Origin of the sequence: Micromonospora sp. C97, assembly GCF_018070385.1 — a bacterium.
Lineage (GTDB): Bacteria > Actinomycetota > Actinomycetes > Mycobacteriales > Micromonosporaceae > Micromonospora > Micromonospora parva.
The window spans coordinates 1-56,139 of sequence record NZ_JAGPXU010000024.1 but is presented as its reverse complement, the minus strand read 5'-3'; the positions used below and the strand labels follow the sequence as shown (position 1 = coordinate 56,139).

Annotated in this window: 54 protein-coding genes, 1 rRNA gene and 1 riboswitch (1 of these 56 only partly in view); of the genes, 43 read left to right on the top strand and 12 right to left on the bottom strand. The window is 73.0% G+C overall.

Features of this window, described 5'->3' with window-relative positions:
- From coaBC to KBX26_RS24965, 4 genes are all read left to right on the top strand, one after another.
- Positions 1 to 251 carry the final stretch of a bifunctional phosphopantothenoylcysteine decarboxylase/phosphopantothenate--cysteine ligase CoaBC gene (gene coaBC / locus KBX26_RS24980; protein WP_030335668.1) on the top strand. 958 nt of this gene lie to the left of the window's left edge, so the window shows 251 of its 1,209 coding nt (coding positions 959-1,209); the start codon falls outside the window, past its left edge; its stop codon occupies positions 249 to 251.
- 87 nt (positions 252 to 338) lie between these two features.
- Entirely contained in the window at positions 339 to 1,532 is a 1,194-nt protein-coding gene (metK, locus tag KBX26_RS24975; protein ID WP_030335671.1) for a methionine adenosyltransferase, read from the top strand.
- A 59-nt stretch (positions 1,533 to 1,591) separates the two neighbouring features.
- Positions 1,592 to 3,502, top strand: a complete 1,911-nt coding sequence (locus KBX26_RS24970; RefSeq protein ID WP_307857899.1) for a primosomal protein N' — start codon at positions 1,592 to 1,594, stop codon at positions 3,500 to 3,502.
- Positions 3,503 to 3,758: 256 nt separating this feature from the next.
- Positions 3,759 to 4,742: an AAA family ATPase gene (locus KBX26_RS24965; RefSeq protein WP_030335676.1), complete on the top strand. Its 984-nt coding sequence runs from the start codon at positions 3,759 to 3,761 to the stop codon at positions 4,740 to 4,742.
- Between the two features lie 79 nt (positions 4,743 to 4,821).
- Here the strand turns inward: KBX26_RS24965 and KBX26_RS24960 are convergent, their stop codons facing one another.
- Positions 4,822 to 6,102, bottom strand: a complete 1,281-nt coding sequence (locus tag KBX26_RS24960; protein ID WP_210866545.1) for a hypothetical protein — start codon at positions 6,100 to 6,102, stop codon at positions 4,822 to 4,824.
- A 238-nt stretch (positions 6,103 to 6,340) separates the two neighbouring features.
- On the opposite strand from KBX26_RS24960, the gene KBX26_RS24955 reads away from it, so the two are divergent.
- From KBX26_RS24955 to KBX26_RS24940, 4 genes are all read left to right on the top strand, one after another.
- Positions 6,341 to 8,806, top strand: a complete 2,466-nt coding sequence (locus tag KBX26_RS24955) for a tetratricopeptide repeat protein (RefSeq protein WP_210866544.1) — start codon at positions 6,341 to 6,343, stop codon at positions 8,804 to 8,806.
- Positions 8,807 to 8,917: 111 nt separating this feature from the next.
- Positions 8,918 to 9,475, top strand: coding sequence for a peptide deformylase (def, locus tag KBX26_RS24950; protein ID WP_030335682.1), 558 nt, complete (start codon positions 8,918 to 8,920; stop codon positions 9,473 to 9,475).
- Between the two features lie 5 nt (positions 9,476 to 9,480).
- Entirely contained in the window at positions 9,481 to 10,407 is a 927-nt protein-coding gene (gene fmt, locus KBX26_RS24945; RefSeq protein ID WP_030335684.1) for a methionyl-tRNA formyltransferase, read from the top strand.
- Positions 10,362 to 11,840 carry a transcription antitermination factor NusB gene (locus tag KBX26_RS24940; RefSeq protein WP_247681045.1) on the top strand — a complete coding sequence of 493 codons (1,479 nt, stop codon included), beginning with the start codon at positions 10,362 to 10,364 and terminating at the stop codon, positions 11,838 to 11,840. Before fmt ends, KBX26_RS24940 begins: the two co-directional genes overlap by 46 nt.
- Before the next feature lie 50 nt (positions 11,841 to 11,890).
- On the opposite strand, the gene KBX26_RS24935 is transcribed toward KBX26_RS24940, so the two are convergent.
- Both KBX26_RS24935 and KBX26_RS24930 read right to left on the bottom strand, forming a co-directional pair.
- Positions 11,891 to 12,781, bottom strand: a complete 891-nt coding sequence (locus KBX26_RS24935) for a septum formation family protein (protein ID WP_030335686.1) — start codon at positions 12,779 to 12,781, stop codon at positions 11,891 to 11,893.
- Positions 12,782 to 12,863: 82 nt separating this feature from the next.
- Positions 12,864 to 13,757 (bottom strand): septum formation family protein, encoded by an 894-nt coding sequence (locus tag KBX26_RS24930; RefSeq protein ID WP_210866542.1) that lies wholly within the window; start codon positions 13,755 to 13,757, stop codon positions 12,864 to 12,866.
- A gap of 253 nt (positions 13,758 to 14,010) precedes the next feature.
- Between KBX26_RS24930 and rpe the strand changes: the two genes are divergently transcribed.
- From rpe to ribH, 7 genes are all read left to right on the top strand, one after another.
- Positions 14,011 to 14,691: a ribulose-phosphate 3-epimerase gene (gene rpe / locus KBX26_RS24925; RefSeq protein WP_030335689.1), complete on the top strand. Its 681-nt coding sequence runs from the start codon at positions 14,011 to 14,013 to the stop codon at positions 14,689 to 14,691.
- A gap of 1 nt (position 14,692) precedes the next feature.
- Positions 14,693 to 15,649 carry a response regulator gene (locus tag KBX26_RS24920; protein WP_030335691.1) on the top strand — a complete coding sequence of 319 codons (957 nt, stop codon included), beginning with the start codon at positions 14,693 to 14,695 and terminating at the stop codon, positions 15,647 to 15,649.
- 78 nt (positions 15,650 to 15,727) lie between these two features.
- A riboswitch (FMN riboswitch) is annotated at positions 15,728 to 15,898 on the top strand.
- A gap of 167 nt (positions 15,899 to 16,065) precedes the next feature.
- Entirely contained in the window at positions 16,066 to 17,127 is a 1,062-nt protein-coding gene (ribD, locus tag KBX26_RS24915; protein WP_030335693.1) for a bifunctional diaminohydroxyphosphoribosylaminopyrimidine deaminase/5-amino-6-(5-phosphoribosylamino)uracil reductase RibD, read from the top strand.
- Between the two features lies 1 nt (position 17,128).
- A complete protein-coding gene (locus tag KBX26_RS24910; protein ID WP_210866541.1) occupies positions 17,129 to 17,773 on the top strand; it encodes a riboflavin synthase in 645 nt (214 codons plus the stop codon).
- On the top strand, positions 17,773 to 18,456 hold the full coding sequence (gene pnuC / locus KBX26_RS24905; protein ID WP_210859248.1) for a nicotinamide riboside transporter PnuC: 684 nt from the start codon (positions 17,773 to 17,775) through the stop codon (positions 18,454 to 18,456). The genes KBX26_RS24910 and pnuC overlap by 1 nt, the downstream gene beginning before the upstream one ends.
- Positions 18,453 to 19,718 (top strand): bifunctional 3,4-dihydroxy-2-butanone-4-phosphate synthase/GTP cyclohydrolase II, encoded by a 1,266-nt coding sequence (locus tag KBX26_RS24900; protein ID WP_030335699.1) that lies wholly within the window; start codon positions 18,453 to 18,455, stop codon positions 19,716 to 19,718. Before pnuC ends, KBX26_RS24900 begins: the two co-directional genes overlap by 4 nt.
- Positions 19,719 to 19,720: 2 nt before the next feature.
- The gene (ribH, locus tag KBX26_RS24895) at positions 19,721 to 20,221 is read left to right on the top strand and encodes a 6,7-dimethyl-8-ribityllumazine synthase (protein WP_030335701.1); all 501 of its coding nucleotides are present in this window, start codon (positions 19,721 to 19,723) and stop codon (positions 20,219 to 20,221) included.
- Positions 20,222 to 20,238: 17 nt separating this feature from the next.
- On the opposite strand, the gene KBX26_RS24890 is transcribed toward ribH, so the two are convergent.
- From KBX26_RS24890 to KBX26_RS24880, 3 genes are read right to left on the bottom strand one after another with little or no spacing between them, the layout of a single operon-like run.
- Complete coding sequence (locus KBX26_RS24890; protein ID WP_030335704.1) at positions 20,239 to 20,982, bottom strand: amino acid ABC transporter ATP-binding protein; 744 nt, start codon at positions 20,980 to 20,982, stop codon at positions 20,239 to 20,241.
- Positions 20,983 to 20,985: 3 nt separating this feature from the next.
- Complete coding sequence (locus KBX26_RS24885) at positions 20,986 to 21,831, bottom strand: amino acid ABC transporter permease (protein WP_374224328.1); 846 nt, start codon at positions 21,829 to 21,831, stop codon at positions 20,986 to 20,988.
- On the bottom strand, positions 21,828 to 22,691 hold the full coding sequence (locus tag KBX26_RS24880; RefSeq protein WP_030335707.1) for an ABC transporter substrate-binding protein: 864 nt from the start codon (positions 22,689 to 22,691) through the stop codon (positions 21,828 to 21,830). Before KBX26_RS24880 ends, KBX26_RS24885 begins: the two co-directional genes overlap by 4 nt.
- A 133-nt stretch (positions 22,692 to 22,824) precedes the next feature.
- Between KBX26_RS24880 and KBX26_RS24875 the strand changes: the two genes are divergently transcribed.
- From KBX26_RS24875 to argH, 16 genes are all read left to right on the top strand, one after another.
- Complete coding sequence (locus KBX26_RS24875; protein WP_030335709.1) at positions 22,825 to 23,088, top strand: phosphoribosyl-ATP diphosphatase; 264 nt, start codon at positions 22,825 to 22,827, stop codon at positions 23,086 to 23,088.
- A gap of 48 nt (positions 23,089 to 23,136) precedes the next feature.
- Positions 23,137 to 23,982, top strand: a complete 846-nt coding sequence (gene hisG / locus KBX26_RS24870; RefSeq protein ID WP_030335711.1) for an ATP phosphoribosyltransferase — start codon at positions 23,137 to 23,139, stop codon at positions 23,980 to 23,982.
- Positions 23,983 to 24,456: 474 nt separating this feature from the next.
- Positions 24,457 to 24,930, top strand: coding sequence for a PH domain-containing protein (locus KBX26_RS24865; protein WP_210859252.1), 474 nt, complete (start codon positions 24,457 to 24,459; stop codon positions 24,928 to 24,930).
- A gap of 557 nt (positions 24,931 to 25,487) precedes the next feature.
- A complete protein-coding gene (gene infC, locus KBX26_RS24860) occupies positions 25,488 to 26,135 on the top strand; it encodes a translation initiation factor IF-3 (RefSeq protein WP_030335715.1) in 648 nt (215 codons plus the stop codon).
- Positions 26,136 to 26,155: 20 nt separating this feature from the next.
- A complete protein-coding gene (gene rpmI, locus KBX26_RS24855; RefSeq protein WP_007458415.1) occupies positions 26,156 to 26,350 on the top strand; it encodes a 50S ribosomal protein L35 in 195 nt (64 codons plus the stop codon).
- Between the two features lie 32 nt (positions 26,351 to 26,382).
- On the top strand, positions 26,383 to 26,775 hold the full coding sequence (gene rplT, locus KBX26_RS24850; protein ID WP_030335718.1) for a 50S ribosomal protein L20: 393 nt from the start codon (positions 26,383 to 26,385) through the stop codon (positions 26,773 to 26,775).
- 83 nt (positions 26,776 to 26,858) lie between these two features.
- Positions 26,859 to 27,656, top strand: a complete 798-nt coding sequence (locus tag KBX26_RS24845; RefSeq protein ID WP_051708749.1) for an RNA methyltransferase — start codon at positions 26,859 to 26,861, stop codon at positions 27,654 to 27,656.
- A 218-nt stretch (positions 27,657 to 27,874) separates the two neighbouring features.
- Positions 27,875 to 28,942, top strand: coding sequence for a phenylalanine--tRNA ligase subunit alpha (pheS, locus tag KBX26_RS24840; protein ID WP_030335722.1), 1,068 nt, complete (start codon positions 27,875 to 27,877; stop codon positions 28,940 to 28,942).
- A 40-nt stretch (positions 28,943 to 28,982) separates the two neighbouring features.
- On the top strand, positions 28,983 to 31,532 hold the full coding sequence (pheT, locus tag KBX26_RS24835; RefSeq protein ID WP_210866540.1) for a phenylalanine--tRNA ligase subunit beta: 2,550 nt from the start codon (positions 28,983 to 28,985) through the stop codon (positions 31,530 to 31,532).
- Between the two features lie 204 nt (positions 31,533 to 31,736).
- A complete protein-coding gene (argC, locus tag KBX26_RS24830; protein WP_030335725.1) occupies positions 31,737 to 32,738 on the top strand; it encodes an N-acetyl-gamma-glutamyl-phosphate reductase in 1,002 nt (333 codons plus the stop codon).
- Positions 32,735 to 33,907: a bifunctional glutamate N-acetyltransferase/amino-acid acetyltransferase ArgJ gene (argJ, locus tag KBX26_RS24825; RefSeq protein WP_030335727.1), complete on the top strand. Its 1,173-nt coding sequence runs from the start codon at positions 32,735 to 32,737 to the stop codon at positions 33,905 to 33,907. The genes argC and argJ overlap by 4 nt, the downstream gene beginning before the upstream one ends.
- Complete coding sequence (gene argB, locus KBX26_RS24820; protein ID WP_210866539.1) at positions 33,904 to 34,809, top strand: acetylglutamate kinase; 906 nt, start codon at positions 33,904 to 33,906, stop codon at positions 34,807 to 34,809. The genes argJ and argB overlap by 4 nt, the downstream gene beginning before the upstream one ends.
- A complete protein-coding gene (locus KBX26_RS24815; protein WP_030335731.1) occupies positions 34,806 to 36,035 on the top strand; it encodes an acetylornithine transaminase in 1,230 nt (409 codons plus the stop codon). Before argB ends, KBX26_RS24815 begins: the two co-directional genes overlap by 4 nt.
- The gene (gene argF / locus KBX26_RS24810) at positions 36,032 to 36,970 is read left to right on the top strand and encodes an ornithine carbamoyltransferase (RefSeq protein ID WP_210866538.1); all 939 of its coding nucleotides are present in this window, start codon (positions 36,032 to 36,034) and stop codon (positions 36,968 to 36,970) included. The genes KBX26_RS24815 and argF overlap by 4 nt, the downstream gene beginning before the upstream one ends.
- A complete protein-coding gene (locus KBX26_RS24805; RefSeq protein ID WP_210863518.1) occupies positions 36,967 to 37,482 on the top strand; it encodes an arginine repressor in 516 nt (171 codons plus the stop codon). The genes argF and KBX26_RS24805 overlap by 4 nt, the downstream gene beginning before the upstream one ends.
- Positions 37,483 to 37,558: 76 nt before the next feature.
- On the top strand, positions 37,559 to 39,022 hold the full coding sequence (argH, locus tag KBX26_RS24800) for an argininosuccinate lyase (protein ID WP_030335737.1): 1,464 nt from the start codon (positions 37,559 to 37,561) through the stop codon (positions 39,020 to 39,022).
- 44 nt (positions 39,023 to 39,066) lie between these two features.
- Here argH and KBX26_RS24795 read toward each other — a convergent pair whose 3' ends face one another.
- Both KBX26_RS24795 and KBX26_RS24790 read right to left on the bottom strand, forming a co-directional pair.
- Positions 39,067 to 39,420: an MmcQ/YjbR family DNA-binding protein gene (locus tag KBX26_RS24795; RefSeq protein ID WP_030335740.1), complete on the bottom strand. Its 354-nt coding sequence runs from the start codon at positions 39,418 to 39,420 to the stop codon at positions 39,067 to 39,069.
- Between the two features lie 77 nt (positions 39,421 to 39,497).
- Positions 39,498 to 39,938, bottom strand: coding sequence for a hypothetical protein (locus KBX26_RS24790; protein WP_036412188.1), 441 nt, complete (start codon positions 39,936 to 39,938; stop codon positions 39,498 to 39,500).
- 135 nt (positions 39,939 to 40,073) lie between these two features.
- Here KBX26_RS24790 and KBX26_RS24785 point away from each other — a divergent pair, with 135 nt between their 5' ends.
- From KBX26_RS24785 to KBX26_RS24765, 5 genes are all read left to right on the top strand, one after another.
- Positions 40,074 to 40,715: a DNA-3-methyladenine glycosylase gene (locus KBX26_RS24785; RefSeq protein WP_051708752.1), complete on the top strand. Its 642-nt coding sequence runs from the start codon at positions 40,074 to 40,076 to the stop codon at positions 40,713 to 40,715.
- An 88-nt stretch (positions 40,716 to 40,803) separates the two neighbouring features.
- Complete coding sequence (locus tag KBX26_RS24780) at positions 40,804 to 41,889, top strand: exo-alpha-sialidase (protein WP_210861121.1); 1,086 nt, start codon at positions 40,804 to 40,806, stop codon at positions 41,887 to 41,889.
- Between the two features lie 2 nt (positions 41,890 to 41,891).
- Positions 41,892 to 42,167, top strand: coding sequence for a ubiquitin-like small modifier protein 1 (locus KBX26_RS24775; protein WP_030335746.1), 276 nt, complete (start codon positions 41,892 to 41,894; stop codon positions 42,165 to 42,167).
- A 164-nt stretch (positions 42,168 to 42,331) separates the two neighbouring features.
- Complete coding sequence (locus KBX26_RS24770; protein ID WP_030335748.1) at positions 42,332 to 43,474, top strand: LLM class flavin-dependent oxidoreductase; 1,143 nt, start codon at positions 42,332 to 42,334, stop codon at positions 43,472 to 43,474.
- Positions 43,471 to 44,106, top strand: a complete 636-nt coding sequence (locus KBX26_RS24765) for an FMN reductase (protein ID WP_030335749.1) — start codon at positions 43,471 to 43,473, stop codon at positions 44,104 to 44,106. Before KBX26_RS24770 ends, KBX26_RS24765 begins: the two co-directional genes overlap by 4 nt.
- Here the strand turns inward: KBX26_RS24765 and KBX26_RS24760 are convergent.
- The 3 genes from KBX26_RS24760 to KBX26_RS24750 form a co-directional block, all read right to left on the bottom strand.
- Entirely contained in the window at positions 44,099 to 44,977 is an 879-nt protein-coding gene (locus KBX26_RS24760; RefSeq protein WP_030335751.1) for a universal stress protein, read from the bottom strand. The genes KBX26_RS24765 and KBX26_RS24760 overlap by 8 nt on opposite strands.
- A gap of 154 nt (positions 44,978 to 45,131) precedes the next feature.
- Positions 45,132 to 46,022 (bottom strand): universal stress protein, encoded by an 891-nt coding sequence (locus KBX26_RS24755; RefSeq protein ID WP_210866537.1) that lies wholly within the window; start codon positions 46,020 to 46,022, stop codon positions 45,132 to 45,134.
- Positions 46,023 to 46,076: 54 nt separating this feature from the next.
- Entirely contained in the window at positions 46,077 to 48,692 is a 2,616-nt protein-coding gene (locus KBX26_RS24750) for a cation-transporting P-type ATPase (protein ID WP_307857898.1), read from the bottom strand.
- Between the two features lie 170 nt (positions 48,693 to 48,862).
- Here KBX26_RS24750 and KBX26_RS24745 point away from each other — a divergent pair, with 170 nt between their 5' ends.
- The 5 genes from KBX26_RS24745 (at position 48,863) to KBX26_RS24725 (ending at position 53,594) form a co-directional block, all read left to right on the top strand.
- Positions 48,863 to 49,375: a helix-turn-helix transcriptional regulator gene (locus tag KBX26_RS24745; protein WP_210866536.1), complete on the top strand. Its 513-nt coding sequence runs from the start codon at positions 48,863 to 48,865 to the stop codon at positions 49,373 to 49,375.
- A gap of 69 nt (positions 49,376 to 49,444) precedes the next feature.
- Positions 49,445 to 50,920 (top strand): serine hydrolase, encoded by a 1,476-nt coding sequence (locus KBX26_RS24740; protein ID WP_210866535.1) that lies wholly within the window; start codon positions 49,445 to 49,447, stop codon positions 50,918 to 50,920.
- A gap of 38 nt (positions 50,921 to 50,958) precedes the next feature.
- Entirely contained in the window at positions 50,959 to 51,459 is a 501-nt protein-coding gene (locus tag KBX26_RS24735) for a GNAT family N-acetyltransferase (RefSeq protein WP_030335760.1), read from the top strand.
- Between the two features lie 9 nt (positions 51,460 to 51,468).
- Positions 51,469 to 52,110, top strand: a complete 642-nt coding sequence (locus tag KBX26_RS24730; RefSeq protein WP_210863165.1) for a hypothetical protein — start codon at positions 51,469 to 51,471, stop codon at positions 52,108 to 52,110.
- A 152-nt stretch (positions 52,111 to 52,262) separates the two neighbouring features.
- Positions 52,263 to 53,594 carry a hemolysin family protein gene (locus KBX26_RS24725; RefSeq protein WP_030335764.1) on the top strand — a complete coding sequence of 444 codons (1,332 nt, stop codon included), beginning with the start codon at positions 52,263 to 52,265 and terminating at the stop codon, positions 53,592 to 53,594.
- 22 nt (positions 53,595 to 53,616) lie between these two features.
- Here KBX26_RS24725 and KBX26_RS24720 read toward each other — a convergent pair whose 3' ends face one another.
- A complete protein-coding gene (locus tag KBX26_RS24720) occupies positions 53,617 to 54,006 on the bottom strand; it encodes a PaaI family thioesterase (protein WP_210866534.1) in 390 nt (129 codons plus the stop codon).
- Positions 54,007 to 54,107: 101 nt separating this feature from the next.
- Here KBX26_RS24720 and tyrS point away from each other — a divergent pair, with 101 nt between their 5' ends.
- Positions 54,108 to 55,400 carry a tyrosine--tRNA ligase gene (gene tyrS / locus KBX26_RS24715; protein WP_210866554.1) on the top strand — a complete coding sequence of 431 codons (1,293 nt, stop codon included), beginning with the start codon at positions 54,108 to 54,110 and terminating at the stop codon, positions 55,398 to 55,400.
- 649 nt (positions 55,401 to 56,049) lie between these two features.
- Positions 56,050 to 56,139: ribosomal RNA gene (locus KBX26_RS24710) — 16S ribosomal RNA — on the top strand; the annotation flags it as partial.

Here is a 56,139-nt window from a genome sequence, read left to right as displayed (position 1 = left end):
AGGTGCTGGTGGTGTTCGCCGCCGAGACCGGCGACGCCGAGGCCAACGGCCGGGCGAAACTCGCCCGGAAGCGGGCCGACCTGATCGTGATCAATGAGGTCGGTCCGGACCTGGTCTTCGGCGCCGACACCAACACGGTGACGGTCATCGGCGCCGACGGCTCGGTCAGCCGGCTGCCCGAGCAGGCCAAGGAGGCAGTGGCCGACGCCGTGTGGGATCTCGTCGTGGCGCGGCTGCCCGGCCGCTCCTGACGGGTGGAACAGGACGCGACCGATCCCGACACCGGCCGCAGTGGTGATTAGACTGCCGCGGAACGACCTCACACGCTTAGGAGTGCCGTGACACGCCGTCTCTTCACGTCCGAATCGGTCACGGAAGGCCACCCGGACAAGATCGCTGACCAGATCAGCGATGGCATCCTCGACGCGCTGCTGACCGAGGACCCCCACAGCCGCGTGGCGGTGGAGACCATGATCACCACCGGTCAGGTACACATCGCCGGTGAGGTGACCACCAAGGCGTACGCCGACATCCCGACGATCGTCCGCCGGACCATCCTCGACATCGGCTACGACTCGTCGAAGAAGGGCTTCGACGGCGCCTCCTGCGGCGTCAGCGTCTCCATCGGCGCGCAGTCCGAGGACATCGCGCAGGGCGTGGACAACGCCTTCGAACTGCGGACCGGGGCGTCGGAGAGCGCGCTGGACGCGCAGGGCGCCGGCGACCAGGGCATGATGTTCGGCTTCGCCTGCTCGGAGACGCCCGAGTTGATGCCGCTGCCGATCGCGCTCGCCCACCGGCTGGCCCGTCGCCTCTCGGCGGTGCGCAAGGACGGCACGATCCCGTACCTGCGGCCGGACGGCAAGACCCAGGTCACCATCGAGTACGAGGGGCTGCGCCCGGTCCGGCTGAACACCGTTGTGGTGTCCAGCCAGCACGCCGCCGACATCTCGTTGGACTCGCTGCTCACCCCCGACGTTCGTGACCACGTGATCGCCCCGGAGCTGGAGAGCCTCGGTCTGGACACCGACGGCTACCGGCTGCTGGTCAACCCGACCGGTCGGTTCGAGATCGGCGGCCCGATGGGTGACGCCGGGCTGACCGGTCGCAAGATCATCGTCGACACCTACGGCGGATACGCCCGCCACGGCGGCGGCGCGTTCTCCGGCAAGGACCCGTCCAAGGTGGACCGCTCGGCCGCGTACGCGATGCGCTGGGTGGCCAAGAACGTGGTCGCCGCCGGTCTGGCCGAGCGGTGCGAGGCGCAGGTCGCCTACGCCATCGGCAAGGCGCACCCGGTGAGCCTCTTCATCGAGACGTTCGGCACCGAGACCGTGCCCGTCGCCTCGATCGAGAAGGCCGTCGGCGAGGTGTTCGACCTGCGTCCGGCGGCGATCATCCGGGACCTCAACCTGCTCCGCCCGATCTACCAGCAGACCGCCGCGTACGGCCACTTCGGCCGGGAGTTGCCGGACCTGACCTGGGAGAGCACCGACCGGGCCGCCGACCTCAAGTCGGCCGCGGGAGCCTGACCACCACCAAGCGCAGCGACCGGCGACCCGCGGATGGGTCGCCGGTCGCGCGCGTCTGCGTGGATGTCGGCCTGGCGCACCTGGACCGGCCGTTCGACTACCTGGTGCCGGCGGAGCTGGACGAGGTGGCGGTGCCCGGGACCCGGGTGAAGGTGCGCTTCGCCGGGCAACTCGTCGACGGGTGGCTGCTGTCGCGCGCCGACGACTCCGGGCACACCGGCCGCCTCGCGTACCTGGAGAAGGTGGTCTCGCCGGAGCCGGTGCTGGCCCCCGAGATCGCCCGGCTGGCCCGGGCGGTCGCCGACCGCTACGCGGGCAGCCTCGCCGACGTGCTCCGGCTCGCCGTGCCACCCCGGCACGCGCGGGTGGAGAAGGAGCCCCGCGACGAGCAGCCCACCCCGGCCGCCCCCACCGGGGCGGTCGACCCGCGCGGTTGGCGTGACTACCCGACCGGCCCGGCGATGCTGCGCGCGCTCACCGACGGCCGGGCGCCCCGCGCGGTCTGGTCGGCGTTGCCCGGCGAGGACTGGGCGGCCCGCTACGCCGACGCGGTGGCCGCCACCGTCGCCGGTGGGCGCGGCGCGGTGGTCGTGGTGCCCGACGCACGGGACCTCGACCGGCTCGACGCCGCGCTCACCACAGTGCTCGGCCCGGGGCGGCACGTCAGCCTCTCCGCGGCCCTCGGCCCGGCCCGGCGGTACCGGGCGTTCCTCGCCGCTCGCCGGGGCCAGGTGCCGGTGGTGATCGGCACCCGGGCGGCGATGTTCGCCCCGGTGGCCCGACTCGGCCTCGTCGCCATCTGGGACGACGGTGACGACCTGCACTCCGAGCCCCGGGCGCCCTACCCGCACGCCCGCGACGTGCTGCTCACCCGCGTCCACCTCGCCGAGGCCGGCGCGCTGGTCGGCGGGTACGCCCGCACGGCCGAGGGGCAGCTGCTGGTGGAGACCGGTTGGGCGCGGGAGGTGGTCGCCGACCGGAGCACCGTACGGGCGCGGGTCCCGGCCATCGCGCCGACCGCGGACGACCCCCAACTGGCCCGGGACCCCGGGGCGGCCACCGCCCGACTGCCCAGCCTGGCCTGGACGGCCGCCCGCGACGCGCTCCGCCAGGACCTGCCGGTGCTGGTGCAGGTGCCCCGCCGCGGCTACCTGCCGTCGATCTCCTGCGCCGAGTGCCGCACTCCGGCCCGCTGCGTGCACTGCGCCGGCCCGCTCGCGCTGCCCGCTGCCGGCGGCACCCCGGCCTGCCGGTGGTGCGCCCGGGTGGCGGCCGCGTACGCCTGCCCGCAGTGCGGTGGGCGGCGGCTGCGGGCCGCGGTCACCGGCGCCCGGCGCACCGCCGAGGAGCTGGGCCGGGCGTTCCCCGGCGTCCCGGTGCGCACCTCGGGGCGCGAGGAGGTGCTGACCGACGTACCCGGTGGTGCCGCCCTGCTGGTGGCCACGCCGGGCGCCGAGCCGGTCGCCGAGGGAGGCTACGGCGCGGTGCTGCTGCTCGACTCGTGGGCCCTGCTGACCCGGGCCGACCTGCGCGCCGGTGAGGAGGCGCTGCGCCGCTGGCTGGCGGCGGCGGCGCTGGCCCGCCCGGCGCCGGCCGGTCGGGTGGTGGTGGTCGCCGACGGCGCGCTCGCCCCCGTGCAGGCACTGCTGCGCTGGGACGCCGGCTGGTTCGCCGGCCGGGAGCTGGCCGAGCGCCGCGAGCTGGGCTTTCCACCGGCCGTCCGGATGGCGAGTGTCACCGGCCCGGCCGAGGCGGTGGCGGACCTGCTGGCCGCGGCCCGGCTGCCGGACGACGCCGAGGTGCTCGGGCCGGTGCCGGCCGAGGAGGGTCGGGAGCGGATGCTGGTCCGGGTGCCCCGGGCCCGGGCTGGCGCGCTCGCGGAGGCGTTGCACTCGGCCGCTGGTGCGCGGGCCGCCCGCAAGGCCGCCGATCCGGTTCGTCTCCAGGTCGATCCGCTGAGCCTGTTCTGAGGCGTTTCGGCCGGTGCCGGCGGTGGGGGAGCTGGCCCACCGGGGGTGCCCTCGCACACCGCGTCCGGCAAACCGGTGGCGGCCGAGTGGTAGCATCGCCCGTCATGCCGAGGCGTACGACGGGCTCCAGGTCGCGAGGGGGCGTCAGCCGCGCCGAGCTGGAGTCGCCGCGGGATGGCGCGACGATGGCGGGAACGCGTCCGTCGGGCGCGAGGTCGATGATGTCAATGAGCCGGTGATCAGGGGTGGACCAGTCGTGACCGTTGGACAATCGATCGTCTTCAACGGCGACCTCGGCAGCGGCAAGAGCACCGTGTCGGTCGAGATCGCCAAGCGGCTCGGCATGCGCCGGGTCAGCGTGGGGGACCTCTACCGGGAGATGGCGCAGCAGCGGCAGATGACCGCGCTGCAGCTCAACCTGCACGCCGAGCTGGACCAGGCCGTCGACGGCTACGTCGACCAGCTCCAGCGGGACATCGCCGCCTCCGGTGAGCGCCTCATCATGGACTCCCGGTTGGCCTGGCACTTCTTCACCGACGCGCTCAAGGTGCACATGATCACCGAGCCGGGTGAGGCGGCCCGCCGGGTGCTCGCCCGGCCGTCCGGGCCGGCGGAGAGCTACGCCTCCCTGGAGGAGGCCAAGGCCAAGCTCCGTGAGCGCAGCGCGAGCGAGCGGAGCCGGTTCATCATCCGGTACGGGGTGGACAAGGCCCGGCTGCGCAACTATGACCTGATCTGCGACACCACCCGGGCGTCCGCCGCCGAGGTGATCGAGCACATCGTGGCCGCGTACGAGGGCACCCTCGGCGCCGAGGTGCTGCGGGACGCGCCGCCGCTGCTGCTGCTGGACCCGGCCCGGGTCTACCCGACCGAGGACATCGCCACCCTGCGGGGCCTGTGGGACACCGACTTCGTCGGTGGGGTGGCCGAGGCGGGCGACGAGGCCCTCGAACCGCTGAAGATCGGGTTCACCGGTGAGTACTTCTTCGTCGTCGACGGTCACCGCCGCCTCAGCGCCGCTCTGCAGAACGGGTTCTCCCTGGTCCCGGCCCAGTTGGTCGCCGAGGTCGACGAGCCGGTGGTGGGTGGGATGACCGCGATCGACTACTTCGCCGCCCAGGTGCGCCCCGGTCTGATCTACGACTGGGAGGCGGCTCACAAGATCCAACTGCCGTTGCCCGAGCCGGCGCTGCTCCGTGGCGACGCGGTGCTCGCGGGGGACCCGGGCGCCAGCGTCTGAACCCGGCGCGAGACCGGGCCGACGCGCGGGTACGCGCGCCGGCCCGGCCACCGAGTCGTACGGCGGTCGCCGCGACGTCTCAGCCGAGGACGACGCCCGTGGCGCCAACGCCGGCCATGCCGGAGAAGATGTCCTCGTAGTAGAGCCGCCAGGCGCAGACCCGGCCGGTCTTCACGTAGCCGGTACAGGCCGTCGACGTGAAGGTGTCGTCGATGGCGGTGTTGGTTCCGGTCGCCCAGACCTGGAGCGTGTTCGCCGCGTTCACGATCTCCACCGGGCCACCGCTGTCGCCCTGGCCGACGGCGTTGGTGCCGGTGGTGTTCTCCGCCTGGACCTGGCCGCAGACCTGACCGAAGTCGCGCACGTTGATGCAGAGGTTGCGGGCCTTCACCTGGATCGAGCAGCGGGTGCCGGAGTACGCGCCGGAGGTGCACACCCAGTTGCCGACCTGGCTGGCCGACGCGCCGATCACCTGGTTGCTGAACTCACTGACCACGTCGCCGTTCGCGGCGGTGCTGTTGTTGAAGACCCGGCCGCCGGCGCCGGCCGACAACAGCAGGGTGTCGGTGCCGGCGTTGCGGGTGCTGACGGTGCCCATCGACTGGCCGGTCGGGTCGGTCGCGACGTTGTTGAGGTTGCCGCAGTGCGCGGCGGAGAGGATCCGCGCGTTCCCGTTCTTGAAGACCCCGAAGCCGGTCGAGCAGCCACCGCCGGTGGTGGCGTTGCGCCAGGCGGCACCGCCCCACCACGGCGCGCTGTCGTCCCACCGCGTCGCGGGCGCGGCGGCGACCCCGCTCTGCACGGTCACCGGCACGCCGGCCATGGCCGTCGCGCCGAGCAGCCCGTCCTGCGTGCCGACGAGCAGGCCGGCCCCGTCGGCGCGCGGCCCGACCGTGGTGATCTCGTTTCCGGCCTTGGCCCGCAGCCGATCGGCTGCGGCAAGCAGTTCCCGCTGCGAGTACGCGGCGGGCAGCACCTGGGTGGCGACGGTGGCCCGGGCGGTGGCCACCAGGCTCGCCGGCGGCTCACCCTTCCAGTAGACCTGGAGGTGGCGGGTGGTGGGGTCGGCGACGATGCCGGCGAAGCCGGAGTTCGGGCTGCGTTCGGCCACCTTCGTGATCCGCTCGGCGGCGGTGTTCATGCGCTGCTGCAGCCGGAGCAGCTCTGACCAGGAGGCGAAGCCACCGGGCACCGGTGTGCTGTCGACGAAGGATCCGGCGGTGGTGGCCTTGCCGCCCGGTGCGGCGGCGGCCGGAATGGTGGTCAGGCCCGCGGCGAGCAGCGTGAGACCGATCGCGGCGACGGCGACGCGACGCAGCAGCGCCACCGGGCGTCGGGTGGTCGGGTGTGGACGGATCATCGGGTACCTCTTCCCCCAGGGGTCGTGGAGCGGGCCGTGCCCGCACCAGGACGGTGGCACCGGCGCCCGCGTCGCGGGGCGGATCCTGGACGGGACTGGACACCGCTGGACGGCGCCGGCCGGTGACGGTCCGCAGTGGAACTGTCATAGATTGGCAACTGTCTATCGATCGGCGAGTGGGCGGAATTACCCTGCCCGTGCGTGTCCGGGGGGCCGGACGACCGGGGGTGGGGGCCGCATGTCTGACCAGTGGGTACCTTCCGGTGCTCATCACACGTCACATGGGTCGCCGCTGGCGTTCGAGCTGGCCCGGGCCGCCGCCGAGGCGCAGACCCTGCCGGAGTTGGCCGGGGTGCTGCGCCAGCTGCGTCGGCGCGAGGCGCGGCAGCAGGGCGAGACGCTGCTGACGTACCGGCAGTTGGCAGCGAAGACCGGCTGGTCACGCGGGATCATCGGGGAGTACTTCGCCGGCAACATCCTGCCGCCGCCGGAGCGGTTCGACGTCCTCATCCGACTGCTCGGGGCGACCCCCGCCGAGCAGGGCGTGCTGGCCACCGCGCGGGACCGGGTCGAGGAGTGCCGCCGACGCCCGAACCGGGAGCACGCCGCCACCGGCCGGTCGGTCGTCCGGGCCAGGGCCGGCGGCCCGCGTACCGCAACGACGTCCCCCCGGTTCCCGGTGCCCCGTCAACTGCCCCCGGCACTGCCCGGGTTCGTCGGACGCGCGACCCAACTCGCGCGGCTCGATGCCGAGTGCGCCGGGACCGTGGCGGGCGGCGACGACGCCGTGGCCCCGGTCACCGTCCTGACGTTGTCCGGCACCGCCGGGGTCGGCAAGACGACCCTCGCCGTCAACTGGGCGCACCGGGTCGCCGATCGCTTCCCGGACGGTCAGCTCTACGTCGACCTGCGCGGGTTCGACTCGACCGGGACGGTGGTGACGGCCGTCGAGGTGGTTCGGGGCTTCCTGGAGGCGCTCGAGGTGCCGCCCGAGCGCATCCCCACCCACCTGCCCGCGCAGGTGGGCCTCTACCGCAGCCTGCTCGCGGGCCGCCGGATGCTGGTGCTGCTGGACAACGCCCGCGACGCCGACCAGGTCCGGCCCCTGCTGGTCGGCAGCCCGAGCTGCCTGGTCCTGGTCACCAGTCGCAACCGGCTCGCCGGCCTGATCGCCGCCGACGGTGCCCGGCCGATCGGCGTCGACCTGCTCAGCACCGCCGAGGCCTGGCAACTGTTGGCGCGGCGGCTCGGCGCGGACCGGTTGGCGGCCGAGCCACAGGCGGTGGACGAGATCATCGAACGGTGCGCCCGGCTGCCGCTGGCGCTGGCGGTGCTCGCCGCGAGAGGCGCGGAGAAGCCGGAGTTCCCACTGGCCGTGCTCGCCGCCGAGCTGCGGGCGGCGCCGCGACCACTCGACTCGTTCGACGGTGGGGACGCCGGCACCGACGTGCAGGCCGTCTTCTCCTGGTCGTACCGGAGCCTCACCCCGGCGGCGGCGCGGCTGTTCCGGCTCATCGGCTGCCACCCCGGACCGGACATCGGGTTCGCGGCGGCGGCCAGCCTGGCCGGACTGCCCCGGGCCCAGGCGCCCCGACTGCTGGCGGAGCTGGCCCACGCCCACCTCGTCACCGAGCACGCCCCCGGCCGGTTCGGCGCGCACGACCTGCTCCGGGCGTACGCGGCCGAGCAGGTCGAACGGCTCGAACCGGCGCCGGCCCGGCGGGCCGCGATCCGGCGTGGGCTGGACCACTACCTGCACACCGCGCACGCGGCGGCCCTGCTGCTGCAACCGGGCCGCGATCCGGTCACCCTCGCCGCCGCGGCACCGGGCGTGGTGCCCGAGGAGATCAGCGACCTCGCTTCGGCGCTCGCCTGGTTCACCGCCGAGTACCCGGTGTTGCTGGCGGCGGTCGCCCACGCGAGGCGGACCGGGTTCGACGGCCACGCCTGGCAGCTGGCCTGGACACTCGTGGACTTCCTGCAACGTCGGGGGCGGTGGCCGGACCTGGCCGTGGCCCAGCGCAACGCCCTGGCCGGGGCGCAGCGCAGCGGCGACCGACCCGGGCAGGCGAACGCCCACCGCGACCTCGCCCGGGTGCTGTCCCGGCTGGGTCGGGTCAACGAGGCGGCGAGGAACTACCGCCAGGCCCTGACGATCTTCGCCGAGCTGGGTGACCACACCGGGCAGGCGCGCACCCACCGGGCCTTCGGCGCGATGCTCGACGGGCTCGGCCGGCACGCCGAGTCGCTGGAGCAGAGCGAGCGCGCCCTGGCGCTGTACCGCAGCGCCGGCCACGTCGCCGGGGAGGCCAGCGCCCGCAACGCGGGCGGGTGGGCGTACGCCCAGCTCGGTCGGTACCCGCCGGCGCTCAGCCACTGCCGGGAGGCGTTGGCGCTGCTGCGGACGACAGGCGACCGGCACGGTGAGGCGAACACCTGGGACAGCCTCGGCTTCATCCACGCCCGGCTCGGTGAACACCGGGCCGCGATCCGCTGCTTCCAGCGGGCGCTCGGGCTGTACCGGCGGGTCAGCGACCGCTACGACGAGGCGGACACCCTGTCCCGGCTCGGCGAGAGCCGCCAGGCGGTGGGGGACGCGGCCGGTGCCGCGCGCACCTGGCGGCGGGCCCTGGGCATCCTCGACGACCTCGGCCACCCGGACGCCGAGCGGGTGCGTGACCTGCTCGACCGGGCCGCCCGGTGACGCTGGGCACACCGGCGGTGGTTGATCGAGGTGCGCCGCCCGGCGTCCGGCCGGGCACTCCGTAGACTGGTACGGCACCGCTCGTCCACCCCGAAGAAGGAGCCGTCCCGCGTGACCGTCCAGCCCATCCGTCTGTTTGGGGATCCGGTGCTGCGCACGCCGGCCGATCCGGTGGTCGACTTCGACGCCGAGCTCCGTCGGCTCGTCGCCGACCTCACCGACACGATGCGTGAGCAGAACGGCGCCGGCCTGGCCGCGCCGCAGCTCGGTGTGAGCCTGCGGGTGTTCACCTTCGACGTCGACGACGTCCTCGGGCACCTGATCAACCCGGTGCTGGAGTTCCCCGACGAGGAGGAACAGGATGGCCCCGAGGGCTGCCTGTCGATCCCCGGGCTGTACTTCGACACCAAGCGCCGGCAGAACGTGGTCGCCAAGGGCTTCAGCTCGTTCGGCGACCCGGTGCAGATCGTCGGCACCGGTCTGATGGCGCGCTGCGTGCAGCACGAGACCGACCACCTCGACGGGGTGCTCTTCCTGGACCGACTGGACCCGGAGGGGCGCAAGGAAGCCATGAAGGCGATCCGCCAGGCCGAGTGGTACGACGCGGCGGCCCCGCCCACGGTCAAGCTCAGCCCGCACATCAGCGACCCCTTCGGTCTGGGGCGCTGACCCGGATGCGCGTGATCTTCGCCGGTACGCCGGCCGTCGCCGTGCCCGCCCTGGCCGCCGTCGCCGCCTCCCGGCACGAGCTGGTGGCCGTGGTCACCCGGCCCGACGCGCCCGCCGGGCGTGGCCGCGGTCTGTCCCGTTCCCCGGTCGGCGCGTGGGCCGACGAGCATGGCGTGGAGGTGCTCACCCCGGCCCGCCCCCGCGACCCGGAGTTCCTCGACCGGCTGCGCGAGCTGGAGCCGGACTGCGTGCCGGTGGTCGCCTACGGCGCACTGGTGCCGCCGGCGGCCCTGGAGATCCCCCGGCACGGCTGGATCAACCTGCACTTCTCCCTGCTGCCCGCGTGGCGTGGCGCCGCGCCGGTGCAGCACGCCGTGCTGCACGGCGACGAGCTGACCGGGGCCAGCGTCTTCCAGTTGGAGGAGGGCCTGGACACCGGGCCGGTCTACGGCACGCTGACCGACGAGATCCGCCCCGCCGACACCTCCGGTGACCTGTTGGAGCGGCTCGCCGACTCCGGCGCCGGGCTGCTGGTGGCGGTGCTCGACGCGATCGCCGACGGCACCGCCCGCGCCGAGCCGCAGCCCGCCGACGGGGTGTCACTGGCACCGAAGCTGACAGTGGATGACGCGCGGGTGCGCTGGGGCGACCCGGCCTTCGCCGTGGACCGGCGGATCCGGGCCTGCACGCCCGCGCCGGGCGGCTGGACCACCTTCCGCGACGAGCGGGTGAAGCTCGGCCCGGTGTCCCCGGTGCCTGACGGCCCCGAGCTGAAGCCGGGGCAGTTGCTGGTGGAGAAGTCCCGGGTGCTGGTCGGCACGGCGACAGTGCCGGTGCGTCTCGGTGAGGTCCGCGCCGCGGGCAAGCGGGCCATGGGCGCGACCGACTGGGCGCGCGGCGTCCGGGTCGGCGCTGGAGAGGAATTCGCGTGACGGCACCGGAGGGAACCCGCCCGACGCGCTCCGGCCCGTCGACCGGCCGGGGCGGGGATCGCCGCCCGACCCGGCCACCACTGGACCGACCGCGTCGCGCCGCGTACGAGGCGGTGGCGGCGGTGCACCGGGACGACGCGTTCGCCAACCTGGTGCTGCCGACCATCCTGCGCGAGGAGGGGCTGTTCGGTCGGGACGCGGCCTTCGCCACCGAGCTGACCTACGGCACCCTGCGCAACCTGGGCACGCTGGACGCGATCCTGACCGACGCGGCCGGCCGGGACGTGGCCCGGATCGACCCGCCGGTCCGTGACGCGCTGCGGCTCGGGGCGTACCAACTCCTGCACACCCGGGTGCCGGCGCACGCCGCGGTCTCGTCCACTGTGGACCTGGTCCGCTCGGTCGCACCGGGGGCCACCGGCTTCGCCAACGCGGTGCTGCGTGAGGTGTCGAGCCGGGACGCGGACGCCTGGGTGGCGAAGCTCGCCCCACCGATGGAGACCGACCCGGTCGGGCACCTCGCGTTGGCGTACAGCCATCCGCAGTGGATCGTGCGGGCCTTCTCCGAGGCGCTCGGCGGCGACCTGGGGGAGACGGCCCGCCTTCTGATCGAGGACAATGAGCGCCCGCCGGTGCACCTGTGCGCCCGGCCCGGCCTGATCGACCCGATCGAGCTGGCCGACCAGGTCGGCGGTGCGCCCGGCGCCTTCTCGCCGTACGCCGTCTATCTGCCCGGTGGCGCGCCGGGCGACATCCCGGCGGTGGTCGACGGCCGTGCCCATGTCCAGGACGAGGGCTCCCAGTTGGTGGCCGCCGCGCTCGCCGACGCGCCGTTGGACGGCCCGGACGGCCGGTGGCTGGACCTGTGCGCCGGCCCGGGTGGCAAGGCCGGCCTGCTCGGCGCGCTGGCCGCGCAGCGGGGTGCCCGGGTGACAGCTGTCGAGGTGGCCGAGCACCGGGCCCGGCTGGTCTCGCTGGCGACCCGGGATCTTCCGGTGGCAGTGCTGACCATGGACGGCCGTGAGGTCGGCGGCGACCCCAAGCTTCCCGAGCAGCACTTCGACCGGGTGCTGGTGGACGCGCCGTGCACGGGGCTGGGCTCGCTGCGTCGTCGGCCGGAGTCGCGCTGGCGTCGCCAACCGTCCGACCTGCCGCCGCTGACCCGGCTGCAACGGGAGTTGCTCGGCGCGGCGCTGCGGGCGGTCCGCCCGGGCGGCCTGGTCGCCTACGTCACCTGCTCGCCGCACACCGTCGAGACGCACGTGACGGTGACCGAGGCGGCCCGCCGCAGCGGGGTTCCGGTGGATTTCGTGGACGCCCGGCCGCTGTTGCCGGCCGGCATGCCCGGTCTCGGCGACGGGCCGACCGTGCAGCTGTGGCCACACCGCCACGGCACCGACGCGATGTTCCTCGCCGTCCTACGCCGGGGCTGATCCGACCCACGCGTCCGGCCGGTCACCCGACCGGCCGGACGCCGTGTGGCCTAGGTGACCGGGAGGCCCTTGGTGCCGGCGTTCTTCATCGACCGGGTCAGGTTCCGGTCGGAGATCCAGAGGAAGCACTGCACGCCCCGGTTGCCGTTGCGCCACTCCTCCTCGTACGGCTGGTAGTAGATCGTCCCGGCGCGGAAGTCCAGCTGGGAGTTGTCCGGAACCTTGGCGTACTTGGCGATCATCGTCTGGCAGGCCCGGTGGGTCCGCTTGACGTCGCTGGTGAACCTGGCGTAGCTGACGTCCGGGGCCTGCCAGACGCCGACGAACTCGGCGTGGTGCTTGGCGGTGCAGGAGACCGGCACCATCTCGTCGATGTCGTCCTTGACCATCTTCGGGTTGAAGCAGCGGTACGCCAGCGGGGCCGCGCCGGACAACGCGCCCCGGAGGCTGCCGGTGCGCAGGTCGACGGCGGTGTCGTCGATGCTGGCGATCTCGGTGACGTCGCAGCGGTACCAGCGGGCCCCGCCCGACCAGGCCTGCGGCGACGGCAGCACGACGGTCAGGCCGAGCCGCCCGGAACGCCAGTCGGCGCCCACCGCCTTGTTGACCGCGGTGTCGCACCCGGCCTGCGCGGACCGCATGCCGGCCGAGCCGGGCTGCGGGGGTGCGCCGCCGTCGGCGCCCGGGCCGGTGAGGGTGCCGACGTGCATGGTCTCCACCCGGTGCGCCTCGGTGCACGGCGTCGGGTTGTAGCCGGTCAGGAAGCCGACCTGCTGGGAGCTCTGGTGGCACACGTCGGCGGCGGGGACGAACTGTTGCGCCGCGACGGGCGCCGGCCAGTCGTCGGTGAGGTCACTGTCGACTCCGGCGGGTGCGCCGCACCCGGCCAGCGCCAGGGCCAGCGCCCCGCCCCCGGCCAACGTCGCCAACCACCGTCGCATCCCGACCTCCCGCCGCCGGTGGCCCCCGACCGGACCCAACCGGTCGGTAGCGCCACGGCGCAGCAGCATACGGCACCGATGCTCAGATCGCGGGCAGTCCCTCGGGGCCGACCCCGCGCATCGAGCGGGTGAGTTTGCGGTCGTCGCTCCACAGGAAACAGCGCACTCCACGGTCGCCCTCCTCCCACTCCCGCTGCGAGGGCGGGTAGTAGATGGACCCGGCCCGGTACGGCAACTCGCTGTTGTTGGGCACCGCCGCGTACTCGGCGATCAACGCCATGCAGCGCTGGTGCGCCTGCTCGGCGGATTTGGTGAACTCCGCCCAACTCATGTCCCGCTCCTGGTAGACGCCGACGAACTCGGCGCGGTGCGGCTCGGTGCAGAGCACCGGCGCCATGTAGTTGAGGTTGTCGCCGATCAGCTTCGGGTCGAAGCAGCGGTGCGTCAGGGGCGCGTCGCCGATCAACGCCCCGCGCAGGCTGCCGGTGCGGTTCACCGGGCGGGTGTTGTCGATGCTGCCGGTCTCGCTGAGGTCGCAGCGGAACCAGCGGGCGCCGCCGGCCCAGGCGGGCGCGGACGGCAGCGCGAGGGACAGCGCGAGTCGGGCGGTGTGCCAGTCACCGCCGAGCACCTCGCGGGCCCGCTGGTCGCATTCGGCGCGGGCCGTGCGCAGCGCCGACGACCCGGGTTCCGGTCGGGTCTCGGTCAGCGCGTCGGGGCCGACGAAGGTGCCGACGTGGATGGTCTCGGCCAGGTGGTTGCGCGCGCAGTCCACCGTCTCGTACGTGTTGGCCTGCACGACGGTGGCGATCCGCGGCAGGCAGGTGTCGGTGGCGGGGGTGAACGGCTTGGGCACCCGCAGCGTCGGCCAGTCGTCGGTGAGATCACCGTCCGCGCCCCGGGCCGGCGTGCAGCCGGTCAGCAGCAGCATCGTCGTGACGCCGGCCAGCACCAGCGCTGGAAGCCACCGTCGCATCGTCTGCCTCCCGGGAGCTGGCGGCCGGTCACCGCGCCCCGCGGCGAGACCCCGGCGGGCGTGCAGCCTACGGCACCGTCCCGCTTGGAGTGTCGTCGCGTTTCCGTCGTTCGGCCAGCCGCCGATGTCTGTTCGTCCGGATTCAGGAATCCGGAGCGTCCAATTCTGCACCACTGGTCACTGCTGGGTCACAGCGCGTCGGAGTTGGTGCCGCGATGCCGGTGGCGGGTGGCCACGTTCGTACACTGGCCCGGTGACCGTACCGCCGCCGATCGTCGCGCCGAGCATCCTGGCCGCCGATTTCGCCCGCCTCGCCGAAGAGGTCCGTGCCGTCGAGGACGCCGCGGACTGGTTGCACGTCGACGTGATGGACAACCACTTCGTGCCGAACCTGACCATTGGGCTGCCCGTGGTGCAGAGCCTGCGGGCTGTCACGGCGATGCCGTTCGACGTGCACCTGATGATCGAGGACCCGCGCCGGTGGGCGCCCGGGTACGCCGACGCCGGGGCGTACAACGTCACCTTCCACGCGGAGGCTTCCGACGACCCGGTGGCGCTGGCCAAGGACCTGCGCTCGGCCGGTGCGAAGGCGGGCCTGGCCATCGACCGGGACACCCCGATCGAGCCCTATCTGGACCTGCTGCCCAGCTTCGACACCCTGCTGATCATGACGATCAAGGCGGGCTTCGGTGGGCAGCGGTTCATTCCGCAGCTGCTGGAGAAGGTGCGCACGGCCCGGCGGCACGTGTCGGCCGGGCACCTGGAGCTGCGCATCGAGGTGGACGGCGGGATCGCCGCCGACACCATCGAGCAGGCGGCCGCGGCGGGCGCCGACGCGTTCGTGGCCGGCACCGCCGTGTACGGGGCCGCCGATCCGGCGGAGGCGGTACGGCATCTGCGGGCACTGGCGGAACGCGCGGCTCCCGGGGCCTGAGGTGGAGCCCGAGGCCGACCGCAAGGACGTCATCCTCGTCGTGGACGACGACGAGGACATCGCTCGTTTCGTCGACTTCAACCTGCGGCTGCACGGCTTCGAGGTGATCCACGCCGGTGACGGCCAGGAGGCCCTGGAGGTCATCGAGCGCCAGCGGCCGGATCTGGCGGTGGTCGACCTCATGATGCCCCGGATCGACGGGCTGGAGCTGACCCGGCGGCTGCGCGCCGACCCGATGACCTCCGCCCTGCCGGTGATCATGCTGACGGCCAAGGGGATGACCGTCGACAAGGTGCACGGGCTCAGCGCCGGCGCGGACGACTACCTGGTCAAGCCGTTCGACACCGCCGAGCTGGTGGCCCGGGTGTCGTCCACGTTGCGCCGCAACAAGGAGTTCCGGGAGGTCTCCCCGCTGACCGGGCTGCCCGGCAACAGCCGGATCCGTCGGGAGATCAGCGACCGGGTCCGACAGGGCGTGGACTACGCGGTCGGCTACGTCGACATCGACCGGTTCAAGAGCGTCAACGACCGGTACGGCTTCGTCCGTGGCGACGACTTCATCTCCGCGCTGGCCCGCAGCCTGCACCGGGCGGTGGTGGGCGTCGGGCTGCCACCGGCCTTCCTCGGTCACGTCGGCGGTGACGACTTCGTCATCGTCTGCGCCCCGGACCAGGTGCGCCCGTTGACGTCCCAGGCGGTGGTCGACTTTGAGAACGCCGCCGACACGCTCTACGACCCGACCGACCGGGAACGCGGCTTCGTCGAGTTGAAGGACCGGCGGGGCACCATCCGGCGGGCCGCCCTGGTCACCCTCTCCATCGGGGTCTCCCTCTCCGACGCCGGCAAGCGGTTCTCCGACCCTCTCGAGGCGATCGCGATGGCCTCGGAGATGAAGACGGTCGCCAAGAGTCAACCGGGCTCGTACGTGGCGGTGGACCGGCGTCGCGGCGTCACCTGAGCGTGATACCGCTGTGAAGTAGCTCGCCTAGGTGGCGGCGGAGCCGGATCGGCGTGTAAGACTTCCCGTGTACCCACCACGCGCTGGCGGGACTCGGTGAAATTCCGAACCGGCGGTGATCCACGGTCCAACCGTGGTCAGCCCGCGACCCGGACGGCTCTGCCGCCCGGTGGACCTGGTGAAAATCCGGGGCCGACGGTTGGGGGCGGTTCGTCCGCGCCCAGACAGTCCGGATGGGAGACAGCGCGCGGGACGGACGGGTCCGAGCCGACCGCTGGCGTCAGCGTGCCGTGCCGGCCCTCCGGGGGCGGCTGTGCCGTTCCCGGATTCCGCCACCGCCTGCCCGTGGCCCCATGGCCACCGCCTCCCTGACCGCCCGCGCGCGGACCGGCGAGTGAGAGGGCAGGGGCAGGGCGATGGCCAGCGTCTCCGTTGACGAGGCGATGCGGCGTGCGATCGAGTTGGCGGCGCGCGGGCTCGGCACCACCAGCCCCAACCCGGTGGTCGGGTGCGTGCTGCTCGACTCCGACGGCGAGGTCGTGGGCGAGGGCTTCCACGCGTACGCCGGTGGCCCGCACGCCGAGATCGTCGCCCTGGCGCAGGCCGGCCGGCGGGCCAAGGGCGGCACCGCTGTCGTCACCCTGGAACCCTGCGATCACACCGGCCGCACCGGCCCCTGCAGTTCCGCGCTCGTCCAGGCCGGGGTGGGTCGGGTGGTCATCGCCGTGCCCGACCCCAACCCGGTCGCGTCCGGGGGCGCCGCCACCTTGCGCGCCGCCGGGGTGCGGGTCGATCTGGGGGTACGCGGCGAGGAGGCCGAGGCCGGCAACATCGCGTGGCTGACCTCGATGCGCCGGGGCTGGCCGTACGTGATCTGGAAGTACGCCGCCACGCTCGACGGGCGGTCCGCCGCGGCGGACGGCACCAGCATGTGGATCACGTCGGAGGCGGCCCGGATCGACGTGCACGCGCTGCGCGGCACCGTCGACGCGGTCATCGCCGGGGTGGGCACCGTGCTCGCCGACGACCCCCGGTTGACCGCCCGCAACCTGCGCGACGGCAGCCTGGCCATCCGGCAGCCGCTGCGGGTGGTGGTGGACAGCTCGGGGCGGACCCCGGCTGACGCCCGGGTCCGCGACGGCGCGGCACGGACGTGGATCGCGACCGCCGAGGAGGTCGGCGCCGACGCGGACGGCCGGGTCGACCTGCCGGCGCTGCTCGCGGCGCTGCACCAGCGCGGGGTCCGCGCGGTGCTGCTGGAGGGCGGCCCCCGGCTGGCCGGCGCGTTCCTGGCCGCCGGCCTGGTCGACAAGATCGTCGGGTACGTCGCGCCGCGGTTGCTCGGCGCCGGCCCGACCGCTCTGGTCGACGCGGGAGTGACCACCATCGCCGAGGCCATCGATCTGGAGTTCGTCGACGTTACGCAGGTCGGTCCGGATCTCCGGATCACCGCTTTGCCCCGCAAAAGGGAGGGCTGAGATGTTCACCGGCATTATCGAGGAAATGGGCGAGATCGTCCGGGTGGCGCCCACGGCTGGCGATTCGGCGCTGCTCGGCGTCCGCGGCCCACTGGTCACCTCCGACGCCCGGCACGGCGACTCGATCGCCGTCAACGGTGTCTGCCTGACCGTCGTGGAGGTGGCCGACGGGGTCTTCACCGCCGACGTGATGGGGGAGACGCTGCGCCGCTCCGCGCTGGGCGCGCTGCGCCCCGGCGACCCGGTCAACCTGGAGCGGGCCGCCGCGCTCGGCAGCCGGCTCGGCGGGCACCTGGTGCAGGGCCACGTCGACGGCGTCGGTGAACTGATCTCCCGGGAGCCGGCCGAGCAGTGGGAGACGGTCCGCTTCCGGCTGCCCGCCAGCCTGTCCCGGTACGTGGTGGAGAAGGGCTCGATCACCATCGACGGTGTCTCGTTGACGGTGGCCACCGTCGGCGCGGACGAGTTCGCCGTCGGGCTGATCCCGACCACGCTGAAGCTGACCACGCTCGGCGCGAAGGGCGTCGGCGACCCGGTCAACCTGGAGGTCGACGTGCTGGCCAAGTACGTCGAACGGCTGCTCGGCGACCGGCTCACCCAGGCCGACGTGCGCGGCGTGGCCGCGAACCTGGGCGGGGTGGCCTGATGGGCCCGCTCAGCTGGCTACTGGACGCCCAGGTGCACATCGCCGGTTCGCCGGTGCTGGCCCGGGAGATCGTCGGCAACGCGTTCGGGCTGATCTCGGCGCTGCTCGGGCTGCGCCGGCTGGTCTGGGCGTGGCCGGTCGGCATGATCGGTAACGCGCTGCTGCTCACCGTCTTCCTCGGCGGGGTGTTCACCACCCCGCAGGCGCACGACCTGTACGGGCAGGCCGGCCGACAGGTGTTCTTCTTCGCGGTCAGCGTCTACGGCTGGTGGCGCTGGCAGCGCAACCGTCGCGGCGACGCCGGGCAGGCGGCCGTCGTCCCGCGCTGGGCCACCGGACGGGAGCGGCTGATGCTGCTGCTGGCCGCCGTGGTCGGCACCGCCGCGGCGTACCCGCTGCTCAAGGCCCTGGGCTCGTGGGGTCCGCTGCCGGACGCCTGGATCCTCACCGGCAGCCTGCTGGCCACCTACGGCATGGCCCGCGGGTGGGTGGAGTTCTGGCTGCTCTGGATCGCGGTGGACGCGGTCGGCGTGCCGCTGCTGCTGCGCGGCGGGTTCTACCCGTCGGCCGTCATGTACCTGATCTACGGCGCCCTCTGCGTCTGGGGCTTCGCCGCCTGGTGGCGCACCTCGCGTGCCACGGCCACCGTCCGTCAGCCCATCTACCGGGAGGCCGTCGCATGACCAGTTTTGGGGATATCGAGCAGGCGGTCGCAGACATCGCGGCCGGCCGGCCGGTCGTGGTGGTCGACGACGCGGACCGGGAGAACGAGGGCGACCTGATCTTCGCGGCCGAGCTGGCCACGCCGGAGCTGATGGCGTTCATGGTGCGCTACACCTCCGGATACGTCTGCGTGGCGCTGACCGAGAGCGAAGCCGACCGGCTCGACCTGCCGCCGATGCACCACACCAACCAGGACCGGCGCGGCACCGCGTACACGGTGACGGTGGACGCCCGCGAGGGGGTCAGCACCGGCATCTCGGCGGCCGACCGCGCGCACACCAGCCGGCTGCTCGCCGCCGCGACGACCGACCCGACCGACCTGGCCCGCCCCGGGCACGTGGTGCCGCTGCGCGCCCGCGAGGGCGGGGTGCTGCGCCGGCCGGGGCACACCGAGGCGGGCATCGACCTGACCCGGTTGGCCGGGCTGCGGCCGGCCGGCGTGCTCTGCGAGCTGGTCAACGACGACGGCACCATGATGCGCCTGCCGGACCTGGAGAAGTTCTCCGCCGAGCACGGCCTCACGTTGGTCACCATCGCCGACCTGATCGCCTACCGGCGGCGTACCGAGAAGCAGGTCGAACTGGTCGCCGACGCCCGGATGCCGACCCGGCACGGGGTGTTCCGGGCGCTCGGCTACCGCGCCGAGCACGACCCGGCCGAACACGTCGCGATGGTGCTGGGTGACCTCGGTGACGGCCAGGACGTGCTGGTCCGGGTGCACTCCGAGTGCCTGACCGGGGACGTGTTCGGCTCGCTGCGCTGCGACTGCGGGCCGCAGCTGGACGCCGCGCTGGCCCGGGTCGGGAAGGAAGGCCGGGGCGTGGTGCTCTACGTCCGTGGGCACGAGGGGCGCGGCATCGGGCTGCTGCACAAGCTGCAGGCGTACCAGCTGCAGGACCTGGGCCGCGACACCGTCGACGCCAACCTCGACCTGGGCCTGCCGGCCGACGCCCGCGACTACGGCACCGGCGCGCAGATCCTCTACGACCTGGGCGTGCGGTCGATGCGGTTGCTGACCAACAACCCGGCCAAGCGGGCCGGGCTGGAGGGGTACGGGTTGACGATCACCGGCCGGGAGAGCCTGCCGGTCGGCGCGCACCCGGAGAACATGCGCTACCTGCGCACCAAGCGGGACCGGATGGGTCACCTGCTGGACGAGTTGGACGAGGAGTCCGAGGCGCCGCTGGGGCGTCCGGTCGCCAACGACGAGATCGGAGCATGACGATGGCGGGTTTCGGTGAGCCGGGGGTCGAGGCGGTCGACGCCGCAGGACTGACGGTCGGGGTCGTCGCCGCCCGCTGGCACGGTGAGCTGACCGACCACATGCTGGAGCGGGCGGTGGCCGCCGCCGAGGCGTGCGGCGCTCGTTCCGTGGTCGCCCGGGTCGCCGGCTCGGTCGAGCTGCCGGTGGTGGCGCAGGCCCTGGCCCGCCGCTGCGACGTGGTGGTCGCCCTCGGCGTGGTGGTCCGTGGCGCCACCGCCCACTTCGACTACGTCTGCCGCTCGGTCACCGACGGGTTGACCCGGGTGGCGTTGGACGAGGGCAAGCCGGTGGCGCACGGGGTGTTGACGGTGGAGACCATCGAGCAGGCCCGCGACCGGGCCGGCCTGCCCGGTTCGGCGGAGGACAAGGGCTGGGCCGCCACGGTCGCGGCCCTCGACGCGGCACTGGCCGTGCGGACCGTGGCGGCGGGCAACGCCCAGCGGGTCGGCTTCGGCGGCTGAGGCACCCCCTTGCAGGCTCAGAGCCGACCGGCCTCGATGATCCGGCGCAGGAACTGCCGGGTCCGGGGCTGCGTCGGCTCGCCGAGCACCTGTTCGGGCGGGCCGCTCTCGACGACCCGCCCGGCGTCGAGGAAGCACACCTCGTCGGCGACCTCCCGGGCGAAGCCCATCTCGTGGGTGGCCAGCACCATGGTCATCCCGTCGGCCTTCAGGTCGCGGACCATCGACAGCACCTCGCCGACGAGCTCCGGGTCCAGTGCTGAGGTGATCTCGTCCAGCAGCATCAGCCGGGGTGAGTTCGCCAGCGCCCGGACGATCGCCACCCTTTGCTGCTGCCCGCCGGAGAGCCGGTCCGGGTAGGCGTCCGCCTTCGCGCCGAGCCCCACCCGGTCGAGCAACTCCCGGGCCTGCGCCTCCGCCTCCGCGCGGCCCCGACGGTGTACGCGCCGCGGCGCGAGGGTGATGTTGTCCAACACGCTCAGGTGCGGAAAGAGGTTGTACGCCTGGAACACCATGCCGATGCGCCGACGGACCTGGTCCGGGTCCACCCGGGGATCGGAGATGTCCTCGCCGTCCAACTCGATGGTGCCGTCGTCGAGTTCCTCCAGCAGGTTGACGCAGCGCAGCAGTGTCGACTTGCCGGAACCGGACGCGCCGATCACCGCCACCACCTGGTGCTCGGTGACGGTCAGGTCGAGCTGGTCGAGCACGGTGTGCCCGCCGAACTCCTTGCGCAGGCCCCGACAGCGCAGCAGTGCCATGGCTCAGCCTCCCGACTGCCGGCGGGCCGCGCGCAGCGTCACCCAGTCGGTGACCGCGATCAGCGGGATCGCGAGCAGCACGAAGAGCACCCCCGCCACGATGTACGGCGTGTAGTTGAAGGTCTGTGCGGTGGCGATCTGCGCGGCGCGGACCGCGTCGATCGGCCCGGCGAGCGACACCAGCCCCACGTCCTTCTGCAACGCCACCACGTCGTTGAGCAGGGGCGGCGCCACCCGGCGGACGGCCTGCGGCAGGACCACGTGGCGCATCGTCTGCCGGTGGGTCAGGCCCAACGAGCGGGCCGCCGCGAGCTGGCTGTGGTGCACCGACTCGATGCCGGCCCGGAACACCTCGGCGAGGTAGCCGCCGTAGGTGAGGACCAGCGCGATCCCGCCCAGCACCAGCACCGGCGGCATGCCCTGCAACCGCAGCCCCGGCACGCCGAGGGTGAGCAGGTAGAGCACGATGATCAGCGGCAGGCCCCGGAAGGTGTAGGTGTAGCCGGCGGCCAGCGCGCGGACCGGGAAGAAGACCGGCCCGCGCAGCGTCCGCAGCACGGCGATCACCAGCCCGAGCAGCAGCGCGCCGAACGCACAGCACACCAGCAGCCGGACGTTGAGCCAGAGCCCGCTCAGCACCGTCGGCAGCGCGTCGCGGGCGATCGCCGGATCCAGGAACGAGCGCCGGACCCGGTCCCAGCCCGGCGCCCCGGTCACCGCGATCACCAGCAGCGTGCCGAGCGCCGCCGTCGAGCAGGCCGCGACGAGCACGCTGTAGACGGTCTGCCGACGCCGGTACGCCGTGCGCCGCAGCTGCGCCTCGGACGGCACACGATCCAGTAGTGTCACCGCAGCTCGGCCGCCCCCGCCGCCTGAGCGAGCCACTTCTGCTCCAACTGCTTCAGGGTGCCCGCCGTGCTGAGCTGACCGACCGCGTCGCTCACGCACGGGGTCAGTGGGGAGTTCTTGTCGAGCAGCAACCCGAACGCCTCGGGCGTACCGACCTGCGGCACCTGCCCGACGATCGTCGCGTCGGTGATCTCCGCGCCGGTGATGTAGAAGGCGGTCGGCAGGTCCACCACCAGACCGTCCAGCTGCCCGTTCTGCAGTGCCTTCTTGGCGTCGTCGTTGCTGTTGTAGACCTGCGGCTTCGCGGTCGGCTTGATCACGTCGGTGATCGCCTGGTAGCTGGTGGTGCCGACCTGCGCGCCGAGCCGGGCGTCGCGCAGCTCGGCCAGCGACGTCCTGCCGGCGATCTTCGAGGACTTCAACGCGATGACGGTCTGTCGCACCAGGTAGTACGGCGCGGAGAAGTCGACCGCCTGCTTGCGCTCCTCGGTGATGGAGAACTGGTTGATGTCGAAGTCGAAGTCCTTCGGGCCGGGCGCGATCGCGGTGTCGAACTTGATCCGGGTCCAGGTGACGTCGGCGCGGGCGTAGCCGAGCTGCTCGGCCACCGCGTACGCGACGGCGGATTCGAAGCCCTCACCGTTGTCGGGCTTGTCGTCGGAGAACCACGGCTCGTACGCGGGCTGGTCGGTGGCGATGGTCAGCTTGCCCGGCGTACGCGTGGGCAGGCTGTCCTTGGCGCAGGACGCCGTGGCGGTGACAGTGGGGGTGGGTTTCTCGTCCTGTGGCGCGCATCCGGCGGTGGCTACCACGACGGCGCCGGCGAGGGGGAGCGCGAGAAGACGTGATCTGCTGGCCATGGCCGACAGCGTAGGGCTCCATGAGCATCGATCGACAATTGTCCCACCATGTTGGTAGGGAATTGTCCGTTTGCGGGATTCGGGCGGACCCGGACGCGGGGCCCTGCCGGGGAGGCTGGAAGAATCGCTTCCCGTGAAGACGTTCGAGGAGTTGTTCGCCGAGCTGCAGGCCAAGGCCGCCGCCGGCACCCCGGGCTCGGGCACCGTCGCCGCGCTGGACAAGGGCGTGCACTTCATCGGCAAGAAGGTCGTCGAGGAGGCGGCCGAGTCGTGGATGGCCGCCGAGCACGAGGGGCCGGAGCGCACCGCCGAGGAGATCTCCCAGCTGCTCTACCAGGTCCAGGTGCTGATGCTCGCCAGTGGTCTCGAGCTCAAGGACGTCTACCGACATCTGTGAGTGCCCCCACCCCGTTGATCGCCATCCGGATCGAAGGAGCACTCCGTCATGCTGCGTGTCGCCATTCCCAACAAGGGCACCCTGGCCGAACCGGCCGCCCAGATGCTGCGCGAGGCGGGCTACCGCCAGCGCACCGACCCCAAGGACCTCGTCTGCCGGGACGAGGCCAACGACGTCGAATTCTTCTACCTGCGCCCGAAGGACATCGCCACCTACGTCGGCTCCGGTGACCTCGACCTCGGGATCACCGGCCGGGACCTGCTGATCGACTCGGCAGCGCCGGCCGAGGAGGTCGTCGACCTGGCCTTCGGCCGGGCCACCTTCCGGTTCGCCGCCCGCCCCGACGACATCGCCTCCGTCCAGGAGCTGGGCGGTCACCGGATCGCCACCGCGTACCCGGGGCTGGTCGAGCGGCACCTCGGCGAGGTGGGGGTCAAGGCCGACGTGATCCGTCTCGACGGCGCGGTGGAGAACGCCGTACGCCTCGGCGTCGCCGACGTGATCGCGGACGTGGTGGAGACCGGCGCGACCCTGCGCCAGGCGGGCCTGGTGGTCTTCGGCGAGCCGCTGCTGCGCTCGTCGGCGGTGCTGGTCCGGCGGGCCGGCGCGCCCGCGCACGCGCAGGCCGAGCAGTTGCTGCGCCGCCTGCACGGGGTGCTGGTGGCCCGCCGCTACGTGATGCTCGCCTACGACGTGCCGGCCGGCCTGCTGGACCGGGCCAGCGGGCTCACCCCGGGCATCGAGTCGCCCACCGTGTCGCCGCTGCACCGGGAGGGCTGGGTGGCGGTGCAGGCGATGGTGCTCCGCGACGACGTGCACCGCATCATGGACGAGCTGTACGAGTTGGGTGCCCGCGCCATCCTCGTCACCAACATCCACGCCTGTCGCCTCTGATCGTCCTCTCCCGAACCGCGGCCGTCTGCGTCCCGTCTCCGTTCCCGTCCGCGGCGCGGCCCGTCTGCGTTCCGTCTCCGTTCCCGTCCGCGGCGCGGCCCGTCTGCGTTCCGTCTCCGTTCCCGTCCGCGGCGCGGCCCGTCTGCGTTGCGGTCCCGTGTCCGTCTCCGTCTCTGGCGAGGTGGCGGTCGCCGCCGTCGCCGTCCGTGTCCCGTCCCTTTCCCGGCCCAGTCCGCGTCCATGGGGCGGCCCCAGCGGCTGATCCACTCGGGTTTCAGGAAACGGGGGTGTCCCTGGCGTGCGGACACCCCCGTTTTCATGAACCCGAGTGGATCTTGCGGGTGCGCGGGTGCGCGGGTGCGCGGCTAGAACGCCGGCAGGCGGCCGGCGATCGTCGGGCGGGCGGCGGCTTGGCGGGTGCTGGCTCGGCGGGTGGTGCGTCTGCGGGACGAGTGCGGGTGGCAGACTGGTGGGGTGAGTGATACCGAGCTGGTCCGCCTGAAGCCCCGCCGCATCCGCGCGGTCTGCTGGTCGGCGGCGGTCGCCCTGGTGGTGGTGTTCGGTCTGGTCGCGACGTCGCTGAGTGGCCCGACCGGTGATGGTTACGGCAGCTTCCAGCGCGGCGACCAGATCGCCATGATCGGCCTGGGCGTCTTCGGGGCGCTGGGTTGCCTGCTGTTCACCCGTCCCCGGGTGGAGGCGGACGCGCGGGGGATCCGGGTGCGCAACATCGTCGGCTCCTACGAGCTGCCCTGGGAGGTTGTCCGGGGCGTGCGCTTCGACCGGGGCGCGCCGTGGGCCAGCCTGGAGCTGCACGACGACGACCTGCTGCCGATGGTCGCCCTGCAGGCCGCCGACAAGGAGTCGGCAGTCGACGGGGTCCGCGCGCTGCGCCGGCTGCACGAGGCCCACCAGGCCCGTCTCGCCGAACGCGCCGTCGGCCGCTGACCCCAGCGACACCGCCCACGCCGGTCCGCGGCCGAACCGTCGACCGTCGACCTCGCGTCGCCGCCCAGCGGCCAGGCATGCCGCGCACCCCTCGCCAAGATCTGGACAACTTCCCTGAAACTGCTGCATCACGGCGCCGGGAGGCGGCAGTTTCAGGGAAAGTGCGCGGATCTTGAAGCGTCGCCAGGCGCGTGAGGGCCGCGCAGGGGTGGCACGGCGTCCCGGACGCTGCCCCGGGTGTCCCGGTTTGGGGGTGACCGGGGCGCCGGTGTAGTGTTGTCGAGTCGACCAGGCTGTCTCCGCGTGCGAGCAGACAGCCTTGAAAGCGGAGCGCCTGCTCCCACCTGAGTCACCGCTACGGTGGCCGGGTCCGGTCACCGGTTCCGGGCATGTCCCGGCGCTGGATGCGCGATCCTTGTGATCGTGCCGACCGGTCGAGCGGGCCCTGGCATACGCCGGGGCCTTCTGCTTTTCGAGTCGGTTCCCTCCCGGGAGCCGCAGGGGTCGGCGACACGGCAGAAACGACTCGAGGAGGCCCCATCAGCGTCGAACCACGCGTGAACGAGCAGATCCGGGCACGTGAGGTCCGACTGGTCGGCCCAGAGGGTGAGCAGGTGGGCATCGTCCCGCTGGAGCGCGCTCTTCAGCTGGCCGCGGACGTCGATCTGGACCTGGTCGAGGTTGCGCCGATGGCGCGCCCGCCGGTGTGCAAGCTCATGGACTTCGGCAAGTTCAAGTACGAGAGCGCACTCAAGGCGCGCGAAGCGCGGCGTAACCAGCAGCAGACCGTCATCAAGGAAATGAAGCTTCGGCCGAAGATCGACCCGCACGACTACGAGACCAAGAAGGGTCACGTGGTGCGGTTCCTCAAGGCGGGCGACAAGGTCAAGGTGACGATCATGTTCCGCGGTCGCGAGCAGAGCCGCCCGGAGCTGGGTTACCGGCTCCTGCGCCGGCTCGAGTCCGAGATCACGGACCTGGGATACGTCGAGGCCGCTCCCAAGCAGGACGGCCGAAACATGATCATGGTTCTCGCTCCGCACCGGGCCGTCAAGGCTTCCGCGGTCGCCGCCACGGCGTCCCGCGGTGGTCCTCGGGACCGGGCTGGGGACGAGTCCGCCGCTCCGGCAGCCGATGAGACCGCGGCGGTCGGCGAGACCGCAGCAGCCGGCGACACCGGCACCGCCGCCACCAGCGGCGAGTAACAGGGGAGAAGACGTTCCACATGCCGAAGATGAAGAGCCACACGGGTATGGGTAAGCGGGTCAAGGTGACCGGCAAGGGCAAGATCGTTGCCCAGCAGGCCGGCCTGCGCCACAACCTGGAGAAGAAGCCCTCCACCCAGACCCGCCGGCTGACCGGCACGGTCGTGCTGGCCAAGGCCGACGTCAAGCGCATCAAGAAGCTGCTCGGCCGCTGACGCGCGCCACCTTTACGTAAGAAGGAGTTGAGATGGCACGCGTCAAGCGGGCTGTAAACGCCCAGAAGAAGCGTCGTACCCTGCTGGAGACCGCGAGTGGTTACCGCGGTCAGCGCTCCCGCCTGTACCGCAAGGCCAAGGAGCAGGTGCTGCACTCGATGCAGTACGCCTACCGGGACCGTCGCGACCGCAAGGGCGACTTCCGGCAGCTGTGGATTCAGCGGATCAACGCGGGCGCCCGGGCCAACGGGATGACCTACAACCGTCTGATCCAGGGCCTGCGTCTGGCCGGCATCGAGGTCGACCGCAAGATCCTGGCCGACCTGGCTGTCAACGACGCCGCCGCCTTCGCGGCGATCGTCGAGCTGGCCCGGGCCGCGGTCGCGGCCGAGGGCACCGGCGGCGCGGCGGCTCAGGCCGCCTGATCCCCACGCACCAGAGCGAGGCGTCTCCCGTGTCGGCACCGCCGTCCGGGGGGCGCCTCAATCGTGCCGGAGGAGCGCACATCATGGCCTTCACCCCGCGTACCCCCAGGGTTGTCGCCGCCCGCCGCCTGCAACGCCGCCGGGACCGCGACGCCACCGGCCGTTTCCTGGCCGAGGGCCCGCAGGCGGTCCGCGAGGCCCTCGCGCGGCCGGGGGTGGTCACCGAACTGTTCGGTACGACCACCGCGCTCGACCGGTACCCGGAGTTGGCCGCCACGGCGGCCCGCGCCGACGTGCCGGTCTCGGAGGTGACCGACGACGCCCTCGCGGCGCTGGCCGAGACCGTCGCCCCGCAGGGGCTGGTGGCCGTCTGCCGGCACCTGGACGTGTCGTTGGAGCAGGCCCTCGCCGGTGCGCCCCGGCTGGTGGCGGTGCTCGCCGAGATCCGCGACCCGGGCAACGCCGGCACGGTGCTGCGCACCGCCGACGCGGCCGGCGCGGGTGCGGTGGTCTTCGCCGGAGACGCCGTCGACCCCTACAACGGCAAGTGTGTGCGGGCCTCGGCCGGCAGCCTCTTCCACGTCGACGTGGTGCGCGCCCCCGACCCGGTCGCGGTGGTCGAGGCGCTGCGCGCCGCCGGGCTGTCGATCTTCGCCACCACGGGGTACGGCGACAGCGATCTGGACGACCTGACCGACTACGGGCGGCTCGTCGGGCCCACGGCCTGGCTGTTCGGCTCCGAGGCGCACGGCCTGCCCGAGGAGTTGACCGCCGCCGCCGACGCGCGGGTGCGGGTGCCGCTGTACGGGCGCGCGGAGAGCCTGAACCTGGCTGCGGCTGCCGCGGTCTGCCTGTACGCTTCAGCGAGAGCACAGCGCTGACGGTGTCCACACCCGGCGCGACTGACAGCAGGGGAGATGCTCCGTCCATGAACGCGACACGGCGTTCGTTTAGCCAGCCCGCCGGTGTCGGCGGGCGGCGGGCCTGACCTGCTCCCTGCGCAACTCCTACCGGCGGGCTGCGGCACAGCCGCGCGTCCGTAGACTCGCCTAGCCGCCCGTGGAGGGCTGGCGCCGCCGTGAGGGAGTGCCCGTACGCCATGAGCTACCGCAACGATCCGTACGACCCGAAGCAGGTCGCCCTGCTCGACCCCGCTGCCCTGGCCGAGGCCGTCGCGGACGCCACGAAGGCGTTCGAGGCCGCCGCCGACCCGGACGCGCTGACCGCGCTGCGTTCGGTGCACCTGGGTGACCGGTCACCGGTCTCCCTCGCCCGCCGGGAGATCGGCGCGCTGCCACCGGCCGCGAAGTCCGACGCCGGTAAGCGGGTCAACGAGGCCCGCCGGGCCATCGAGTCCGCTTACGCCGAGCGCGCCGAGGTGGTGGAGCGCGAGCAGGCCGAGCGGGTGCTGGTCGAGGAGCGGGTGGACGTCACGCTGCCCTACGACAGGCGGCCGCGCGGTGCGCGACACCCACTGAGCACCCTGATGGAGTCCATCAGCGACCTGTTCGTCGGGATGGGCTACGAGGTGGCCGAGGGGCCCGAGGTCGACCTGGAGTGGGTCAACTTCGACGCGTTGAACATCCCCGCCGACCACCCGGCGCGCGGGTTGATGGACACCTTCCACATCGCACCGGAGGGCTCCGGCCTGGTGCTGCGCACGCACACGTCGACGGTGCAGACCCGCACCATGCTCAGCCGCAAGCCGCCGATCTACGTGATCGTGCCGGGCCGCGTCTACCGCACCGACGAGATCGACGCCACCCACAGCCCGGTGTTCCACCAGGCCGAGGGCCTGGTCGTCGACAAGGGCATCACGATGGCGCACCTGCGCGGCACGCTCGACCACTTCGCCCGCGCGATGTTCGGCCCGGAGGCGAAGACCCGGTGGCGGCCGCACTACTTCCCGTTCACCGAGCCGTCGGCGGAGTTCGACGTGTGGTTCCCGGAGCACCGGGACGGCCCGCAGTGGGTCGAGTGGGGCGGCTGCGGCATGGTCAACCCGCGGGTGCTGCGCGCCTGCGGCGTCGACCCGGAGGTCTACTCCGGATTCGCCTTCGGTATGGGCATCGACCGGACCCTGATGGTCCGGCACGGGGTCAGCGACATCCGCCATCTCTTCGAGGGCGACGTGCGGTTCAGCCGCGCGCTCGGGACCGGGGCGTAGGCGATGCGGGTACGAGACACGGGAACGGTGGTCTGAAGTCATGCGAGTTTCTGTCAGTTGGCTGCGGGAGTACGTCGATCTCCCCGCCGACCTGCCCACCGGTGACCTGGAGCAGGCCCTGGTCGACCTCGGCATCGAGGTCGAGTCCGTGGTGGACCTGGCCGCGTCGGTCACCGGCCAGTTGGTCGTCGGTGAGGTCCGCGAGATCGAGGAGCTGACCGGTTTCAAGAAGCCGATCCGGTTCTGCCGGGTCGACGTGGGTGCCGCCAACGGCACCGGTGAGCCGCAGGAGATCGTCTGCGGGGCGCGCAACTTCGCCGTCGGTGACCGGGTGGTGGTGATCCTGCCCGGCGGCGTGCTGCCCGGCGGCTTCGCCATCGGCGCCCGCAAGACGTACGGGCACAACTCGGCGGGCATGATCTGCTCGGCGAAGGAGCTGGGTCTGGGCGACGACCACTCCGGCATCATCGTGCTGGGGCCGGACGTGACGGCCAAGCCGGGTGACGACGCGCGCCCGGTGGTCGGCCTGGACGACGTCGTGCTCGATCTGGAGATCACGCCCGACCGGGGGTACGCGCTGAGCCTGCGCGGCCTGGCCCGGGAGCTGTCGCACGCGTTCGAGGTGCCGTTGCGCGACCCGGCCCTGACGCCGGCACCGGGCGGCACCGAGACGCCCGCGTACCCGGTGGAGGTCCGCGACCCGGTCGGCTGCGACCGGTTCACCGCCCGCCTGGTCCGCGGGGTCGACCCGACCGCGCCCACCCCGTCGTGGATGGCTCAGCGGCTCGTCACCGCCGGCATCCGCAGCATCTCGCTGCCGGTGGACATCACCAACTACGTGATGCTGGAGCTGGGCCAGCCGATGCACGCGTTCGACGCCGACCGGATCGTCGGGCCGCTGGTGGTCCGCCGCGCCGAGGCGGGGGAGAAGCTGACCACCCTCGACGGCGTCAACCGGGTGCTCACCGCCGACGACATGGTGATCTGCGACGACACTGGGCCGATCTCCCTGGCGGCGGTGATGGGCGGCGAGACCAGCGAGGTCGTCACCGGCGGCACCACGAACGTGCTCTTCGAGGCGGCGCACTGGGACCCGGCGATGGTCGGGCGGACCGCCCGCCGGCACAAGCTGTTCAGCGAGGCCGCGAAGCGCTGGGAGCGGGGCGTCGACCCGGCCGTGGCGCTGGTCGCGCTGGAGCGTGCCGTGCGGCTGCTCACCGAGCACGGCGGGGGCACCCCGAGCGCGGAGATCCTGGACATCGACCACGTCCGTCCGCGTACCCCGATCAGCCTGCCGGCGGACCTGCCGACCCGGCGGGTCGGCGTCGAGTACCCGCCGGCGCGGGTGGTCGCCCTGCTGGAGCGGGTCGGCTGCACCGTCGCGCAGGGCGCGGACCGGTTGTCCGAGGACCCGGGCGCGGTCGGTGTGGCCAGCGGCGTGGGGACGGTGCTGAGCGTCACCCCGCCGACCTGGCGGCCCGACCTGACCGACCCGGCCGACCTGGTCGAGGAGGTGGTCCGCCTCGACGGGTACGACAAGGTGCCGTCGGTGCTGCCGACCGCGCCCCCCGGTCGTGGTCTGACCCCCCGGCAGCGTCGCCGCCGGGCGGTCGCCGACTCGCTGGCCGAGCGGGGGTACGTGGAGGTGCTCGCGCACCCGTTCGTGTCGCCGGAGCTGGCCGACCAGCTCGGCCTGCCGGCCGACGACCCGCGTCGGCCCGCGGTGCGGCTGGCCAACCCACTGTCCGAGGAGGAGCCGCTGCTGCGCACCACGCTGCTCGGCCCGCTGCTCGGCACCCTCAAGCGCAACCTCGGCCGGGGTCACCGCGACCTCGCCCTCTACGAGATCGGCGCGGTCTTCCACCCGCGCGTCGGCGCCGGCAGCCCGCCCGCGATGGGCGTGGACCGGCGGCCCACCGACGAGGAGTTCGCGGCCGCCGACGCTGTGGTGCCGGCGCAACCGGTGCACGTCGCGGTGGTGCTCGCCGGGGACATCGACCCGGCCGGCTGGTGGGGGCCGGGTCGGCAGGCCGGCTGGGCGGACGCGATCGAGGCGGCCCGGGACGTGCTGGCCGCCGCCGGGATCCCCGACGAGCGGGTCGAGGTGCGTGCCGCCGAGCACGCCCCGTGGCACCCGGGCCGCTGCGCCGAGCTGCGGGTCGACGACGCGGTCGTCGGCCACGCCGGTGAGCTGCACCCGGCGGTGGTCGCGGCGCTGGAACTGCCCCGTCGCACCAGCGCGATGGAGCTGAACCTCGACACGCTGCCGCCGACCCCGGTGACGCCCGCGCCGACGGTCTCCGGTTTCCCGCCGGCGCTGATCGACGTGGCTCTGGTGGTGGACGACTCGGTGCCGGCGGAGCAGGTGCGCCGGGCGCTGGAGGCGGGCGCCGGTGAGCTGCTGGAGGACGTGCGGCTGTTCGACGTGTACTCCGGCGCGCAGCTCGGCGAGGGCCGCCGGTCGTTGGCGTACAAGCTGACCTTCCGGGCACCGGACCGGACCCTCACCGTCGAGGAGGCCGTCGCGGCACGGGACGCGGCGGTCGCCGTCGCGGCCGAACGCCTAGGCGCCACCCTGCGCGGCGCCTAACCCCCACCCCACCCCCGCTCCCACCCTCGCGATCTTGCAGTTTGTGTTGCCGATTCGCACCTTTGGTCGGCTATGCGGGCGCAGTAAGTGCAAGATCGCGAGGATGGGGCGGGGTTTCTACATCATCATGCAGGGGGCTGTATTAACTTGCAGGAATCGGGTCGCCCTTGTTAATCTTCGCTGCATAGTCATGCGGAGGTGGGTATGGGGATTCGAGTCGCGGTCGCCGGAGCGAGCGGGTACGCCGGGGGTGAACTGCTGCGCCTGATCGCCGGGCACCCGGAGTTCGACCTGGTCGCCGCCACCGCCCACAGCCAGGCCGGGCACCGCGTCGACGTGGTGCACCCGCAGCTCACCGGGCTGGACCTGGTGCTCGGCACGACCGATCCGACCACCCTGGCCGACGCGGACCTGGTCTTCCTGGCCCTGCCGCACGGCGAGTCGGCGGCCCTCGCGGCGCAACTGCCGGCCGAGGTGCGGATCGTCGACCTGGGCGCCGACCACCGGCTGGCCGACCCGTACGCCTGGGCGCAGTACTACGGCGGCACGCACGCCGGGCAGTGGACCTACGGGCTGCCCGAGCTGCCCGGTCAGCGGGAGCTGATCGCCGGCTCCACCCGGGTGGCGAACACCGGCTGCTACGCCGCCGCGATCACCCTGGCGCTCGCGCCGTTGATCGCCGACGGCGCGGCCAGCCCCGCCGACGTGGTGGTCGTGGCCGCCTCCGGCACCTCGGGCGCGGGGCGGGCGGCGAAGCCGCACCTGCTGGCCAGCGAGGTGATGGGCGACCTGTCGCCGTACCGGGTCGGCACCCACCAGCACGTCCCGGAGATCAAGCAGGCCACCGGTGCGACGGGTCTGTCGTTCACCCCGGTGCTGGCGCCGATGCCGCGCGGCATCCTCGCCACTGTCACCGCGACGCCGGCGCGCGGCGTCGACCCGCAGGAGGTGCTGGCGCGGGCGTACGCGGACGCGCCGTTCGTGCACGTGCTTCCGGAGGGCCGCTGGCCGCACACCGCCGCCACGCTGGGCTCCAACTCGTGTCACCTGCAGGCCACCGTCGACGTCGACTCGGGTCGTCTGATCGTGCTGAGCGCATTGGACAACCTGGGTAAGGGCGCCGCCGGCCAGGCCGTACAGAACGCCAATCTCATGCTCGGCCTGCCGGAGACGACGGGCCTGTCGATGTGGGGAGTCACCCCTTGAGCGTCACCACCCCACGGGGGTTCCGGGCGGCCGGTGTGGCCGCCGGCCTCAAGGCCAGCGGCGGCGCGGACGTCGCACTGGTCGTCAACGACGGCCCGGACGCCGGCGTGGCCGGTGTCTTCACCACGAACCGGGTCAAGGCCGCGCCGGTGCTCTGGACGCAGCAGGTCGTGCAGGGCGGCGTGGTCCGCGCGGTGGTGCTCAACTCCGGTGGTGCCAACGCCTGCACCGGCCCGGCCGGCTTCCAGGACACCCACGCCACCGCCGAGCACACCGCCGCCGCGCTGACCTCGGTGAGCCCACGGTTGATCCTCGGCGCCGGTGAGGTCGCGGTCTGCTCGACGGGCCTGATCGGTGAGCGGCTGCCGATGCCGAAGCTGCTGCCGGGGGTCAGTTCGGCGATCCGTGGGCTGTCCCGCGATGGTGGCGTGGCCGCCGCCGAGGCGATCATGACCACGGACACCCGCTCGAAGACCACTGTGGCGCGGGGCAGCGGGTGGACTGTCGGTGGCATGGCCAAGGGCGCGGGGATGCTCGCGCCGGGGATGGCCACCATGCTCTGCGTGCTCACCACCGACGCGGTGGCAGGGCCGGCGGTGCTGGACGAGGCGCTGCGCGCGGCGACCCGGGTCACCTTCGACCGGGTCGATTCCGACGGCTGCATGTCCACCAACGACACGGTGCTGTTGCTGGCAAGTGGTGCGAGCGGCATCGAGCCGACGCCGGCCGAGCTGGCCGCCGCGGTCACCGCGGCCTGTCACGACCTGGCCCAGCAGTTGGTGGCCGACGCCGAGGGCGCGACGAAGCAGGTCGCCATCGACGTGGTCGGCGCGGCGGACGAGGACGAGGCGGTCGAGGTGGGCCGTTCGGTGGCCCGCAACAACCTGGTCAAGACGGCGCTGTTCGGCAACGACCCCAACTGGGGTCGGATCCTCGCCGCCGTCGGCACCACGGCCGCCGCGTTCGATCCGGACGAGGTGGACGTGGCGGTCAACGGGGTGTGGGTGTGCCGGGGCGGTGCCGGCGCCGAGGACCGTTCGAAGGTCGACCTGACCGGCCGGGACGTGACGATCCGGATCGACCTGCACGCGGGTACGTCGGCCGCCACCATCTGGACCAACGATCTGTCCCACGCCTACGTGCACGAGAACTCGGCCTACTCGACATGAGCCTCAGCACCGATCTCGCCCGGGCCCAGGCCAAGGCGGAGACGCTGATCGAGGCGCTGCCGTGGTTGGCGCGTTTCTCCGGCTCGACGGTCGTGGTCAAGTACGGCGGCAACGCGATGACCGATCCACTGTTGCAGCAGGCGTTCGCGGCCGACATGATTTTCCTGCGGTACGCGGGCCTGAAGCCCGTGGTGGTGCACGGCGGTGGTCCGCAGATCTCCGCCATGCTGGGTCGTCTCGGCATCGCCAGTGAGTTCCGTGGTGGTCTGCGGGTGACCACCGCCGAGGCGATGGACGTGGTCCGGATGGTGCTGGTCGGTCAGGTGGGCCGGGAGCTGGTGGGTTTGATCAACTCGCACGGTCCGTTCGCTGTCGGCCTGTCGGGGGAGGACGCCCGGTTGTTCACCGCGGTGCGCCGCCCGGCGTACGTGGACGGGCAGGCTGTGGACGTCGGCCAGGTCGGCGACGTCGAGTCGGTGGACGTGTCGGCGGTGACGGATCTGATCGACGCCGGCCGGATCCCGGTGATCTCGACGGTCGCGCCGGACGTCGACGGGGTGTTGCACAACCTCAACGCGGACACTGCCGCCGCCGCTCTGGCGGTCGCGTTGCGGGCCCGCAAACTGGTCGTGCTCACCGACGTGGCCGGTCTGTACGCCGACTGGCCGGACACCACCAGCCTGGTCTCCGAGATCGCCGCGGACGACCTGGCCAAGCTGCTGCCCAGCCTCGAGTCGGGGATGGTGCCGAAGATGGAGGCCTGCCTGCGGGCGGTGCGTGGGGGAGTGCCCGCCGCGCACGTCGTCGACGGTCGGGTGGCGCATTCCACGTTGCTTGAGGTGTTCACCTCGGAAGGGTTCGGAACGATGGTGGTGCCGGGAGACGGGACGGACGCGACATGAGCACGTTGGCGCAGCGGTGGAAGCAGTCCATGATGGACAACTACGGCACGCCGCCGTTGGCGTTGGTCTCCGGCGCCGGAGCGGTGGTGGTCGACGACGCGGGCCGGGAGTACCTGGACCTGGTGGGTGGCATCGCTGTCAACGCTCTCGGTCACGCCCATCCGGCGGTGGTGGCGGCGGTGTCGAAGCAGGTCGCGACCCTCGGGCACGTCTCCAACCTCTATGTGGCCGAGCCGCCGGTCGCCCTCGCCGAGCTGCTGTTGGCGCTCGCCGGCCGACCGGGGCGGGTCTTCTTCGCCAACTCGGGCGCGGAGGCGAACGAGGCGGCGTTCAAGCTGTCCCGGCGCACCGGCCGCACCCAGGTGGTGGCCACCAGGGGTGGCTTCCACGGCCGTACCATGGGTGCTCTCGCGTTGACCGGCCAACCGGCGAAGGCCGACCCGTTCCGGCCGTTGCCCGGCGAGGTGACCCACGTCGACTACGGCGATGTCGCCGCCCTCGACGCGGCCGTCTCCGACGCCACCGCGATGGTGATCCTGGAACCCGTTCAGGGTGAGAACGGCGTGCTCGTCCCGCCGGCCGGTTATCTCGCGGCGGCCCGGCGGATCACCGCCCGGCACGGCGCGCTGCTGGTCCTCGACGAGGTGCAGACCGGCATCGGGCGCACCGGGCACTGGTTCGCGCACCAGGCCGAGGGGGTGGAGCCGGACGTGGTCACCCTGGCCAAGGGGTTGGGTGGCGGGCTGCCCATCGGGGCGACGCTGGCGTTCGGCCCCGCCGCGGACCTGCTCACTCCCGGCTCGCACGGCACCACGTTCGGCGGCAACCCGGTCAGCTGCGCGGCGGCGCTCGCCGTGGTGGCGACCATCGCCAACGAGGGGCTGCTCGACAACGTCAAGCGGGTCGGTGAGCGGTTGCGTCGCGGCATCGAGGCGCTGGGCCACCCGCTGGTCGCCGGGGTACGCGGCGCCGGTCTGCTGCTCGGCGTGGTGCTCACCGCGCCGGTGGCGCCGGTGCTGGCCGAGGCCCTGCGCGAGGCCGGCTTCCTGGTCAACCCGGTGCAACCGGGTGTGGTCCGGTTGGCGCCGCCGCTGATCCTCACCGCCGCCCAGGCGGACACCTTCCTCGCGGCGCTGCCGGCCGCACTGGACGCGACCGCCCCGGCAGCGGCCGGCGCGGACACCGCACCAGCCACAGTGACCACCACGACGGGGACGACTCGATGACCCGGCACTTCCTGCGCGACGACGACCTTTCGCCCGCCGAACAGTCAGCGGTCCTCGACCTGGCGGCCCGGATGAAGGCGGACCGGTTCGGTCACCGGCCACTGGTCGGCCCCCGCTCGGTGGCGGTGCTGTTCGACAAGCAGAGCCTGCGGACCCGGATCTCGTTCGACGCCGGGATCGCCGAGCTGGGCGGGCACCCCCTCGTGGTGGACACGCAGGTCACCCACTTCGGTCGGGGTGAGTCCCTCGCGGACGCGGGGCGCGTGCTGTCCCGCTACGTCGCGGCGATCGTGCTGCGGACCCACGGTGACGAGCGGATCGCCGAGGTGGCGGCGGGGGCCAGTGTGCCCGTGGTCAACGCGCTCACCGACGGATTCCACCCGTGCCAGTTGCTGGCCGACCTGCTCACCGTCCGGGAGCGGTGCGGTGGCACGGCCGGTCGCACCCTGGCGTACGTGGGGGACGGCGCGAACAACATGGCGCAGTCGTACCTGCTGGCCGGGGCGACGGCCGGGATGCACGTGCGGATCGCCGGCCCGGCCGGGTTCGCGCCGGACGCGGCGGTGGTGCAACGGGCCGCGCGGATCGCGGCCCAGACCGGCGGGTCGGTGCGGGTGCTGACCGACCCGGTCCAGGCGGTACGCGACGCCGACGTGCTGGCCACCGACACCTGGACGTCGATGGGGCAGGAGTCCGACGGGTTGGACCGGATCACGCCGTTCCTGCCGTACCAGGTGAACAAGGAGTTGCTCGGCCAGGCCGCGCCGGACGCTATCGTGCTGCACTGCCTGCCGGCGCACCGCGGCGAGGAGATCACCGACGAGGTGCTCGACGGCCCGCAGAGCGCGGTCTTCGACCAGGCGGAAAACCGGCTGCACGCCCAGAAGGCGCTGCTGACGTTCCTGCTGGACGCCGCGACCGGGGAGTCCCGATGACCGCACCGCTGACCCGCGCGGCCCGGCACGCCCGGATCGTGGAGCTGATCCGCGACCGGGCGATCCGGTCGCAGACCGAGCTGGCCGACCTGCTCGCCGCCGACGGCGTGGGCGTCACCCAGGCCACTCTCTCGCGGGACCTGGAGGAGTTGGGCGCGGTCAAGGTGCGCGGCGGCGACGGTCCGGCCGTCTACCTGATCCCCGAGGACGGTCAGCGACCGTTGCGCGACGCCGAGGCCGCTCCGGCCCGGCTGGTACGACTGCTGCGCGAACTGCTCAACGGGGTCGACTCCAGCGGCAACATCGCCGTGCTGCGGACCCCGCCGGGCGCGGCCCAGTACCTGGCCAGCGCGTTGGACCGGGCGGGTCTGCCCGAGATCGTCGGCACCATCGCCGGCGACGACACCATCCTCGTCGTGGCCCGTGAGGCCGTCGGCGGGGCGGCGCTGGGGGAGAAGCTCGCCGGCTGGGCCCGCCGCGACGACACCATCGACGGGACCACCGCCTCATGACGCGGCGGAGCGTGAAGAGTGACCGAGCGCGGCGAGTGAGCCCCGCAGTCGCGAGCGAAAGGCAACCAGAGCAATGATGGGCGACGTGGACGACAAGAGCCTTACCGAGAACAGTGCCGCCACCAACCGGACGAGCCTCTGGGGTGGCCGGTTCGCGGGCGGCCCCGCCGAGGCGCTCGCCCGACTGTCGGTGAGCGTGCAGTTCGACTGGCGGCTGGCCCCGTACGACATCGCCGGTTCCCGGGCGCACGCCCGGGTCCTCGCCGGCGCCGGCCTGCTCGACCCGGAGGAGCTGGGCCGGATGCTGGCCGCGCTGGACGACCTGGAGGCCGCCTGCGCCTCCGGGGCGTTCCGGCCCACCATCGACGACGAGGACGTGCACACCGCGCTGGAGCGTGGCCTGCTGGAGCGCCTCGGCAGCCTCGGTGGCAAGCTGCGCGCCGGCCGGTCCCGCAACGACCAGGTCGCCACCGACCTGCGGCTCTACCTGCGGGATCACGCCCGGGGCGTGGCCAGCCGGCTGGTCGAGCTGGCGGAGGCGCTGGTGGAACAGGCCGAGCGGCACGTCGACACCGCCGCGCCGGGCATGACCCACCTCCAGCACGCTCAGCCGGTCACCTTCGGGCACTGGCTGCTGGCGCACGTGCAGCCGCTGCTGCGCGACCTGGAGCGGCTGCGTGACTGGGACCACCGGGCGGCGATCAGCCCGCTCGGCGCGGGCGCGCTGGCCGGTTCCGGGCTGCCGTTGGACCCGGTGGCGGTGGCCAAGGAGCTGGGTTTCCGGACGTCGTTCGCCAACTCGATGGACGCGGTCGCCGACCGGGACTTCGTCGCCGAGTTCCTCTTCACCACCGCGTTGATCGGGGTGCACCTGTCCCGCCTCGGCGAGGAGGTGGTGCTCTGGACCTCGCACGAGTTCGGCTGGGTGGAGCTGGACGACTCGTTCGCCACAGGCTCGTCGATCATGCCGCAGAAGAAGAACGCGGACATCGCCGAGCTGGCCCGGGGCAAGTCCGGGCGGCTGGTCGGCGGCCTGATGACAGTGCTGACCATGCTCAAGGGCCTGCCGATGACCTACGACCGGGACATGCAGGAGGACAAGGAGCCGGCCTTCGACGCGGTCGACACCCTGGAGCTGCTGCTTCCGGCCCTGGCGGGAATGATCTCCACGATGACGGTCCGGGTGGACCGCCTCGTCGCCGCCGCCCCGGTCGGTTTCTCCCTCGCCACCGAGGTCGCCGACTGGCTGGTCCGACGCAACGTGCCGTTCCGGGACGCGCACGAGATCACCGGCCAGCTGGTGGCGCTCTGCGCGGCTCGCGAGTGCGAGCTGAACGATGTCTCCGACGAGGACCTGGCCACGATCAGCGGGCACCTCGACCCGTCGGTGCGCGACGTGCTCTCGGTCCGTTCGGCTCTCGCGGCCCGGACCACCCCCGGGTCCACCGGTCCCGGCCCGGTCGCCGACCAGCTCGCCGCCGCGGCGGACCGGTTGGCCGGTTGGCGGGAGTGGGCCGCCGAGCGGGTCGTTCCGCGCTGAGCTGTGCCGTGGCGTCGGCGTCGGCCGCCGGCGCCACGGCTGGTTCAGGCCGTCGGGCGCTCCCGCTTGGGGAGCTTCGCCACCACCATGTCGTACGACGAGTCGACCGCCTCGGTCAGCTCCTCGTCGCCGATCCCGCCGTCCAGGCGCAGCGTGTTCCACCCGGACCGGCCGATGTAGGCCATCACGCTGGCGTCGCCGGGGTGTCGGTGCAGCCACTCGTCGGCGACCTCCCGGGTCGGCCCGCACTTGACGCCGACCGTCGGTTTGCCCCCGGCGCTGCCGAGGAACGCGAAGATCCGGCTGCCCACCTTCACCACCTCGTCGCCCTCCCACGGCTGGTCCAGCCATGCTCCCGGCTTCGCCAGGCAGTACGCCAGCATCTCCGCGCGCTCCATGGGTGCCTCCTCGTCGTGCGCACAGTGTGCCCGCCCGACCGCCGTCGCGGGCGCGACGTGCCGATCCGGGTGTGTGCTCAGGACGCGCCGGATCCGGCGGTCTGCTCGGACGAGCGGGCGGCGACCCGCTCGTAGCGCTGTCGGGCCGCCTGTGCGCTGCCCAACCCCAACCCGTACGCGATCGCCTGCCAGGTCAGCCCCCGGTCGCGGGCCAGTGTCAACAGGCCGGCTTCCAGGGCGTCCAGCTCGGCGCGGACGTGGGGCAGCAGGGTCAGCGCGGCGGTCAGGTCGGCGGCGTCGACCGGCTCCTCCGTCGGTTCGCGTTCGGCCCCGCCGGCGGCCAGCGCGGTGACCAGGGCGACCGCCTCCCACGGGTCCAGCACGTACGGGTGGGCCCAGCGGCCCCGCTGGGCGTCGGTGCCGGCGTGCCGCTCGGCGATCCGGTGCAACGCCTCGTGCGTGCGGTGGGCGCGGGCGCGGGCCGGGTGGGGCGCGGTGAATGGATCGTCCGTCGTCATACCCCGAGCACACATCATCAACGTCCGGTTGTCAACAGAACGTTCAAATCTCGTCGTGGGTCCGCTCGCGGCCGACCCCCGGGCGCGCATCGCCCGCTCGGCTGCCGGGTCGGCGGGATGGGTACCGTCGGGGGCATGCCCCTGCTGCCCGGTGACCGCACCAGCGACCCCGACCTGGCGGCCCTGGCTGACCTGCTCGCCGGGCCCCTGCTGCCGGCGGCGCGCGGGCTGCTGGGCTGCCGCCTGCACGCCGGCGGGGTCACCGTCCGGATCACCGAGGTCGAGGCGTACGCGGGAACCGGCGGCGATCCCGCTTCGCACGCCCATCGGGGCCGCACTCCACGCAACGCCGTGATGTTCGGCCCCGCCGGGTACGCCTACGTCTACTTCACCTACGGCATGCACTGGTGCGTCAACGTGGTCACCGGGGTCGAGGGGACGGCCACCGCCGTGCTGCTGCGCGCCGGTGAGGTGGTCGACGGGCTGGCCACCGCACGGGAGCGCCGGCCGGCCATCCGGCGGGACGTGGACCTGGCCCGGGGGCCCGCCCGGCTCTGCTCCGCGCTCGGCATCGACCGCGAGGCGTACGGCGCGTACCTGCTCGGCGACGGCCCGGTCCGGCTGCGGCCGCCGGCCCGGCCGGTGCCGCAGGAGGCGGTGGCGGCGGGTCCCCGGGTGGGCGTGACCGGCGCGCACGACCTGCCCTGGCGGTTCTGGCTGGACGGCGATCCCACTGTGAGCGCGTACCGCCGGCACGTGCCCCGCGTCCGGCGCTGAACGCGCCCGGCGGCGTGTGAGCGGCGGAGTGTGTCAGTGGGTGTGGCCATAATCACCGCACCTGCTCACCGACGGTACGGAGGACGCCATGGCAACGCTGCTCGCGATCGGCACGGCGAAGGGGTTGTTTCTCGCCACCAGCACTGACGACCGGCGCAGTTGGGAGATCACCGGTCCACACTTTCCGATGACCGGTGTCTACGCGGTGGCTATCGACACCCGCCGTCCCACCCCACGGTTGCTCGCCGGCATGACCAGCTCACACTTCGGCCCGAGTGTCGCCACCAGCGACGACCTCGGTGCTTCCTGGGACGAGCCCGACCAGGCGCCGGTCGCGTTCCCGGCCGACACCGGCGTCTCCCTCGGGCGGGTCTGGCAGTTGACGCCGGCCGGCCCCGACGAGCCGGACGTGGTCTGGGCCGGCACCGAGCCCTCGGCGTTGTTCAAGTCGACCGACGGTGGCCGCAGCTTCGAGCTGGTCCGTTCCCTCTGGGACCACCCGCACCGTCCGCAGTGGGAGGCCGGCTTCGGCGGTCAGGCCGTGCACACCGTGCTGCCCCACCCGCGTGACAGGGCTCGGCTGCTGGTCGCCATGTCCACCGGTGGGGTCTACCGCTCGGAGGACGCCGGGGCGAGCTGGACGCCGGGTAACACCGGCATCCGCGCCTACTTCATGCCCGACGAGTGGCCGGAGTTCGGCCAGTGCGTGCACAAGGTCGCCCGGGACGCCGGCAACCCCGAGCGGCTGTACGCGCAGAACCACCACGGCGTCTACCGCTCCGACGACGACGGCCGCACCTGGTCCTCGATCGCCGACGGGCTGCCCAGCGACTTCGGCTTCCCGATGGTGGCCCACCCGGGGCGTGCCGGCACGGTGTGGACCTTCCCGCTGGTGGCCGACGGGGAGCGGTTCCCGACCGATCACCGCTGTCGGGTGTTCCGCTCCGCGGACGCCGGCGGCAAGTGGGAGCCACTGTCGGTCGGGCTGCCCGAGGGGCCGTTCTATCCGGCGGTGCTGCGCGACGCGATGTGCGCCGATGACGCCAGCCCCGGCGGGGTCTACTTCGGCACCCGCTCCGGTTCGGTCTTCGCCAGCCGCGACGAGGGTGACTCCTGGTCGACGGTCGCGGCGCACCTGCCCGACGTGCTCTGCGTTCGCGCCGCGGAGGTCTGAGCATGGTCACCGTGCTGCTGCCCGGCCCGCTACGCGGCGAGGCCGGAGGTGCGAGTCGGCTGAGCGTCACCGCCGCCGGGACGCTGCGGGCGGTCCTCGACGAAATGGCCGTCGCGCACCCCCGGCTGGCTCGGCGCATCCGCGACGAGCGTGGCGAGCTGCGCCGCTACGTCAACGTCTTCGTCGACGGGGAGGACTGCCGTCACTCCGGCGGTCTGGCCACCCCGGTCAGCGACGGCGCGGAGGTGCAGGTGTTGCCCTCGGTCGCGGGCGGCTGACCGCGCCGGCACCGCCGGGCGGTGTCGACCTGGATGTCGGGTTGCGGCGAGTGACCGGCGCCACTGCGGGGCGTCCCGCCGGCGGAATAGTTGCGTCGTCAAATAAGTTGTGGCCTGCGTCCGGGTACCACGACGGCACCTGGTTGACACGCGAGGAGCTGGTCATGCAGTTCGGAATCTTCACCGTCGGTGACGTCACTGTCGATCCGACCACCGGTCGGGAGCCGACCGAGCATGAGCGGATCAAGGCGATGGTCGCGATCGCGTTGAAGGCCGAGGAGGTCGGCCTGGACGTCTTCGCCACCGGCGAGCACCACAACCCGCCGTTCGTGCCGTCGTCACCGACCACCATGCTCGGCTACATCGCGGCGCGTACCGAACGCCTGCTGCTGTCCACCGCCACCACGCTGATCACCACCAACGACCCGGTGAAGATCGCCGAGGACTACGCGATGCTCCAGCACCTGTCCGGTGGCCGGGTGGACCTCATGATGGGCCGCGGCAACACCGGCCCGGTCTACCCGTGGTTCGGCAAGGACATCCGCGCCGGCATCCCCCTGGCCATCGAGAACTACGACCTGCTGCACCGGCTGTGGCGCGAGGACGTGGTCGACTGGAAGGGCAAGTACCGCACCCCGTTGCAGTCGTTCACCTCGACGCCGCGCCCGCTCGACGGCGTGCCCCCGTTCGTCTGGCACGGCTCGATCCGCAGCCCGGAGATCGCCGAGCAGGCCGCCTACTACGGTGACGGCTTCTTCGCCAACCACATCTTCTGGCCCAAGGAGCACACCCAGCGGATGATCGGGCTCTACCGCCAGCGGTTCGCGCACTACGGCCACGGCTCCGCCGACCAGGCGATCGTCGGCCTCGGCGGGCAGGTGTTCATGCGCCGCAACTCGCAGGACGCGGTCCGGGAGTTCCGGCCCTACTTCGACAACGCCCCGGTCTACGGGCACGGGCCGTCGCTGGAGGAGTTCACCCGGGAGACGCCGCTGACCGTGGGCAGCCCGCAGCAGGTCATCGACCGCACCCTCGGCTTCCGCGAGTACGTCGGTGACTACCAGCGGCAGCTGTTCCTGATGGACCACGCGGGTCTGCCGCTGAAGACCGTGCTGGAGCAGCTCGACCTGCTCGGCGAGGAGGTCGTGCCGGTGCTGCGCAAGGAGTTCGACGCGCTGCGTCCGGCGCACGTGCCGGCCGCGCCGACGCACGCCTCGCTGGTCGCCGCCGCCGGCGGCGCCAAGGACAGCACCGTGCACGCCGTCGACGACGTGACCGGCAAGGCACCGGAGGGGGCGACCCGATGACCCGCCGCAGCCTGGCCGTCATCTCGGCGGGGCTGAGTCAGCCCTCGTCGACCCGGCTGCTCGCCGACCAGCTCGCCGCGGCCACCCGCGACGAGTTGGTCCGGCGCGGCTCCGAGGTGCAGCTGCACGTCGTCGACCTGCGCGAGTACGCCCACGACGTGGTGAACAACATGCTCACCGGGTTCGCGCCCGCGGCGCTGCGCGAGGTCATCGACACGGTGACCGGGGCGGACGGGATCATCGCCGTCACCCCGATCTTCAGTGCCTCGTACAACGGGCTGTTCAAGTCCTTCTTCGACGTGCTGGATGCCGAGTCGCTGATCGACCGCCCGGTGCTGATCGGCGCCACCGGCGGCACCGCCCGACACTCCCTCGCTCTGGAGCACGCCGTCCGCCCGATGTTCGCCTACCTCCGGTCGGTGGTGGTCCCGACGGCGGTCTTCGCCGCCCCGGAGGACTGGTCCGACGGCACCGCCGACGGCGCGCTGCGCGCACGGATCCGGCGTGCCGCCGGGGAGTTGGCCGACCAGATCGAGCGCCGACCACCGGCCACCGGGCCGGCCGACCCGTTCGCCCTGACGACCGATTTCCTGCAGATGCTCGGCCGGGGCGACGGCCCGACGGTCAGCTGACCGGGTGGGCGACCAGCACCGGGCAGTGCGCGTGCTGGATCGCCGCCTGACTCACCGACCCGAGCAGCAGACCGGTGAACCCGGCCCGGCCCCGGGTGCCCACGACCAGCAGCGCCGCCGCGCCGCTGGCCTCGATGAGCCCCTGGGCCGCGCCGGCCGCCCAGACCGGATGCTCCCGCACCACCAGGTCGGGATGCCGGGCGCGCACCACGGCGGAGGCGTCGGCCAGCAGCCGCACCGCCTCGGCCTGGTGCGCGGCCTGCGACTCCTCGATCTCCTCCGGCACCGTCCGGCCGCCGTCCGCCGCAACGACGTGCACCAGCACCAGCGGCACGTCCCGCAGCGCCGCCTCGTCGGCGCCGACGCTCACGGCGAGGCCTGACGACTCGGACCCGTCGACGCCGACCAGCACCGGACCGTCCACCGGGATCGGCTGCTCGTCCGGGCGGACCACCAGCACCGGGCAGTGCGCGTGCGCCGCCACCTGCGCGCCGACCGAGCCGAGGAGCAGCCCGGCGAACCCGCCCCGGCCGCGGCTGCCCACCACCACCAGCTCCGCCCGGCGGGACTCCTCGATCAGGGTGGCCCCCGGGCCCCCGGTGACCTGACGCGCCTCGACAGCGAGGCGGGGCCACCGCTCGCCCAGCTCGGCCGCGGTGCGCTCCAGCATCTTCTGCGCCTCCTCGGAGGGCGCCGGCACGCCGATCTCGTACGGGTTGAGCGGCACGCCGTAGCCGAACGGATGCAGGTAACCGTGCACCACCAGCAGCGGCCGGGACCGGAGCTGCGCGGCCCGGGCCGCGTGCTCGGCGGCGACGAGGCTGGACGGCGATCCGTCCACACCCACCACGACAGGTCGGTTCATCGGCACTCCCTGGGTCGGTCAGGTCATTGTCGGCGTTGCCCGGCCGCCGCGCCGTGGAACGCGCCGGCCCGGGCCGACCGACCGCCGCCGCCTGAGCCCGCGTCGGAGCACCCGGAGCCGGCGTCGGAGCACCGGTGCGCGCCGCCCGGGCCGTGCGGTGTCAGCTCTGCCGACCCTCGCGGCGACGCCGGACGACCACCACCGGGCTGTGCGCGTGATGCAGCACCGCGTGGCTCACCGAGCCGAGCAGCATGCCGGCCAGCGCGCCCCGACCGCGCGCCCCGACCACGGTGAGCTGCGCGGCGGCCGACTCCTCGACGAGGACCTTCGCCGGCCCGCCGTACGTGACGCGGCGCCGCACCGGCACGTCCGGGTACCGCTCGCACCAGCCGGCGAGGGCCTCGGCGAGCACCCGCTCCTCCTCGGCGGCGAGCGCTTCCACGTCGTACGCCACCGGCAGGAGGTCGCTCGGCGGGACCGGCATGATCCAGGCGTGCACGGCGAGCAGCTCGGTACCCCGCAACGAGGCCTCGTCGAAGGCGAAACCCAGCGCCTGGTCGGACCGGGGCGAGCCGTCCACCCCGACCAGGACCGGCCCGTCGGCGCGGGCCTCACCCTTGACGACGAGCACCGGGCAGTCGGCGTGGGCGGAGACCTGCACCGCGACCGAACCCATCAGCAGTCCGCCGAAGCCGCCCAGGCCCCGGCTTCCGAGCACCAGCAGCGCCGCGTCCCGGGCCTCGGCCAGAAGCACCGGCGTGGCCGCGCCGTCGACCACCGCGCCGGTGACGGTGACGTCCGGCGTGACCTTGCCGGCCTCGGTCACCGCCTCGGCGACCACCTGCTCGGCCTGTTGGCGAAGCCCGGCGTGCGGGGGAGCGCCCGGCGCCGGCGCGAGCGACACGTCGTAGAGCGGCCAGATGAACGCGTGCACCACCCGCAGCGGGCGGCCTCGCGTCCCGGCTTCCCGGGCGGCGGCCCGCACCGCCTCCAGCGCGGATGTCGAACCGTCCACGGCCACCACCACGGGGGCACCGGATCTGCTGGTCATCACGTCCTCCTTCGTTTCGTCCTCCTTCATCCTCGTCGCGCGCCGGCCCGACGATCAGGGGCGGACGGTAAGGGGGCGGGGGCCGTTGGTCCCGTCATCGCCCCGGTCGGCGTCGGTGGCCGACGATCGGGTCAGCCGCAGCACCAGCCCCGGCAGTACGCTGACCGCCGCGCAGGCCAGCAGCACGCTCGGTGCCAGCGCTTCGGTGCCGAGCAGGTCCCGCAGCGGAGCGAGCAGCACCCCACCGACCTGCAGCAGCGCCGACACCGCGACCGCGACGAGCAGGCCGGGGTTCCCGCTTCGGGTGCCCGCCGGCCGGGGTGCCCGGACGGCCAGCGCCACACCGAGTTGGGCGAGCCCGAGCACCACGAAGACCACCGACTGCCAGGGCAGCTCCCGCTGGGCGGCGAACACCCCGGCGCCGAGCACGACGGCGGCGATCAGCGCGCCGGTGAGCAGGACGTCGCGACCGAGCCCGGCGCCGAGCACCGATTCCTGCGGTGAGCGTGGTGCTCTGCGTAGCGTCCCGGGTTCGGCCGGCTCCGCGCCGAGTGCCACCCCGGGGACCCCGTGGGTCAGCAGGTTGATCCAGAGGATCTGGGCGGGCAGCAGCGGTACGGGCAGACCGAACAGCGGACCGATCAGCATCACCAGGATCTCCGCCACCCCACCGGAGAGGGCGTACCGCAGGAACCTGCGGATGTTGTCGTAGATGCGCCGGCCCTCGCCGATCGCGTTGGCCACTGTGCTCAGTTCGTCGTCGACGAGCACCAGGTCGGCCGCCTGCCGGGCGACCTCGGTGCCGCCTCCCATGGCCACCCCGATGTCGGCGCGGCGCAGCGCTGGCGCGTCGTTGACCCCGTCGCCGGTCATCGCCACCACCTCGCCGCGGGCCTGCAGACCGGCGATGATGTCGAGCTTCTGCTCCGGCTGGGTCCGGGCGAAGATCCGGGTGTCCGGGTGCGCCGCCTGGTCGTCGTCGCCGTTGGCGAGGGGGTCGCCGGCGCGCCAGAGGCCGAGACGACCACCGATCGCGGTGGCCGTGGCCGGGTGGTCTCCGGTGATCAGCAGCAGCCGTACCCCGGCGGTGTCGAAGCTGTCCGCGACCCGCGCGGCGCCCTCGCGCAGCGGGTCGCCCACGGCGACCAGTCCCACCGGCCGCAACCCGGTGGGGGAGGCGGGGTCGGGCACGGTCTCCACCAGGGCGGCGGCGACGGCGAGCACCCGCAACCCTTCGGTGGCCAACCGGTGGGCGGTGCTGGTCAGTTCGGCGATCTCCTCGTCGGTGGCGTCGAGCAGCGGCGCGCCGAGGACACTCTCCGGAGCGCCCTTGCAGACCACCAGGTAGCGCTGGTCGCAGGAGCGGTGCACGGTGACCATCCGGCGTTGCGCCTGGTCGAAGGGGTGCTCGGCGACCCGGGGCCACGCCGTGCGGGTGGCCTGCGGGTCGAGGCCACAGCGGGCGGCGAAGGCGACGAGCGCCGCTTCGAGCGGGTCACCCACCGCGCCCCACTCGGGTCGCTCGTCGTCCGGCGGCGACAGCGCGGCGTCGTTGCAGAGCAGCCCGGCCCGCGCCAGGTGGCGCAGCCCGTCCGGTACGGCCACCGCCTGCCCGTCCCGGTGCACGGTGCCGGTCGGGGCGTACCCGCTGCCGGTGACCCCGTACCGGGCGCCGTCGCCGGTGACCGCCTGCTGCACCGCCATCCGCCCCTCGGTGAGGGTGCCGGTCTTGTCGGAGGCGATCACCGTGACCGAGCCGAGAGTCTCGACCGCGTGCAGTTGACGGGGGATGGCGTGTGCGGCAGCCATCCGACGTGCGCCCAGGGCCAGGGCCAGCGTCACCACCGCCGGGAGCGACTCGGGCACCGCGGCGACCACCAGGCTCACCGCTGTGATCGCCATGTCGACAACGGGCCGGCCGCCGACCACCCCGATGGCGAAGACCAACCCGGACACTGCCACCGCGACCAGGCCGAGCACCCGACCCAGGGCGGAGAGTCGGCGTTGCAGCGGAGTGCCGGTCGGCCGGGTGCCCGCGACCAGGGCGCTGATCCGACCGAGGGCGCTCGCTGCTCCCGTGCGCAGCACGGTGCCGGTCGCCCGGCCGATGGTGACGACCGTCCCGGCCAGCGCCTCCTCACCGGCGACACGTCCGACCGTCACCGACTCGCCGGTCAGTGCGGACTCGTCCAGGTGCAGCCGGCTCGCCTCGATCAGGGACAGGTCGGCCGGGACGACGTCGCCCGCCTCGACCCGGACCAGATCACCGCGCACGATGTCGGCGGCGGGCACCACCAGTTCCCGGCCGTCGCGGACCACCCGTGCGGTGGGCGCGGCGAGTTGGTCCAGCGCGGCGATGGCGCGGTCGGCGCGTACCTCCTGCACCACGCCGATCACGGTGTTCACCAGGACGACCAGGAAGATCACCGCGGTGTCCGGGTAGTCGCCGAGCGCCGCGGTGACGGCCGCCGCGGCGAGCAGCAACGCCACCAACGGGTCGGTGAGCTGGTGCAGGACCCGTGCGGTCACCGGCTGGCGCGGTGGCGCAGCGACGGTGTTGGGGCCGGTGGCGCGCAGACGGGCGGCTGCCTCGGCCGCGTCGAGCCCCACCGACACGTCCCGGTCAACGGGGTCCACCAGGATCCCGTCCCGTCCGCCGATCGTCGTCACCAGTGACCTCCCCGTCGCTCGCGGCGGGCCACCGGCCGCCGTCGGGTCCCACCATGGCGCTGCCCGACCACCCCCGGGCAGAGGCGTTTGCACCTGTGGCGCCCGGGACCAAAGACCCGTCCGCGACACCCTCCCTTGTGCGGAAGTACGTATGTACGTAGTATCGACGTATGAGCACCGTGGAAGAGCGACTCTCCGCGCTGGAGGCACAGGTCGCCGTCCTGACCGAGCACCTGACGTCGGCCCCCGCGCCGTCCGACGCGCCGCCCACGCCGGAGGGCACGTTCTGGGCCCTCGACGGCCTCAAGCAGCGCCTGCCGGCCGACGGCACCGGCGCCGTGCTCTACACCGGCACGGTTCGCGTCGCGGACCAGCAGTACGACTGGCAGTACGGGCGCACCGTCGACGACCTGCTCGCCGCCGACTGGACGGAACTGGCCGGCGCACTCTCCGCGCTGGCGCACACGGTGCGGCTGCGGCTGCTACGGGAGGTCCTCGGTGGACGGCAGGGCACCGGCGAGCTGGCCGAGATCGAGGACCTGGGCACCACCGGTCAGCTGCACCACCACCTGCGCCAGCTCACCGCAGCCGGTTGGCTGCGCAGCGTCGGCCGGGGCCGCTACGCCGTGCCCGCCGAACGCGTGGTGCCACTGCTGGCCATCCTCGCCGCCGCCGGCCGCTGACGCCGGCCCGGTCGCCGCACCGATCGTCGCGCCACCGACCCGCACAGCCCGCTCGACCGAAGGACCCCCATGCGGAGAACAGTCGTCATCGCCCTCGTCGTCGCGCTCGCCGCCAGCCTCGTCGGGGCGGCGCTGATGCCCCGCGTTCCCCGCCTCGGCGCGCAGGTCACCGGTGACGACGACCTCGCCCGCCTCGCCCGGACGGCAGTGCCCGACCCGAAGGGGCACCGCGGGCTCGCCGTCGCCCTGGTCGAGAACGGCCGGATCCGCACCGCCGGCCTGGGCGACCGGGACGCCGACGGCCAACCCGTCGAGGCCGGCACCGCGTTCGAGATCGGCTCGGTCACCAAGGTCCTCACCGGCATGCTCCTGGCCGACCAGGCCGCCGCCGGCGTCGTCCACCCCGACGACCGGCTCGGCGCCACCTGGCCCGCCCTCACCGGCCCCGCCCGCGACGTGACGCTCGCCGAGCTGGCCAGCCACCGCGCCGGCCTGCCCCGGCTCGCCCCCGGCTCCGTGCTGGGCTGGGCGGGCATCCTCTGGTCCAACGTCTCCGGCGGCAACCCCTACGCCGGGCAGGACATCGACACCATCCGGAACGCCGCCGACCGGGTCAGCCCCGACGCCGACGAGCACGGCGAGGTCCACTACTCCAACCTCGGGCCGTCCCTGCTCGGCCACGCCCTCGCCGCCAGGGCGGGCGTCGCGTACCCCGATCTGCTGCGGGCGCGGCTGCTCCAGCCGCTCGGCATGAACGCCACGGTGATCGCCACCCACGCCGACGACCTGCCGGCCGGCCGCGCCCACGGCGGCCGGGCCGCTGGCCGGCCGCTCGAGCCCTGGTCGGGGGTGGGGTACGCGCCGGCCGGCGTCGGCCCCTGGTCCACCGCCGAGGACCTCGGACGGCTGGCCGCCGCAACCCTCGCCGGCACCGCGCCCGGTGCCGACGCCACCACCGCCCGCTTCCGCGAGGACGAGAACAACCGCGTCGGGTACGGCTGGTTCACCACCCGCCACGGCGACCACGAGGTCATCTGGCACAACGGCGCGACGAGCGGGTTCCGGTCCTACCTCGGGCTCGAACGGGCCACCGGCCGGGCCGTGGTGGTGCTCGGCAACACCGACAAGGGGGTCGAGCCGATCGGCCGGCGACTGCTCGGCGTACCGGAGGAGGAGGCGGGGGACGCGGCACCGGTGGCTCCCGTCTGGATCGGCGCGGGCCTCGCGGTGGCGTTCACCTTCCTCGGCGGCCTGTCTCTGCTCCGCACCGCCCGCCGCCGCGAACTGGACCGGGTCACAGTGGTGGCGGCGGTGGTGTGGGCGTTCGCCTATCTCGGGTTGGCGCACCGGATGGGCGACTGGTCGGTGGTGCCGGCGTGGCTGTGGCCGCTCGGGGCCGGTCTGGCCGTGGCGGCAGCGACAGTGGCCGTGACCCGCTGGTCCGCCCTGCCGGTGGTCGACGCCCGAGTGCCGTGGCGTCGCCTGCTGTCGGTGGCCAGCTCCCTGCTCGCCGCCGTGCTGGCGCTCGCCGCCGTGAGCGACTGAGCGAGCCGCGCCGGCCCGCCGTTGCGTACCCTCGGCCGATGACGTCTGATCTGCGGCTGCGCCCGGTCGGTGAGGACGACCTCGTCGAGTTCTTCCGGCACCAGCAGGACCCGGAGGCCAACCGGATGGCCGCGTTCGGCCCGAAGGACCCGTCCGACCGCCGGGAGTTCGCCGCGCACTGGGCCCGGGTGCTCACCAACCCGGCGAACCTGGTCCGCACCGTCGAGGTCGACGGCGACGTGGTCGGCTACGTGAGCGCCTTCCCGGTCGACCAGCAGACCGAGGTCAGCTACTGGATCGACCCGGCACGCTGGGGTCGGGGGCACGCCACGGCGGCCCTGGCCGCCCTGCTGCGCGAGCTGCCCCGGCCGGTGCACGCCCGCGCCGCCAAGGACAACGCCGCCTCGCTCGCGGTGCTGCGCAAGTGCGGGTTCGTGGTGGTCGGTGAAGACTCGGGGTACGCCAACGGCCGCGGCGAAGACGTCGAGGAGTGGCTGCTGGAGCTGCCCGCCGACGCTCCTGACCTGGGCGGGCACTAGTCTCGCGGCGTGAACTGGTTGGATCTCGTCGGCTGGGCCGGCTCCGCGGTGCTGGTCTGGTCGCTGCTGCAGTCGCGCGTCCTGCGACTGCGCGCGATCAACCTCGTCGGCTGCGTCGTGCTGATCGGCTACAACGCCGCGATCGAGGTCTGGCCCATGGTCGGGCTCAACGTGGTGCTCGCGGCGATCAACATCTGGTACCTGCGCGGGATGCTCGCCACCCGGCACGACGACAAGACGTACCAGGTGGTGGAGGTCGGCGTCGACGACCAGTTCCTCGCGCACACGCTGCGGGTGCACGCCGCCGACATCGCCCGGTTCAACCCCGGCTTCCACTGGGATCCGGACGCGCCCGGGCGCTCGGCGTTCCTCGTGGTCACTGCCGACGAGGTGGTCGGGGTGGTGCTGTCGCACGCCGAGGCGCCCGGCGTCGCCCAGATCGACCTGGACTACGTCACCCCGAAGTTCCGTGACTTCACCCCGGGCGAGTTCGTCTACCGGCGCAGCCACCTGTTCACCGAACGCGGCTTCCACCGGGTGGTCAGCCCGCCCCGGATGGTCGCCCCCTACTACCACCGGCTCGGCTTCCGACCGGAGGGCGACTCCTACGTCCTCGATCTCCCGGCGTCCTCGACGCCCCCTGCCCGGTAGCGTCACCGCGTCCGATTCGACGTGGCGTCACCCGGGCAGGATTCGGCCGGCACCGGACGGGGCAAAGACAACGCCTACGCCGGGCGGGCTCGCCGACCGGCGGGTACCGCGCGTACCGGCCGGTGCCACCACGACGAGGGAGCGAACCGGGCGTGCAGAGCTACGGGAGCCAACTGGCCCTGGTCGGAGTCCTGGTCGTGATCAACGCGCTCTTCGCGGGCAGCGAGATGGCGTTGGTGTCGCTGCGGGACAGCCAGATCCAACGGTTGGAGCGCACCAGCCGGGGCGGGCGGGTGCTGGCCCGCCTCGCCAAGGACCCGAACCGCTTCCTGGCCACCATCCAGATCGGCATCACCCTCGCCGGCTTCCTGGCCTCCGCCGCCGCGGCGGTCTCCCTGGCCAAACCCCTGGTGCCGCTGCTCGGCGTGTTCGGCGGCGCCGCCGAGACGGTGGCGATCGTGATCGTCACCCTCGCGCTGACCTTCGTCACCCTGGTCTTCGGCGAGCTGGCGCCCAAGCGGATCGCCATGCAGGCCGCCGAACGGTGGGCGCTGCTGGTGGCCCGCCCCCTCGACCTGCTCGCCAGCCTCACCCGCCCGGCCGTCTGGGCGCTCGGCGCCACCAGCGACGTGGTGGTCCGCCTGGTCGGGCTCAACCCGAAGCACGAGCCGGAGGAGATCGGCCCGGACGAGCTGCGCGACATCGTCGCCGGCAACCACGGCTTCACCAAGGAGCAGCGCACCATCATCGCGGGCGCTGTGGAGATCGCCGACCGACGGCTGCGGGCTGTGCTCGTACCCCGGTTGCAGGTCTTCACGCTCGACAGCGGGACCACCGCGGAGGCCGCGCGGCTCGTGCTGGCCGCCACCGGGCACTCCCGGGCCCCGGTTGTGCGTCACGGCGGCCTGGACGACACGGCCGGAGTGATCCACCTGCGTGACCTGGTGGGTGTGCCCGACGACCGGCCGGTCGACGAGATCGCCCGACCGCCGATGCTGCTGCCGGACTCGCTTCCGGTGGTGGACGCGCTGCGTCAGTTCAAGGCCGAGCGTCAGCACATCGCGCTCGTCGTGGACGAGCGCGGCGCCGTCGACGGGATCGTGACGCTGGAGGACATCCTGGAGGAGATCGTCGGCGAGATCTACGACGAGACCGACCGGGACGGCTACTCGGTACGCCGCGACGCCGACGGCGCGCTGCTGCTGCCCGGCACCTTCCCGGTGCACGACCTTCCCGACATCGGCGTGGAGCTGCCGTCGCGACCGGCCGGTGACTACACCACAGTCGCCGGGCTGGTGCTGGCCCGGCTCGGGCACATCCCCACCGTCGCCGGGGAGGACGTCACGCTGGACGGTTGGGTGCTGATGGTGGCCGGCATCGACCACCGGGCGATCACCGAGGTACGGCTCAGCCGCGTACCCGAGGACACCGACGCGGACGTCGACGAGGCCGCGGAGCCGGTGTTGGACGAGGCCCGCAGCTGACCCGTCCGGTGCGGTCGGACGCTCAGGCGGGCGAGAGGTTCTGCAGCCGGACCTGACCACGGGCGACCAGCCGCGCGTCGGCGTCGGTGATCTCCACCTGCCAGAGCTGCTGGCTGCGACCCCGGTGCACCGGGGTGCCGACGGCGGTCAGCTCGCCGTCCCGCACGGCCCGCAGGAAGTCGGTCTGGTTCGACACCCCGACCACGGTGCCCCGGTCGGCCAGCCAGAGGGCACCGCCCACGCTGGCCGCGGTCTCCACGACCGAGCAGTACACCCCGCCGTGCAGGAGGCCGAACGGCTGGTGCAGGTCCGGGCGGACCTGCCAGCTGATGACCACCCGGTCGGCGCTCGCCTCCTCGAACGTGAGGCCGAGCAGGGCGGCAAAACCACCCGTCAGATCCGGAATCTCCATGGCAAAAGCCCTCCTCGATCAACGGGGCGCAAGCCTAGCCGGGGCGGGTTGCGCCAAACCCGGTACGGGTCGGTGCCGGCGATGGGGGAGAATCGGTGACCGTGACCGACAGCAGCCTCCCGCCCCCCGGGCGGGCCTCCCTGACCGATGACCTGCTCTGGCGTGGCCTGATCCAGGACTCGACCGGCCTCGACGAGCTGCGCGAGCTGCTCGACGGTGGGAGTGCCGCCACCTATTACGTGGGCTTCGACCCCACCGCGCCGAGCCTGCACGTCGGCAACCTCATGCAGGTTCTCATGGCCCGCCGGCTGCAACTCGCCGGTCATCGCCCGTTGCTGTTGGTCGGCGGGGCCACCGGGCAGATCGGCGACCCGAAAGAGAGCGCCGAGCGGGCGCTCAACCCGACCGAGGTGATCGCCGGTTGGGTCGAGCGGATCCGCGAGCAGCTCGCGCCCTTCGTGTCGTACACCGGGGACAACGCTGCGCAGCTTGTCAACAACCTGGACTGGACCGGCGAGATGTCGATCGTCGAGTTCCTCCGCGACGTCGGCAAGCACTTCCCGGTGAACAAGATGCTCGCGCGGGAGGTGGTGCGGGCCCGACTGGAGACCGGCATCAGCTTCACCGAGTTCAGCTACCAGCTGTTGCAGGCCAACGACTTCTACGAGCTGCACCGCCGGCACGGCTGTCAGCTCCAGTTCGGCGGCTCCGACCAGTGGGGCAACATCACCGCCGGCGTCGACTACGTGCGCCGGCGGGGGGTGGGGCCGGTGCAGGCGTTCACCACGCCGCTGGTCACCAAGGCCGACGGTACGAAGTTCGGCAAGAGCGAGGGCGGTGCGGTCTGGCTCGACCCGACGATGACCAGCCCGTACGCGTTCTACCAGTTCTGGCTCAACGTGGAGGACCAGGAGGTCGACCGCTACCTGCGGTACTTCAGCTTCCGCTCCCGCGATGAGCTGGAGGAGCTGGCGAAGGCGACCGCCGAACGGCCGGCGGCCCGGTTGGCGCAGCGGGCGCTCGCCGAGGAGCTGACCACCCTGGTGCACGGCGCCGACGAGGCCCGACAGGCGATCGCCGCCAGCCAGGCGCTCTTCGGCCGCGGCTCACTGGACGACCTGGCGCCGGAGACCCTGCGCGCGGCCCTGACCGAGGCGGGCCTCGTACGCCTCACCGGCGAATTGCCGGATGTGGCGGGTCTGCTGCGGGACTCCGGCCTGGTGACCGGCCTCAAGGAGGCCCGACGGGTGATCGCCGAGGGCGGCGCCTACGTCAACAACAACCGGGTGACCGCTGTGGACGCCGGGGTGTCGCCGGCCGATCTGCTGCATGGCCGATACCTGGTGCTGCGCCGGGGGAAGCGCTCGTTCGCGGGCGTTGAGCTGGGTGAATAGTCGTCTGTCGACGATGTGACGGGGGACGCGTCCGGCGGATTTGACGATCATCCCGCCGGACGCGTAACTTTCTCTCTGCCAGCGCGGAACGGACGAAACAGGCGAAAGCCTGAAACGGCCGGAGCGCGGGCCAACGGCCTGGGGGTCGGGCGGGCTTGCCCACCGGAACCCCCGACCGGGAGGTGCCACCAGAAACGCCGCGAGGCGGATTTGGCGCGGCGAAACCGACCGGGTAAGGTTACGAGCCGGCGGGGCACCGGGCGGGTCGCGGGAAATCGCGACTGGCCGGCCTGTCGAATCCATGACGAGAACGGCGCAAGCCGGTAGCGACATGGTGCCCGCAATATCGTTGAAGCATGACGAACCGCGAAATATCGGTTTGACAGGGTGGAAACGAGCGGGTAACGTAGTAAAAGTGCCTGGTACTGAAAGCGCCGGGTGCGAGAGCGGGAAATGCCCCGGTTGGGGTTCTACTTGGGTGGGGCTTTCGGCTGGTGTGTGGTTGTTCTTTGAGAACTCAACAGGGTGCTTGTAAAGCCAGTGCCAATTATGATTTATACCCCGGACTGGTCAGGCCTTTTGGTTTGGCTGGTTGGGATTCCTTTGGCAACAATTTGTTTGTTGTCGGGATAGCTGTTCAACTAATTTTTTGTTGGAGAGTTTGATCCTGGCTCAGGACGAACGCTGGCGGCGTGCTTAACACATGCAAGTCGAGCGGAAAGGCCCTTCGGGGTACTCG

Bases quoted from the DNA above. Each gene is read 5' to 3' on its own strand.
- KBX26_RS24745 (WP_210866536.1), top strand. From the start codon at position 48,863: ATGAGCACCGTGGAAGAGCGACTCTCCGCGCTGGAGGCACAGGTCGCC.
- KBX26_RS24785 (WP_051708752.1), top strand. From the start codon at position 40,074: ATGCCCCTGCTGCCCGGTGACCGCACCAGCGACCCCGACCTGGCGGCC.
- KBX26_RS24900 (WP_030335699.1), top strand. From the start codon at position 18,453: ATGACCAGTTTTGGGGATATCGAGCAGGCGGTCGCAGACATCGCGGCC.
- KBX26_RS24880 (WP_030335707.1), bottom strand. From the start codon at position 22,691: ATGGCCAGCAGATCACGTCTTCTCGCGCTCCCCCTCGCCGGCGCCGTC.
- KBX26_RS24930 (WP_210866542.1), bottom strand. From the start codon at position 13,757: ATGCGACGGTGGCTTCCAGCGCTGGTGCTGGCCGGCGTCACGACGATG.
- KBX26_RS24935 (WP_030335686.1), bottom strand. From the start codon at position 12,781: ATGCGACGGTGGTTGGCGACGTTGGCCGGGGGCGGGGCGCTGGCCCTG.
- KBX26_RS24790 (WP_036412188.1), bottom strand. From the start codon at position 39,938: ATGACGACGGACGATCCATTCACCGCGCCCCACCCGGCCCGCGCCCGC.
- fmt (WP_030335684.1), top strand. From the start codon at position 9,481: ATGCGCGTGATCTTCGCCGGTACGCCGGCCGTCGCCGTGCCCGCCCTG.
- ribD (WP_030335693.1), top strand. From the start codon at position 16,066: ATGGCCAGCGTCTCCGTTGACGAGGCGATGCGGCGTGCGATCGAGTTG.
- argC (WP_030335725.1), top strand. From the start codon at position 31,737: ATGGGGATTCGAGTCGCGGTCGCCGGAGCGAGCGGGTACGCCGGGGGT.
- KBX26_RS24770 (WP_030335748.1), top strand. From the start codon at position 42,332: ATGCAGTTCGGAATCTTCACCGTCGGTGACGTCACTGTCGATCCGACC.
- KBX26_RS24910 (WP_210866541.1), top strand. From the start codon at position 17,129: ATGTTCACCGGCATTATCGAGGAAATGGGCGAGATCGTCCGGGTGGCG.
- argH (WP_030335737.1), top strand. From the start codon at position 37,559: ATGGGCGACGTGGACGACAAGAGCCTTACCGAGAACAGTGCCGCCACC.
- KBX26_RS24960 (WP_210866545.1), bottom strand. From the start codon at position 6,102: ATGATCCGTCCACACCCGACCACCCGACGCCCGGTGGCGCTGCTGCGT.
- KBX26_RS24955 (WP_210866544.1), top strand. From the start codon at position 6,341: ATGTCTGACCAGTGGGTACCTTCCGGTGCTCATCACACGTCACATGGG.
- KBX26_RS24845 (WP_051708749.1), top strand. From the start codon at position 26,859: ATGGCCTTCACCCCGCGTACCCCCAGGGTTGTCGCCGCCCGCCGCCTG.
- KBX26_RS24795 (WP_030335740.1), bottom strand. From the start codon at position 39,420: ATGGAGCGCGCGGAGATGCTGGCGTACTGCCTGGCGAAGCCGGGAGCA.
- ribH (WP_030335701.1), top strand. From the start codon at position 19,721: ATGGCGGGTTTCGGTGAGCCGGGGGTCGAGGCGGTCGACGCCGCAGGA.
- KBX26_RS24720 (WP_210866534.1), bottom strand. From the start codon at position 54,006: ATGGAGATTCCGGATCTGACGGGTGGTTTTGCCGCCCTGCTCGGCCTC.
- KBX26_RS24765 (WP_030335749.1), top strand. From the start codon at position 43,471: ATGACCCGCCGCAGCCTGGCCGTCATCTCGGCGGGGCTGAGTCAGCCC.
- argF (WP_210866538.1), top strand. From the start codon at position 36,032: ATGACCCGGCACTTCCTGCGCGACGACGACCTTTCGCCCGCCGAACAG.
- KBX26_RS24735 (WP_030335760.1), top strand. From the start codon at position 50,959: ATGACGTCTGATCTGCGGCTGCGCCCGGTCGGTGAGGACGACCTCGTC.
- KBX26_RS24780 (WP_210861121.1), top strand. From the start codon at position 40,804: ATGGCAACGCTGCTCGCGATCGGCACGGCGAAGGGGTTGTTTCTCGCC.
- rpmI (WP_007458415.1), top strand. From the start codon at position 26,156: ATGCCGAAGATGAAGAGCCACACGGGTATGGGTAAGCGGGTCAAGGTG.
- pheS (WP_030335722.1), top strand. From the start codon at position 27,875: ATGAGCTACCGCAACGATCCGTACGACCCGAAGCAGGTCGCCCTGCTC.
- KBX26_RS24740 (WP_210866535.1), top strand. From the start codon at position 49,445: ATGCGGAGAACAGTCGTCATCGCCCTCGTCGTCGCGCTCGCCGCCAGC.
- pnuC (WP_210859248.1), top strand. From the start codon at position 17,773: ATGGGCCCGCTCAGCTGGCTACTGGACGCCCAGGTGCACATCGCCGGT.
- pheT (WP_210866540.1), top strand. From the start codon at position 28,983: ATGCGAGTTTCTGTCAGTTGGCTGCGGGAGTACGTCGATCTCCCCGCC.
- KBX26_RS24890 (WP_030335704.1), bottom strand. From the start codon at position 20,982: ATGGCACTGCTGCGCTGTCGGGGCCTGCGCAAGGAGTTCGGCGGGCAC.
- KBX26_RS24775 (WP_030335746.1), top strand. From the start codon at position 41,892: ATGGTCACCGTGCTGCTGCCCGGCCCGCTACGCGGCGAGGCCGGAGGT.
- KBX26_RS24755 (WP_210866537.1), bottom strand. From the start codon at position 46,022: ATGACCAGCAGATCCGGTGCCCCCGTGGTGGTGGCCGTGGACGGTTCG.
- rplT (WP_030335718.1), top strand. From the start codon at position 26,383: ATGGCACGCGTCAAGCGGGCTGTAAACGCCCAGAAGAAGCGTCGTACC.
- KBX26_RS24815 (WP_030335731.1), top strand. From the start codon at position 34,806: ATGAGCACGTTGGCGCAGCGGTGGAAGCAGTCCATGATGGACAACTAC.
- argB (WP_210866539.1), top strand. From the start codon at position 33,904: ATGAGCCTCAGCACCGATCTCGCCCGGGCCCAGGCCAAGGCGGAGACG.
- KBX26_RS24805 (WP_210863518.1), top strand. From the start codon at position 36,967: ATGACCGCACCGCTGACCCGCGCGGCCCGGCACGCCCGGATCGTGGAG.
- hisG (WP_030335711.1), top strand. From the start codon at position 23,137: ATGCTGCGTGTCGCCATTCCCAACAAGGGCACCCTGGCCGAACCGGCC.